Source organism: Mesorhizobium sp. B4-1-3 (assembly GCF_006439355.1).
GTDB lineage: Bacteria > Pseudomonadota > Alphaproteobacteria > Rhizobiales > Rhizobiaceae > Mesorhizobium.
In genome coordinates, this window is record NZ_VFTG01000005.1 from 170,613 (window position 1) to 227,312 (window position 56,700).

A 56,700-nucleotide genomic window follows, 5' to 3' on the forward strand; every position below is an offset into this window, starting at 1 on the left:
CCCAGCGCCTTTGTCGAGACTTTGTTCGATCACTATGCCGACAGTTTCGAGGACTCGCTTGTCAGGAAGCTCGGCTATGGGCTGCCGGATTTTCTCTGGCGCGCCATAAGCAAGGCACGGCCCGGCCGGTTTCGACTGGCCCTTGACCTCGGCTGCGGTACCGGGCTGATGGGCGAAAGGCTGCGCCCTTTCGTCGACCGGCTGGAGGGCTGCGACATCTCGGCTGGCATGCTGGGGAAGGCGAAAGCCAAGGGCATCTACGACCGGCTGACCAAGGCCGACCTTCAGCATTTCTCCTATACCGGCGACAGGGCCGACCTCGTGGTCGCGGCCGACGTGTTCATCTATCTGGGCGCGCTTGACCGAATCGTCGGCGCCGTTGCCGGTATGCTCGCCGAGGACGGCCTGTTTGCCTTTTCGCTCGAGACGCTTGCCGACGACGGCGATTTCGCCCTTTCGCCGTCGCGGCGTTATGGCCACTCCGAGGGCTATGCGCGGCGATTGCTCGCGGCCAACGGCCTTGCGGTCCTGTCGCTGGAGAGCATGATTGTCCGGCACGACCGGCGCGATCCGGTCGAAGGCTTGGCCATCGTGGCTGGCTTCCCCGCTGCATCTGCCGAGGTGGGGAAGCCGGCACCCGTGTGATCGGGACCTTGCTGTGAAAAAGCCTGAATGGCATGGTCCGGGTGGCGCGGGGCAGACATCACTGGGAGAAATCCATGCGCTGGACCATGGTTGTGTTGGCATCTTGCCTGACGGTCACCGGCTGTGTCGGCGGCACGTCGATGGCCGAGCGACAGGACGAGGACGTCCAATCCTCATTGCAATATGACGATGTGCCTTGCGACCAATTGCTGGCGCAGCGCAATCAACTGGCGCGGCAAAACAATCTGCCCGTCACCGCCAAGCCGAGCTTCTCCAATCCGGCGATGGGCTTCGGCCCGTTCATTCCTGACACGCGCTCCAAGGCGCAGCGCGACAGCAACAAGGCAAGCGGCGAGATCGACGCCATGAACCGCTCGATCGAGCGCCGCGACTGTGGCAAGCCGAAGAAGAAGGAGACGTTCGGGCTCCCCGGCTCGAAGCCATCCTGAGCAGGCTTTTTGCCGCGCTTCTCTTGACGCAATTGCGGACGAGATCATTGCGGAGCAGCCAAACGGCAACCTTCAAAATCCCCGTGTCGGGGAACTAATACCCCGCCTCTCGGTCGACCAGGTTCTCGAGCTTCTCGCCGCGCTCGTAAGCTGCCATCTGGCGCAGCATGATGGGCACCAGGTGAGTCGGATCCGACGTCGCCGCCGCATGCGGCGTGACGAACACTTTCGGATGGCTCCACAGCGGGCTGGTCTTCGGCAGCGGCTCGACTTCGAACACGTCGAGGCTCGCTTCCTTCAGCGTGCCGTCGTCCAGCGCGCGCAAAATGTCGGCATCCTTCTGCAGGCGGCCGCGCCCGGCATTGATCAGCACGGCGCCGCCGAGGCCGTTGCGCCGGCGCAGTTCCTTGAGCAGCCCGTAATTGACGATGCCTTGGGTCTGCGGCGTCAGCGGCAAGAGCACGACCAGGATATCGGTGGCGTTAAGGAACGGGATCAGCCCCGCCTCGCCGGCATAGGTCGAAACACCCTTCATCGGCCGCTCGCTGCGCGACCATCCGTTGACGGCGAAGCCGAGCGACAACAACGCCGAAGCCGCGGCGCGGCCGAGACTGCCAAGCCCCATGATGCCGACGGAGACGTCGCCGGCCACCCGTTGTGGCGGCTCGTGCCAAATCTTCTTCTGCTGCTGGGCCCGGTAAAGCGAGGCCTGGCGATGGTGGTCGAGCACGCGCCAGACGACATATTCGACCATGTGCTGGGTAAGATTGTCGGCGACGACCTTGACGATCGGCACGTCGGGCAGGCCGGGATCGGCAAAGACGTGGTCGACGCCGGCGCCGATCGAGAAGATGGCGCGCAGATTGGGCAGCGATTTGAGAAGGTTTGGCTTCTGCTTCCACACCACCGCATAGGTGATCGACGGATCGTCGGCGCCGTTCGGCTCCAGCACGACCTCGCGCTCGGCCGAGAGCAACTCGTGCCAGCGCTGCGGGTGGATGCCCGTGAGGGCAAGGAGGATTTTGCCTTTTTCCATTCTCGGATTTTTTCTTCCCTGTTTCGCCAGTGCGGGCCGGTTACTCGCTGACCACGCCGGTCGGTGCGGTCTCGATCTTGAAGGCCGCCGCCATCAGCGCCCGCGTATAGTCGGTTTGCGGGCTGCTGAAAATCTGCTCGGAAGGTCCCGCCTCGACGATCTGGCCATTGCGCATGACGATGACGTCGTTGGCAAGGGCGCGGACGACCTTGAGGTCGTGGCTGATGAAGAGATAAGCGAGGTTGTGCTTGGCCTGCAGGCTGCGCAAAAGATCGACCACCTGCGCCTGCACGCTCATGTCGAGCGCCGAGGTCGGCTCGTCGAGCATGACGAAGCGCGGGTTGAGCACCATGGCGCGGGCAATGGCGACGCGCTGGCGCTGGCCGCCGGAAAACTCGTGCGGGTAGCGGTGGCGCGTTTCGGGATCGAGGCCGACCTCCTTCAGCACGGCGACCACCTTGTCGTCGCGCTGGTCGGCCGAGAGCTTCGGTTCGTGGATCTTCAGCCCTTCCTCGATGATCTCGGAGACCGAGAGACGCGGGCTGAGCGATCCGAACGGATCCTGGAAGACGATCTGTAATTCGCGTCGCAGCGGCCGCATGGCGCCGAAGGAGAGCTGGTTGATGTCGCGTCCGTTGAAATTGATCGTGCCGGTCGAGGAGATCATCCGCGCGAGCGCCAGGCCCAACGTCGTCTTGCCCGAGCCGGATTCGCCGACCACGCCCAGCGTCTGGCCGGCCCGCACCGTGACGTCGATGCCGTCCACGGCCTTCACATAGTCGACGGTCTTGCGGAAGAAGCCCTTCTTGATGGGGAACCAGACCTTGATGTCCTTGCCCGTCATGACGGATTTGGCGCCCGGGTTGGCTGCGGGCGGCTTGCCCTTCGGCTCGGCGGCCAGCAGATGCTTGGTGTAGTCGTGCTGCGGGTTGGTAAAGATTTCCCTGGTGGGGCCGCTCTCGACGATCTTGCCCTTGGTCATGACACAGACGCGGTCGGCAATCCTGCGCACGATGCCGAGATCATGCGTGATGAACAGGAGCGACATGCCCTTGCGGGCTTTCAACTTGGCCAGCAGCTCCAGGATCTGCGCCTGCACGGTGACGTCGAGCGCCGTCGTCGGCTCGTCGGCGATCAAAAGCTCCGGCTCGTTGGCCAAGGCCATGGCGATCATGACGCGCTGGCGCTGGCCGCCGGAGAGCTGATGCGGATAGGCGTCGAGGCGCTTTTGCGGATCCCGGATGCCGACCTCGGTGAGCAGCTCCAGCGTCCGCGCGCGCGCCGGTGCGTCGCGCAGGCCCTGATGCAGTTGCAGCACCTCGACGATCTGCTGCTCGATCGTGTGCAGCGGGTTGAGCGAGGTCATCGGCTCCTGGAAGATCATGGTGATCTTGTTGCCGCGCACGCCGCGCAACGCCTTCTCGTTCATGGCGAGCAGGTCGGCGCCGCCGAACAGGATCCTGCCCGAGGGGTGGCTGGCGGCGGGATAGGGCAGGAGCTTCAGCACCGACAGCGCCGAGACCGATTTGCCCGAGCCGGATTCGCCCACCAGGGCTAGCGTCTCGCCTTTGGCGATGTCGAATGAGATATGATCGACGGCGATCGATTGCTTGCCGCCTTGCGCGAAGGCGACGCTCAGATCTTCGACTGACAGCAGGGCTTTGCTCATTTGAACGTCTTGCGCGGATCGAAGGCGTCGCGCGTCGCCTCGCCGATGAAGACCAGCAGGGACAGCATCAGCGAAATCACGATGAAGCCGGAAATGCCGAGCCAGGGGGCGTTGAGATTGCGCTGCGCCTGCTTCAGCAGCTCGCCGAGCGAGGCCGAGCCGGGCGGCAGGCCGAAGCCGAGATAGTCGAGCGAGGTCAGCGTCGAGATCGAGCCACTGAGCAGGAAGGGCAGGAAGGTCAGCGTCGCCACCATGGCGTTCGGCAACAGATGCCGGAACATGATGGTGAGGTTTGGCACGCCGAGCGCCCGCGCCGCGTTGACATATTCGAAGTTGCGGGCGCGCAGGAATTCGGCCCGCACCACGCCGACCAGCGCCACCCAGGAGAATAGCAGCATCAGGCCGAGCAGGATGAAGAAGCCGGGCGGCAGGATGGCCGAGATGATGAGCAGCAGATAGAGCACCGGGATCGCCGACCAGATCTCGATGAAGCGCTGGAAGAGAAGGTCGGTCCAGCCGCCGAAATAGCCTTGCACCGCGCCGGCCGCGACGCCGATCAGCGAGGAGCCAAGCGTCAGGATCAGGCCGAACAGAACCGAGATCCGGAAGCCGTAGAGCACGCGCGCCAGCACGTCGCGGGCTTGGTCGTCCGTGCCCAGCCAGTTCCAGTTGCCGACGGTGCAGTTCTCGTCGGCCTCGCCTTTCGGATACTGGCTGCAGCGCTTCGTCTTGTCGTAAAGCCAGGACGGCTTTGCCGGCGCCGGTTCCGGAATGGCGTTGTTGACCGTCTGATAGGAGTAGCGGACCGGCGGCCAGATCATCCAGCCATTGGAGTTGATCTCGTCCTGGATCACCGGATCGCGATAGTCGGTGACGGCATAGAAACCGCCGAACTTCTCTTCCGGATAGGCGACCAGGACCGGAAACAGGATCTCGCCCTTGTAGGAGGCGATGATCGGCTTGTCGTTGGCGATCAGCTCGGAAAACAGCGACAGCACGAACAGGAACAGGAAGATCCAGAGCGACCAGTAGCCCCGCCGGTTGGCTTTGAAATTCTGCAACCGCCTCTGGTTGAGCGGCGACAGAAATGGCCTGCGGGGCCGCACCGGGGCGCTTTCGATCGCGGCCTCGGCCATCAGATGTCTCTCCGCTCGAAGTCGATGCGCGGATCGACCCAGGTGTAGATCAGGTCGGACAGAAGGCCGACGAACAGGCCGAGCAGCGAGAAGATGTAGAGGGTGGCGAACACCACCGGATAGTCGCGGTCGATCACCGACTTAAAGCCGAGCAGGCCGAGGCCGTCGAGCGAGAAGATGTTCTCGATCAGCAGCGAGCCGGTGAAGAAGGCCGAGATGAAGGCGCCTGGAAAACCGGCGATGACGATCAGCATGGCGTTGCGGAAGACGTGGCCGTAGAGCACCTTGCGCTCCGACAGGCCCTTGGCGCGTGCCGTCACGACATATTGCTTGCGGATTTCCTCAAGGAAGGAGTTCTTGGTGAGCAGGGTGGTCGTCGCGAAAGCCGAGAGCACGAGCGCCGTCAGCGGCAATGTCATGTGCCAGACATAGTCGGCGATCTTTGCGGGCCAGGAGAGCTGATCCCAATTGTCCGACACGATGCCGCGCAAGGGGAACCAGTCCCAGAACGAACCGCCCGCGAACAGCACCATGAGCATGATGCCGAACAGGAAGCCGGGAATGGCATAGCCGACGATGACGACGCCGCTTGTCCATACGTCGAAGGTCGAGCCGTCCTTCACCGCCTTGCGGATGCCGAGCGGGATCGAGATCAGGTAGGACAACAGCGTGATCCACAGGCCGATGGAGATGGAGACCGGCATCTTCTCCAGGATCAGGTTCAGCACCGAGATATCGCGGAAATAGCTGTCACCGAAATCGAAGCGGATATAATTCCAAAGCATCATGCCGAAGCGCTCGAGCGGCGGCTTGTCGAAGCCGAACTGCTTCTCCAGCTTCTTGATGAATTCGGGATCGAGCCCCTGAGCCCCGCGATATTTCGAGCTGACATCGCCGGCAACGTCGAAATTGCCGCCGCCGCCGGCGTCGCCGCCACCGCTGCCGAGGCGATCGTTGCCGCCCTGGTTGGTCAGCCGGGCAATCACCTGCTCGACCGGGCCGCCTGGCGCGAACTGGATGACCGCGAAGGAGATCGCCATGATGCCGAACAGCGTCGGGATCATCAGAAGAATGCGGCGCAGGATATAGGCGCCCATCAGGCGGCGGGCCCCGTGCGAACAGTGAAGTCAGGCTTTGCCAATCTTTGCCGCCTTGCCCTTGTCGACCCACCACAGCGCCTCGACCGGAAAGCCGAAATCGGGTTTCTGTTCGGGGAAGCCGAACATGTCCCAATAGGCGCTTCGGTGATTCGCCAGATACCAACTTGGAATCCAATCGCGCCGCGCGCGCAAGGCCCGGTCCAACGCGCGCATGGCGGTGGTCAGCGTTTCACGGTCCTTGGCGGCGCCGACGGCATCGATCAGCGCATCGATCGCCGGGCTTGCGATGCCCGACAGGTTGCGTGAGCCTGACACTGCGGCGCTGCGCGAGTGGAAGAAGATTTCCAGATCGTCGCGGGTCGGCGTGGCGCTGAAATTGAAGGCGGCCGACAGAAGGTCGAAATCGAATGTCGATTGCCTGAGCTGGTACTGCGCTGAGTCCACCAGGCGGATCGAGGCATCGATGCCGATGGCCTTCATGTTGGCGACCCAGGGCGAATAGACTTGCACGAAGGTCTCGTCGTCGACCAGGAACTCGGCGGCCAGCCGCCCGCCCTTGCCGTTGAGCACGAAATCGCCGGAGCGTTTCCAGCCGGCCTCGGCGAGCAGCTTCAGCGCCGCGCTCAGTTGCTTGCGGTCACGCCCGGACCCGTCCGATGGAGGTTGCGTCACCGCCTCGCCAAAGGTCTCCGGCGGCAACTGGTCGCGCAGCGGCTCAAGCAGTGCCAGCTCCTGCGGCGTTGGCATGCCCGAGGCCCGGAAGTCGGATTTCTCGAAGCAGGATTGCGAGCGCTCATAGGAGCCATAGAAGAAATTGCGCCGCGTCCATTCGAAATCGAAGCAGAGCGCGATCGCCTGCCGCACGCGCGGATCCTTGAATTGCTCCCGCCGCTGGTTGACCGCGGTGGCCTGCATGGAAGGCGTGGTTTCGGCGCGGAATTCATGCTTGACCACCTTGCCGGCCGTGAAGGCGGGAAAGTCGTAGGCCGTCGCCCAGACGCGCGAGGTGAACTCCTCGCGGTAAAGGATCTCGCCCTTCTTGAAGGCCTCGAAGCCGGCCGTGCGATCCTGGTAGAATTCGATACGGATACGCCCGAAATTGTTCTGGCCGCGGTTGACCGGCAGGTCATTGCCCCAATAGTCGGGCACGCGCTCATATTCGATCCAGGCGCCCGCCGACCAGCGCCCGACCTTATAGGCGCTTGAGCCGAGCGGCGGATTGAGCTGCGAGGAATCGAACGGGTTGGCCGTAAAGAAGGCCTTCGAAAGGATCGGGAACCCGACCACATTGAGGATGGTGCGGGCCGACTGCTTGCCGGAGAACTTGAGCTCGACAGTGTGGGTGTCCTTCGCCGCCGCGTCATCCAGATGCGTCAGCGACAGCGCGTAGTCCGGATGCCCTTTGTCCTTCAACAGCTTGAAAGTGAAGGCGACATCGTCGGCTGTCAGCGGCGTGCCGTCATGGAAGCGCGCCTGCGGGCGCAGCGAGAAGGTGAAGCTGTTGCGGTTATCCGAGATCGTGACGCTCTCGGCGATCAGCCCATAGACTGCGTCCGGTTCATCGAGCGCCCGCACCATCAGGGAATCGAAGCACATTTCCATGCGCTGCGGGGAATCGCCCTTGGGGACGAACGAATTCAGCGTGTTGAAGGTCTGCGGGCTCTGGTTGGCGCCCCAGTTGGGCGGGGAGAAGTTGAAGGTGCCACCTTGCGGCGCATCGACATCGACATAGTCGAAATGCGTGAAGTCGGGCTTATACTTCAGGTCGCCGAAGGCCGACAGGCCGTGCAGCTTGACGCCGGTCGGGGTCTCGGCAAAGGCCCGGCCAGGCAGCAGCGCCACGGCAGCGGCTGCGGCCCCGAGCGCCAGGAAGTCGCGGCGAGGAAGCAAAGTCCGCCGCCCCATCAATTGACGCCTTTGTACTTGGCGGCCAGCGCCTTTTCCTTCCCGGGATCGATCCACCAGGAATCGATATCGGCGCCCCGGTAGGTGGGCTGCTTCTCAGGCATGTCGAACTTATTCCAATAGGCCAGCCAGATCACCGCGCGATAGTATTGCGGAACGACGTAGTAGTTCCAGAGAAGGACACGGTCGAGCGCATGAGTGGCGGCGACAAGGTCGTCCCGGTCGGTGGCAAAGATGATGCGATCCACGAGGGCATCGACGACTGGATTCTTTATCCCGGAATAATTGCGTGATCCGGGCGAATCGGCAGCCTTCGAACTCCAGAAATCACGTTGCTCGTTGCCGGGAGATTCCGACTGCTGCAACTGGCTGGTGATGACGTCGTAATCGAAATTGTTGACGCGGTTTATGTACTGGGTCTGGTCAATGATCCGCAGCGTTGCATCGACGCCGATCTTGCGCAGATTGGCTATCCAGGGGCTGGCGATGACCTGATCGGTGTCGTTCCAGCCGAGGATCTCGAATTTGAACAGCGCGCCGGTCTTGGCGTTCACCATCTTGCCGCCTTTGATGATCCAGCCCGCCTGGGCGAAGAGATCGACCGCCTGCTTCAGGTATTTCCGTTCCGCCTGCGGCGAGTCGTAGACCGGGAGCTTGAATTCCTGGGTGAACAATTCGGGCGGCAGCTTGTCCCGGTATTTTTCCAGGATTTCGAGCTCCTTGCCCTGCGGCAGCCCGCTCGACGCCAGTTCGGTCCCCTGGAAATAGCTATGGGTTCGCGTGTTCGAATTATAGAACAGCGTGCGGTTCATCGTTTCGAAATCGAACGGAAGCGTCAGAGCCTCGCGCACGAGGCGGTCTTGCAAGAGCGGCCGTCTCTGATTGAGTACGAAGGCCTGCATGGGTTCCGGTGAGGTGGTCTTGAACACCTGCTTGATCACGTCACCGGCGCTCACCGCCGGAAAATTGTACGCCGTATTCCATCGCCTCGAGCTGTTCTCCGGCTTGATGTCGTCCAGCCCGCCTTTGGTGAAGGCCTGCCAGGCGGCATTGTCGTCGAGGATATAGGTGAAGCGCTGGATATCGAAATTCTCGCGGCCGATCTTCACCGGCAGCTTGGCGCCCCAATAGTCGGGCACGCGCTGCCAGACGATTTCCGAGCCCGGCTTGAAGCTGGCGATCTTGTAGGCGGCGGAGCCCAGCGGCGGCTCGAGCGTCGGCCTGGTGATGTCGCGCTTCTTGCCGCTGGCGTCCGTGCCTTCCCACCAGTGCTTCGGCAAGACGACGAGATCGCCGAGGATCTTGGGCAACTCGCGGTTGCCCTTCTGGTTGAAGTGGAATTCGACCTCCCGATCGGAGATTGCCACCGCATTGGTGACGTTCTCGAAATAACGGTTGTATTGTGGGCTGTTGGCCTTGAGCACCTGGAACGACCAGATCACGTCGTCGACGGTGATCGGCTGGCCGTCATGCCATTTCGCCCGCGGATCGAGCCGGTAGGTCGCGGACGAATAGTCGGAAGGATATTTGTAGGCATCGGCGACCAGCGGGTGGCTGACGCTGCCCTCGTCGGTCGCCTGGTCCATCAACGTGTCGTAAAGCAGCCCGCCGCCGAAACCGGCCAGCCCCGCGGCCGGCGATCCCTGCACAATATAGGGGTTGAAGCTGTCGAACGTGCCGGTGACCACGGAGTTGTAGGTGCCGCCCTTCGGCGCATCCGGATTGACGTAGTCGTAATGCTGGAAATTCTCGCCGTATTTTGAAGGTCCGATCAGCGACGATGTCGTGCGCCATTCGTCGGCAAGGCCGGCCTGCAGGCTGGCGGCCAAGGCAAGTGCGAATGCCGATGCGAAAAGCGTGCGGAAACGGCCAACCTTCATGCGTTCTCCTCGTCGCGAGCCCGGAGCGCTCGCCGTTTCACAGAAACGACGGCCGCCCTATCGCCTAGCTTCAATGCAATTCCGGGCGGAAACCCGGTTCCCGCTGACCTGGAACTGCTCTGACCACCCGCAATCTAGATCATTTGACGCCGGTGGAAACCGCAACGGCCGCCTTTGTCGCCTCCCATGCAGCTTTCCTAACAGAAAAGCCGGGACGAACCCGGCTTTTCCAAGGAAGTCTCTGCGACAAATTGTTTATTGGGCGGGCGCAGCCGGCTTGGCCGGAGCGGTTCCCTCGGCCGGCTTGGCCGCACCGTCAGCCGGCTTGGCGGCGCCGTCCGCCGGCTTGGTCGCATCGGTGGGCTTGGAAGCGTCGGCCGCGGCACCCGGCTGCGGCAGCGGCTTCGGATTGTCCGACAGCGTGCGCAGGTAGGCGATCACATTGGCGCGGTCTTCTTCCTTCGGCAGGCCGGCGAAGCCCATCGCGGTGCCCTTCACGAACTTCTTCGGGGAAGTGATGAAGTGGTTGAGGTTCTCGTAGGTCCAATGCTCCTGGCCACCCTTGGAGAAATCCTTCATGCCGGCCGAATAGGCGAAGCCCTCGTGCTCGGCGACGGGGCGGTCGACGACGTCCCACAGATCCGGACCGACCTTGTTCGGGCCGCCCTTTTCGCCGGAATGGCAGGCCTGGCACTTCTTGAAGATGGCGGCGCCCGCATCGGCGCTGGCGCTGGCAAGCAGGTCGGCGATCGGCTTTTCAGCCGCGGCAGGCGCGGCCGGACCGCCTTCGGTCGGCTCCTGCGCCTCGATGGCGAAGCCGGGCTTTTCGGGCGCCGGCGAGGCGAACAGCCCGTCCGAGACGAGGCCTATCGAAAAGACGATGAAGCAGGTTCCCAGAAATCCGCCGAGCAGCTTGTTGACTTCGTTGGAATCCATACGCCCCTTGCTCCCTTTTCCGGCGGACCGTCCCGTCCACTCCGTCCGTCGGTATCGCGAACTGCCCTGAAAGGCCAGTCAAATCGGGCGGAAACTAGGTCTTTTGCTCTGGCGTTGCAACACCTATAAGGGCGCTTCCAGTGAGACCTTTTGCCACTTTTCCATCCTCGTTTTTCGACCGCTCAAAAATCCGATGTCGACCTTGATCCTGATCCCCGCCCGCATGGCCTCGACGCGCCTGCCGGGCAAGCCGCTGGCCGACATTGCCGGCGCGCCGATGATCGTCCATGTCGCCCGCCGCGCCGCCGAGGCCGGGCTTGGCCGTGTTGTGGTGGCGACCGACACCGAAGCCGTCGTGCAAGCCGTGCAAGCGCATGGCTTCGAGGCGGTCATGACCCGCGCGGATCACGAATCGGGCTCCGACCGCATTTTCGAGGCGCTGACGGCGCTCGACCCCGAGAAGCGGGTCGAGACGATCGTCAACGTCCAGGGCGACCTGCCGACCATCGATCCCGAGATCATCGGCGCGTCGCTGCGGCCGTTCGAGGACAAATCGGTCGATATCGCCACGCTCGGCGTTGAGATCGTGCGCGACGAGGAAAAGACCAACCCGAATGTCGTCAAGATCGTCGGCTCGCCGCGATCCGCGACACGGCTGAAGGCGCTCTATTTCACCCGCGCCACCGCGCCCTGGGGCGAGGGGCCGCTCTACCATCACATCGGCCTTTATGCCTATCGCCGTGCGGCGCTGGAGCGTTTCGTGGCGCTCAAGCCGTCGCCGCTCGAGCGGCGCGAGCGGCTGGAGCAGCTACGCGCGCTGGAAGCCGGCATGCGCATCGACGCCGAGATCGTCAAATCGCTGCCGCTCGGCGTCGACACGCCGCACGACCTGGAACGCGCCAGGCAGATCCTTTCAAGCTGAGACCATCCGCATGACTGCAAAGACCAACAGAATCTCCTTCCAGGGCGAGCCCGGCGCCAACTCCGATACCGCCTGCCGCAACATGTTCCCGTCGATGGAGCCCTTGCCGTGCCCGACCTTCGAGGATGCCTTCAACGCGGTCGAGACCGGCAAGGCCGATCTCGCCATGATCCCGATCGAGAACACCATCGCCGGCCGCGTCGCCGACATCCATCACCTCTTGCCGGAATCGAAGCTGCACATCGTCGGCGAATATTTCCTGCCGATCCACTTCCAGCTCATGGTGCTGCCGGGCGTGAAGCGCGAAGAGATCAAGACCGTCCACAGCCACATCCACGCGCTGGGACAGTGCCGCAAATATATCCGCAAGAACGGCTGGAAGCCGGTGATCGCCGGCGACACCGCGGGTTCGGCCAAGATGGTGTCGGAGGTGAAGGACCGCACCATGGCTTCGCTGGCACCGGCTTTGGCCGCGGAGCTCTATGGGCTCGATATCATCGAGAAGAATGTCGAGGACACCGACTCCAACGTCACTCGCTTCGTTGTGCTGACCAGGAACAAGCAATGGGTGGAGCGCCCCGCGCCGGACGCCAAGATGATGACCACCTTCATCTTCCGCGTCCGCAACGTGCCGGCCGCGCTCTACAAGGCGATGGGCGGCTTCGCCACCAACGGCATCAACATGACCAAGCTCGAGAGCTACCAGCTCGGCGCCTTTACCGCGACGCTGTTCTACGCCGATATTGAAGGCCACCCGGACGATCCGCTGGTCAAGCTGGCGCTGGACGAGCTGCGCTTCTTCTCGCGCGAAATGCGCATCCTCGGCGTCTATCCGGCGAGCGCCTCGCGCGAGCAGTGGAAGGTAGCGGATTAAGGCGTGTCCCCCTGTCGGGGCAAAGACATGCACCAAACGATGAGTTGAGGACTATGCTTGGTGGTCCCATGGATTTACCAGCGGTACTCCCATTCCCTCGAAATCGCCAATGTTGCGCGTCACCAGCGTCATCCGCCGGGTGAAGGCCGTGGCCGCGATATAGGCGTCATTGATCGGTTTGGGATTGGGCACATGCCATTGTGCCGCCTGAACGGTGGCTGCCTCGTCCAGCGGCAGGATTCGACCGGAGAATGTTGTGAGAACCGCATTTTCCAACCAATTGCGCAATGCTTTGCCAGCAACGGCATCATGGCGTTCCACCAGTCTTACGCCAATCTCCAGCTCGTGCAGAACCACGGCCGAAATGAAGGTTTCGGCAGGATCGACGGTTTCGTTCCAGAGCACGACATTGGGATGCGCCCCACTGCTCGATACCTTTCGCAATTCGGATACGACATTGGTATCGAGCAACAGCATTAGGAAAGGTCTACCGGCTGGGCGCGTTCCGTGCGAGGCGGCAGCGGCAGGTCAAAGTCACCTGTCCCCGGCTCAGCCAGCATGTCACCGAGCGACCGCGTTTTGCCGGTGAGCCGTTTATATTCATCGAACGACATGAGGACATGCACTGGCCGCCCTCTGTCGGTGATGATCACCGGACCGTTCTTGGCAGCGCGTTTTGCGCGGCCAAGATCCTGATTGAGTTCGCGACCTGAAAGCGTGGTGATCATATCAATTTCACCAAATGTGGTTACGTAACCACACCTAATGCGTTTGAGCAGAAATTGCAAGGTTGGACCAACGGATGGCAAGCCCATAGCAAGTGCGTGATTGGTTGTGCCCCCGTGCTAGGAGTGTGCCGGGCGGCTCACCTTGTTTACCACGGCTGCGCTTAAATTACTGCGCTCAGCGGCACGTAATCTATCTCCAAGAACTTCTCGACCTCCGGTACCCAGCGGTCGCGCACGAAGGCGACGTGGTCGGGGTGCTCGTTGTAGCGCGCGTAGGCCGCCTGGTCGGCGAACTCCATCGAGAAGCCGAACTGATAGTCGTTCTTCGGGCTCACCTGCCGCAACTGCTCGAAATGTCCCACACCCTTGATCCCGGTCAGGATATTCTTCGCGTCATGGAGGAAACGCTTCGTCTCCAGCGAATGCGGCTCGTGCTTCAAGCTGAACACCACGGTATGACGGATCATTCTTGCACTCCTATTCGCCGTCGACCCAGGCGCGGATGAGGTGGTGGGCGATCGCTCCTTTCGGCGGCGTAATCAAGCCGTCGGCGTGCGTCCTGTCCAACATCGTGCGCACCTCGTCGCGGAAGAACCAACGGCAGTCCTCCAACTCGTTGAGGTCGGCCTGGATATCCTCGTTGAGCGGCTCGCCGAAGCAACCGATCATCAGCGAATAGGGGAACGGCCAGGGCTGGCTGGCATGGTAGACGACGCGGCCGAGCCTGATGCCCGCCTCTTCCAGTGTTTCGCGCCGCACCGCCGCCTCGATTGTCTCGCCCGGCTCGATGAAGCCGGCGAGCGCCGAATACATGCCTGGCGCGAAATGCCTGCCGCGCCCCAGCAGGCATTTTTCATGTGTCACCGTCAGCATGATCGCCACCGGGTCGGTGCGCGGAAAGTGGTCGGTGCCGCAAGAAGGGCAATGGCGCCGGTAGCCGCCGGCGCGCATCTCCGAGCGGTTACCGCATTTCGAGCAGAAGGCGTGGCTGGTGTGCCAGGCAAGCAGCGCCGCCCCTTGCGCCAGCGCGCCGGCGGCCGCCTCGTCGATCAGCCCCTGCATATAGACCGAGCGATAATCGATCGGCTTGATCGTCTCGGGCAATTTTTCCGGCTCGACGCCGGCGGGCACCGCCAGCACGGGGCCTTCCTCGGAGAAGCCGAGCAGCACGCCCTGGTCGAGCGAAACCTCGAAGGCCTGGCTTTCATCCGCCTTGAACCACGGATCGAAGGTGCCGTCGTCGAGTTTGAGGTAAAGCCGGCCGGCATGCATCAGCATCAGCCGCGCGGCAGGATCGGCCAGAACCTTCTCGACCGCGTCGTCGGCCCGGTTCTCGGACTGACGGTCGATCCGGTTTCCGGCGAAGCCGACGAATTGGCTCGGCTCGCGCAAGGGCGCGTCAAACAGGCGAAAGCTCATAGGGACTCGGGCGGGCTGGGGGACACAAGGGGTGCTGAATGGACACTGGTCAGCTTATAGCGCCGCCTTGATCGTTTGGGCAAACCGTCTGATGTCGGAGCGTTGGTAGGGCTCGCGCATGCCGTGCCCCCAGACCGGTCCAGGCCAGCCGGGATCGCCCTCGGAGCGGGCGACGACGTGAACATGCAACTGACGCACGATGTTGCCCAGAGCGCCGGTATTAATCTTGGTGCAGCCGGTCACCCGCTTCAGCGCCTGCGCCACCATATTGGTCTCGAAGGTCAGCATCGCCTGGTCGAGCGGCGTCATCTCATGAATTTCCTCGACGCCGGGCCGCTGCGGCACCAGCACCAGCCATGGCCAGCGGCGATCGTTCATCAATCTGAGCTCGCAAAGGCCAAGCCACATAAGCTGCTCGCTGTCCGCCTCCAATCGGGGGTCCAGCGTGAAACCGGCCTCGAGGCCAGGCAGCATGGGCATTTCCTTCACTTTTGTTGTAAGCATTTTCCAAACCCGGAACGCTAGAGCGGCGGCAGGGTGGCTGCAAGCGATTCATTGCCAGCCATCATTGATTTGAAGACTTTCCGCCTTCGATGCGGCTGCGGGTTCCGGCTCGGCCCTTGCATTTCGCTGCCGAATTGCCGATATGGAACTCGGGAGGTTGGTGGTGGACGATCCACTCGCCAACCGGGTCAGGTCCGGAAGGAAGCAGCCCTAACGAGCCCGGAACGGGTCATTGTTCCAGCCTCCCACCTCTTCGCCTTTCTCCCGCGACATTGACGGCGCCAAGCCGTGCGGGCGAGACTATGCGCAGGAATCGGCCGCCTTCCTTCGCGGTACTGGGAGCTTTTGACGGCGAATGAGCGAAGCCGGAAACTTGGGAACGGAAAGCCGGGAGACCGGGAAGGCCGGCGCCTACCGCGTCCTGGCGCGCAAATATCGCCCTTCGAATTTCTCCGAGCTGATCGGCCAGGAGCCGATGGTGCGCACGCTGACCAATGCGTTCGCCACCGGCCGCATCGCCCAGGCCTGGATGCTGACCGGCGTGCGCGGTGTCGGCAAGACGACGACCGCGCGCATCCTCGCGCGGGCGCTGAACTACAAAACGCCGACCGTCGACCGGCCTTCCGTCCACCTTTCGATCCCCGGCGAGCACTGCCAGGCGATCATGGAAGGCCGCCATGTCGACGTCATCGAGATGGACGCCGCCTCCCACACCGGCATCGACGACATCAGGGACATCATCGACCGCGTGCGCTACGCGCCGGTCTCGGCCCGCTATAAAGTCTACATCATCGACGAAGTGCACATGCTCTCCACCCAGGCCTTCAACGGCCTGTTGAAGACGCTGGAAGAGCCGCCGCCGCACGTCAAATTCATCTTCGCCACCACCGAGATCCGCAAGGTGCCGATCACGGTCCTGTCGCGCTGCCAGCGCTTCGACTTGAGGCGCATCGATGCCGGCGCGCTGGTCGGGCATCTGTCCTCGATCGCAGCCAAGGAAGGCATTTCCGTCGACGACGAGGCGCTGGCGATGATTGCGCGGGCCGCCGAAGGCTCGGCGCGCGATTCGCTCTCCATCCTCGACCAGGCGATCGCCCATGGCAGCGGCGCCGTCAGCGCCGACGCGGTGCGCGCCATGCTCGGCCTCGCCGACCGCGCTCGCATCATCGACCTTTTCGAGCATGTCATGAAAGGCGACGTGGCGGCGGCGCTCGCCGAATTCCGCGCGCAATACGACACCGGCGCCGATCCGGCCGCGGTGCTTACCGATCTTGCCGAGTTCAACCACCTCGTCACCCGGCTGCGCTTCGTGCCGGCCGCGGCCGACGATGCCTCGCTCTCCGAGGAGGAGCGCCGGCGCGGCGCCGAATTCGCCGGCAGGCTTTCGGTGCGCGTGCTGTCGCGGACTTGGCAGATGCTGCTCAAGGGCATTCCCGAGGTGCAATCCTCCAATCGCCCGGTCAGCGCCGGCGAAATGGTGCTGATCAGGCTGGCGCATGCCGCCGACCTGCCGACGCTGGACGAGGCGCTGAAATCGCTGGAAGGCGCGGGACCGCTGCCGAATGGCGCGCCGCGCGCCAATGGCGCACCGGCAAATTCGGGCAATGGCGGCGGCGCAAGTGCCGTCGCGCAGGCGCGGATGTCCAGTTCAAATGGCGGCGCCCAGACCATGCGTCTGGTCGAAACGCAGCCCGCGCCCGTCACCTTTTCTCCGGCGCCGGAGCCGGTTGCCGAAACCCCTGTCGTTCCGGTGAAATCGCTAGCCGACATCGTCGCGCTTGCCGACGCCAATCGCGACATGGCCTTCAAGGTGCTGCTCAAACGCTGCGTGCGGCCGGTGCGGATCGAGCCGGGCCGTCTCGATGTCACCTTGACCGACGACGCGCCCAAGATGCTGCTCAACGACCTGACCTCCAAGCTGCGCGCCTGGACCGGCCGTAACTGGCTGGTGTCGCTGTCGAAGGAGGAGGGCGGCCAGACACTGGCCGAGATGGAGACGACGAAGCGCGAGAACGCCTTCTCCGACGCCAAGGCCGATCCGACGGTCGCGGCCATCCTCGCCCGTTTCCCCGGCGCCAAGATCATCGACGTGCGCATTCCGGACGTGCCGGACGTGGAACAGGCCGAGGCGGAAGTGCCTGTCGAGCCCGCGGCCGACGACGACGAAATCTGAAACAACCTTAGAGGACCACCCGATGAAAGATCTTCTCGGCCTGATGGGCAAGGCGAAGGAAATGCAGGCCAAGTTCCAGGCCATGCAGGACGAGATCGCGACGCTCGAAGCCACCGGCCAGGCCGGCGGCGGCCTGGTCAGCATCACGCTGACCGGCAAGTTCGAGATGAAGACGCTGAAGATCGATCCCTCGCTCATCAAGGCGGACGAGGCCGAGATCCTTGAGGACCTGATCCTTGCCGCCCACAATGACGCCAAAAATAAGGTCGAGCAGGTGATGCAGGAGAAGACCAAGGCGTTGACGGCAGGCCTGCCGATCCCGCCCGGAATGAAATTGCCGTTCTGAGACGGTCTCCATCAGTTAATTGATTATGAATGAAAATTGAGCCCGAGCCGCAATATTAACTATTTTGCCGGCAATGCTCACGGGCTCATTTCGAGGCATTCATAAAGTTTTACCCAAGTCCAGACGTTGCTAACCATCTAGCCATCTTTTTGCCTGAAAGAGTCTCATTCTTGCCACATCTCGGGGCGGGCTGGCATCTGGACATGAGGCTTTTTTGGTGATCGCGACGCGATGGAAGACGCCGCTGCTTATCGGCATCGTCATTTCCCCCTTGCTCCTGGCCGGTTGCAGCCAGACCACTTCCTCCCATGGCATGTCGGTGTCGGGTCTGACCGAGGCCCTTACGCCGAGCTTCCTCAGCTCGCGCTCCTACAAATACTCGATGAAGGACAAGGAATGCCTGCAAAGGGCGATGTTCTTCGAGTCCAACCGGTCGAGCCGCGACGGCATGATCGCCGTCGGCACGGTCGTGATGAACCGGCTGCGCTCGGGCCAGCATGGCAACACCATCTGCGAGGTCGTCGGCGAAAGGGGCCAGTTCGCGCCCGGCGTGTTGACGCGGCCGATGAATTCGAGAGCGCTGCCCGACGTCGAGGAGGCCGCGGACGCGGTGCTGAAGGGCGAGCGCAAGGCCAAGCTCAAGAATACGATGTATTTCCACACCGCCGGCCTGCACTTCCCCTACCAGAACATGCATTACACGATGGTCGCCGGCGGCAACGCCTTCTATGAGAAGCGCGGCCGCAACTGGCAGCCGCTGCCGGACGAGCCGATGGTCGCCATGGCCTCCGACAAGCAGCAGAAAATCGACCCAACTGCTCCCGTGCTGGTGGCTTCCGCCGAGCCGGTGGTCAAGACGATTGTTCGGCAGGATCCGGCCAAGCAGGTCGCGATGAACGCGGCCGAACCGACGCTTCCTGCCAAGGCGGCAATCGTTCCGGCCGAGGAGACCTATGTGACGGCCGCTGCTGCCTCGTCGCAGAAATCCGGCCGCCTAGCGCAGAAGCCGATGGTCGTGGCGATGCAGGAGCCGATGGCCGAGCCGGACGCCTCGCGTTTCGGCGGCACGCTCAAGGGCCGCTACATCACTTCGGTGCCCAGCGCACGGCAGGAAGCGGCGATGGGCTTCCAGTCGACGCCTGAGAACACCGACGCCATCGGCGCGATGATCGTCAGCCAGGACCGGCCGCTCGAAACCAACTGAACCCGATTGCATCTGACGCAGGGCCCGCCATGGCAGCATGGCGGGCCCTGTCCTGTCGGGGCTGTTCCAAACCGCGCTGAAAAATCCTAGATCAAGGCGATGTCGAAGAGAATCGCCGGTCCGGAAATCGAACGCCTGATCCAGCTCCTGGCCAAGGTGCCGGGGCTTGGGCCGCGTTCGGCCAGGCGCGCCGCGCTTCATCTGATCAAAAAGAAGGAGCAACTGCTCGAGCCTTTGGCGGCCGCCATGGGCGAGGCGGTCGACAAGGTGCGCATCTGCTCGACCTGCGGCAATGTCGATACCTCCGACCCTTGCATGATTTGCACCGACCCGCGCCGCGACGCCGGCACGCTGATCGTCGTCGAGGATGTCTCCGACCTTTGGGCGCTGGAGCGCGCGGCGGCCATGAACGTGCGCTATCACGTGCTCGGCGGCACGCTGTCACCGCTCGACGGCATTGGTCCCGACCAGCTCAACATCCGCTCGCTGGTCGACCGCGTCGCCGGAGGCGAGGTGAAGGAAGTCATCCTTGCGGTGAACGCCACCGTCGAAGGGCAGACGACGGCGCATTACCTGACCGACCAGCTGTCTGGCTTCGAGGTCAAGGTGACGAGGCTCGCGCATGGCGTTCCGGTCGGCGGCGAGCTCGACTATCTCGACGAGGGCACGCTGGCCGCGGCGCTGCGCTCGAGGACGGCATTTTGAGATCTATGGGGGCGAGCTAGAGATGACGGTATTCCTTCGCGCCCCCCTCTGTCCTGCCGGACATCTCCCCCAGAACAGGGGAGATTGGCAGCTTCGCTCCCGACGCTCTTCCGGCAACGTTGGCGATTGGCGAAAGCCGACGCGACATCTGATCTCCCCCCAAGTGGGGGAGATGTCCGGCAGGACAGAGGGGGGCGCGACAGAACGCGGCTTTCACAAGCTTGCTCTCGCATTTCTGTTGTTCGCACTGATCTGGCTTTTCACCGCACCCTCCCACGCCGCCCCCATTGACGACCAGTTCCAGGCCTGGCTCCAAACCGACCTCTGGCCCGAAGCCAAGTCCAAGGGCATCTCGAAGAAGACCTTCGACGCCGCTTTCCTCGGCGTGAAGCCGAACCTTAAGCTGCCGGATCTTGTCATGCCCGGCGAGAAGCCGACCACGCCGCAAAAGCAGCACCAGGCCGAGTTCGGCCCGCCGGCCGACTATTTCGCCGAGAAGATCATCCGCGCCGTCACCTCGGGCGGCAGGACGCGCGAGGGCGCCAACGCCCGGGTGCTCGGGCTGATTGAGAAGCGCTACGGTGTTCCGGGCGACGTCGTGCTAGCGATCTGGGGTCGCGAGACCGGCTTCGGCGCGGCCAAGATGCCTTACGACGCCTTCGAGGTGCTGGGCACCAAGGCGTTCATGTCGACCAAGAAGGACTTCTTCCGCACCGAGGTGCTGGCCGCGCTCGAAATCGTCGAACGCGGGCTGGCGCCCGTCAATGCGATGAAATCGTCCTGGGCCGGCGCGCTCGGCCAGCCGCAATTCATGCCGACGTCGTTCCTCAAGCACGCCGTCGACTTCGATGGCGACGGCCGGCCCGACATCTGGAATTCGACTCCCGACGTGCTCGCTTCGATCGCCAACTACCTCGTCCACTATGGCTGGGTGCGGGGTCGCGGCTGGGGGACCGAGGTGACGGTACCGGCCAACGTCTCCTGCTCGCTCGAAGGACCCGATCAGGGCAAGAAGATCTCCGATTGGGTGGCGATGGGCATCCGGCGCGTCGACGGCAAGGCGTTTGCGTCGAGCGAATTGAAGGCCGAGGGTTTTCTGCTGATGCCGGCCGGACGCAGCGGCCCGGCCTTCATCGTCACGCCGAATTTCTATGTGATCAAGCAGTACAACAACAGCGATCTCTACGGCCTGTTCATCGGCCATGCCGCCGACCGCATCGCCAAGGGCGACGCCAGGTTTGCCGGCGCCTGGGGCACGGTCGGCGACCTGCATCGCTCCGACATCGCTGCTTTGCAGCGCGCGCTCGAGGCCAAGGGCTACGATGTCGGCAGCGCCGACGGCCTGCCCGGCTTTAAGACCCGCCGCTCGATCGGTGTCTGGCAGGCCAAGAACGGCAAGCCCGCCACCTGCTTTCCCGATGCGGGTTTGGTCGCGCAGCTAAAATAGCGGCTGCCTCTCAAGCCATGGACCTGGCATTTTTTTGCGGATCGGCGGCTCAAGTTAGCCGGCGCATGGGTCGACTCATGGCGGCCTGCCTGGTCCGATATGGCGTCTGGCAAAATGCCCATTGCCGGTTTGAGAGCCGCTGAATAGGGTGTTGACCAACTGGACAAAAAACACGACGGTAAGCGGTCAAAGCCGCAGCCGGCCTTGCTAAGAATAATAGAGCCCTGAGCCGGGAACTCAGGTCAACAAGACAGGGAACGATCACCATGATGCTCGAAAAGTTTGCTCTCCGCTCTCGCGCCTTGCTTGCGGGCGCCGCGCTGTCCGCGCTGCTCGTCGCGCCCGCCTTCGCGGTCACGCCCGCCGATACGCTGGTCGAGGGCTTTGCCATCGACGACATCATCTCGATGGATCCGGGCGAAGCGTTCGAGCTGTCGACGGCCGAAGTCACAGGCAACACCTATGATCTGCTGGTCCGCCTGGACCTCAGCGACACCTCCAAGGTGAAGGGTGACCTTGCCGAGAGCTGGACCGTTTCCGACGACGGCCTGACCTATACTTTCAAGCTCAAGCCGGGGATGAAATTCGCGTCCGGCAACCCGATCACCGCGGCCGATGTAGCCTATTCCTTCGAACGCGCCGTCAAGCTCGACAAGAGCCCCGCCTTCATCATCAACCAGTTCGGCATCACCGGCGACAACGTCACCGAAAAGGCCAAGGCGGTCGACGACACCACCTTCCAGTTCGTGGTCGACAAGGCCTACGCGCCGAGCTTCGTGCTGAACTGCCTGTCGGCCACCGTCGCCTCTGTCGTCGACTCGAAGCTGGTCAAGGAGCATGTCGCCGCCGTCACGCCGAGCGCCGACTACAAATGGGACAACGACTTCGGCAATGCCTGGCTGAAGACCGGCTATGCCGGGTCGGGGCCATACAAGCTGCGCGAATGGCGTGCCAACGAGGCCGTCGTGCTGGAGCGCAACGACAATTATAATGGCGAGAAGGCCAAACTCGCCCGCGTCATCTATCGCAACATGAAGGAAAGCTCGGCGCAGCGACTGGCGCTGGAAGCGGGCGACATCGACGTTGCCCGCAACCTCGAGCCGAACGACCTCGATGCTATCGCCAAGAACGCCGATCTCACCACCACCAGCGCTCCGAAGGGCACGGTCTACTACATCAGCCTCAACCAGAAGAACCCGACGCTCGCCAAGCCCGAAGTGCGCCAGGCCTTCAAATATCTGGTCGACTACGACGCGTTGAGCACCACCATCCTCAAGGGCATCGGCGAAATCCATCAATCCTTCCTGCCCAAGGGCGACCTCGGCGCCATCGACGACAATCCCTTCAAGCTCGACGTCGCCAAGGCCAAGGAGCTTCTGGCAAAGGCCGGGGTGCCTGATGGCTTCAAGGTGACGATGGATGTGCGCACCGGCCAGCCGACCACCGGCATGGCGGAGTCGATCCAGCAGACGCTCGGCCAAGCCGGCATCAAGCTGGAGATCATTCCGGGCGATGGTAAGCAGACGCTGACCAAATACCGTGCACGCAACCACGACATCTATATCGGCAACTGGGGGCAGGACTATTTCGATCCCAACTCTAACGCCCAGACTTTTGCCTCCAACCCGGACAATTCCGACAACGCCAAGATCAAAACGCTCGCCTGGCGCAATGCCTGGGACATCCCGGACCTGACCAAGGAAACCGATGCGGCATTGCTGGAAAAGGATTCAGCCAAGCGAGCCGACATGTACAAGGACCTGCAGCACAAGATCCTGGACACCAGCCCCTTCGTCATCATCCACCAGCAGTTGGAAGTGGCCGGGCTGCGCAAGAACCTCCAGGACTTCAAGCTCGGCCCGAGCTTCGACACCAACTTCGTCTGGGCGGTCTCGAAGCAATAACCCCGGGCGCGACGCGTGAGCGTAGCTGACAATCAGGCGGCGGCGGGGAGCGGCAGCGCCCGCGCCGTCGCTATTCTATCTTCGCTCGGCCGCTTTCTGGTCGTCGCGGTGACGACCTATCTCGGCCTTCTCGCGGTGACCTTCTTCATCGGCCGCGTCATCCCGATCGATCCGGTGCTGGCCGTTCTCGGCGATCGCGCGCCGACCGCCGTCGTCGAGCGCACGCGCCGCGAAATGGGCCTCGATCTGCCCTGGATCGAGCAGTTCTACATCTACGTCAAAAGCGCGCTGAGGGGCGATTTCGGCACCTCGGTGCTGACCACCAATCCGGTCATGTCCGATATCCGCCGTGTCTTTCCGGCGACCATCGAGCTCGCGACGCTGGGCACGATCATCGGCGCCGTCATCGGCGTGCCGCTCGGGGTGCTTGCCGCCGTAAAGCGCGGCAGCCTGATCGACCAGGTCGCCCGCATCGTCGGCCTTATCGGCTATTCGGTGCCGATCTTCTGGCTGGGGCTGCTCGGGCTGGTGCTGTTCTACGCCAAGCTGCAGTGGATCGCCTTTCCGGCGCGCCTCGACGTCGTCTACGAATACACCTTCACGCCGATCACCGGCTTCTATCTGCTGGATGCCGCGATCCAGGGGCAGTGGGACGTCTTCTACGACGCCTGGCGCCATATCGTCCTGCCCGCGGCGCTGCTCGGCTATCTGTCGCTCGCCTATATCAGCCGCATGACCCGCTCCTTCATGCTGAACGAGCTGGCGCAGGAATACATCGTCGCGGCGCGCGCCAAGGGACTGTCGGAACGGCACATCATCTGGGGCCACGCGCTGCGCAACGCCGCCGTGCCGATGGTGACGGTGATCGCGCTTTCCTACGCCAACCTGCTCGAAGGCTCGGTGCTGACCGAGACCGTCTTCTCTTGGCCGGGCATCGGCCTCTACATCACCAACTCGCTGCAGAACGCCGACATGAACGCCGTGCTCGGCGGCACCATCGCCATCGGCTCTGTCTTCATCGCCATCAATCTTTTCTCCGATCTGCTCTACCGGCTGCTCGATCCAAGGACCAAGACCGGATGAGCGCTGAAACGATCCAGTCTAGGCGCGCGTGGCTGCTCAGCGACCGGCCTGCCTCGCGCCTGCAGGCAAGGCTCGGCCGCGCCTATGTCGCCTGGCGGCGCTTCTCCGCCAATCGCTTGGCGCTGGTCGGCATGCTGATCATCATCGCGCTGCTGGTGGTCGCGGCCTTTGCCGATGTTCTGGCCCCCTATTCGCCGACCGTCGGCGATCTCAAGAACGCCCGCCTGCTGCCGCCTGGCGCCGCGCACTGGTTCGGCACCGACGACCTCGGCCGCGACATCTATTCGCGCATCGTCTATGGCGCGCGCTGGACGCTTTACGTGGTGATCCTCGTCGCCATCATCGCCGCGCCCATCGGCCTGCTGGTCGGCACAATTGCCGGTTATGCCGGCGGCTGGACCGACACGATCCTGATGCGCATCACCGACATCTTCCTTGCCTTCCCGAAGCTGGTGCTGGCGTTGGCTTTCGTGGCGGCGCTCGGGCCTGGCATCGAGAACGCCGTGCTGGCGATCGCCATCACCTCCTGGCCGCCTTACGCGCGCATTGCCCGCGCCGAGACGCTGACGGTGCGCAATTCCGACTACATCAAGGCGGTGCAACTGATGGGCGCCTCGCCCTTCCGCATCGTGCTGCGCCACATCATGCCGCTCTGCATCTCCTCGCTGATCATCCGCGTGACGCTGGACATGGCCGGCATCATCCTCACCGCGGCCGGCCTCGGCTTCCTCGGCCTCGGCGCGCAGCCGCCGCTACCCGAATGGGGCGCGATGATCGCCTCCGGTCGCCGCTTCATCCTCGACCAATGGTGGGTGGCGGCGGCCCCCGGTGCCGCCATCCTCATCGTCAGTCTCGGCTTCAACCTGCTCGGCGACGGCCTGCGCGACGCGCTCGACCCCCGGAGTGGCGATCAATGAGTGGCGACACGCTCCTCGAAGTCGACGACCTGCGCGTCACATTCCCGACCCGCACCGGCCTCGTGCAGGCCGTGCGCGGCGTTTCCTTCTCGCTCGGCCGCGAGCGGTTGGGCATCGTCGGCGAGAGCGGCTCCGGCAAATCGCAGACCGGCCGCGCCATCATGGGGCTGACCCCGCCGCAGGCCGAGGTGTCGGCGAAGAAGCTCGCCTTCGACGGCATCGATCTTTTGTCCATATCGCCGCGCGAGCGCCGGGCGCTGCGGGGAAACCGCATCGCCATGATTCTGCAGGACCCGAAATATTCGCTCGACCCGGTGATGACCATCGGCCGCCAGATCGTCGAAACGCTGCGCACGCACGAGAAGGTCTCCAAGGCCGAGGCGCGCGAGCGCGCTCTCGCCATGCTGCAGGCCGTGCAGATCCGCGACCCGGCGCGCGTCTTCGACCTTTACCCGCACGAGGTCTCGGGTGGCATGGGCCAGCGCGCCATGATCGCCATGATGCTGGTCACCGGACCCGAGCTGATGATCGCCGACGAGCCGACCTCGGCGCTCGACGTCACCGTGCAGCTCGACGTGCTCAAGATCCTCGACAAGCTCGTGGCCGAGCGCGGCATGGGGCTGATCTTCATCTCGCACGATCTGCGCCTGGTCTCCTCCTTCTGCGATCGCGTCGTCGTCATGTATGCCGGCAAGGTGGTCGAGCAGATCAAGGCTTCCGAATTGCGCGATGCGCAACACCCCTACACGCGCGGCCTGCTGAACTGCATGCCGAGGATCGGCTTCGAGCGCCATCCGCTGCCGGTCCTCGACCGCAAGCCGGAGTGGGCGGCATGACGGCTTTCATCACTGTCGAAGGGCTGGAAGTGGTCTTCGACCGTTTTCGCGCGCTGAAGGGCGTCAGCCTCGAGGTGAGGGAAGGAGAATCCTACGGCCTCGTCGGCGAAAGCGGTTCCGGCAAGTCGACGCTGCTCAGGGCCATCACCGGCCTTGCGCCCGTTTCCGCAGGCACCATTACCGTCAATGGCAAGACGCTCGGCAAAACCCGCGACAAGGCGTTCTATCGCGAGGTGCAGATGGTCTTTCAGGATCCTTACGGCTCGCTGCATCCGCGCCAGACGGTCGACCGCCTGCTGCAGGAGCCCCTCGCGATCCATGGCATTGCCGATGGCGAGAAGCGCATCGAGCGCGCGCTGGACGAGGTTGGGCTCGGCAAGGGCTTCCGCTTTCGTTACGCGCACCAGCTCTCCGGCGGCCAGCGCCAGCGCGTGGCGATCGCCCGTGCGCTGATCCTGGAACCTTCGATCCTCTTGCTCGACGAGCCGACCTCGGCGCTCGACGCCTCGGTGCAAGCGGAGGTGCTGAACCTGCTCGAGGAGGTTCGGCGGCGACGCAAGCTCACCTTCCTGATGGTCAGCCACGACCTCGCCATCATCACCCATATGTGCGAGCGGCTGATGGTGATGCAGAACGGCGAGGCGGTGGAAACGCTGACCGCGAGCCAATTGATCGGCCAACGCGTCAGCGAGGACTATACGCGCAACCTGCTGAGGGCGAGCGAGGGGTTTGTGAGAGCGTAGCTTCCGCGCCTCAGCTTTCCGCGACGGCGGTGACGTCTGCCTCACTGCGTTGCGTGTCTTCCGGCTCCTTGATCCGGAACCACGTCACATAGAGCGCCGGCAGGAAGAGCAGCGTGATCGCCGTGCCAGCGATGATGCCGCCCATCATCGCGTAGGCCATCGGTCCCCAGAACACCTCGCGCGCGATCGGGATCAGCGCCAGGCTGGCGGCGGCGGCAGTCAGCGCGATCGGCCGCATGCGGTGCTCGGTCGCTTCGATCACGGCCGCCCAACGGTCCTTGCCTTCGGCGACGAGGTCCTCGATCTGCACGATCAGGATGACCGAGTTGCGGATCAGGATGCCGATCAGCGCCAGCACGCCGAGGATGGCGACAAAGCCGAGCGGCGCGCCGCTGGGCACCAGCGCCGCCACCACGCCGATCAGGCCGAGCGGCGCCACCGCCACCACCAGGAAAAGGCGCTGGAAGCTCTGCAGCTGCACCATCAGGATGGTCGCCATGATGAACAGCATTAGCGGCACCACGGCCGCGATCGGGCCCTGGCTCTTGGCGCTTTCCTCGACGGAGCCCGCCGTCTCGATCGAATAGCCGGGCGGCAGCTTGGCGATGAAGGCATCGACCGAAGGCTTCAGCTCGTTGACGACGGTCGCCGGCAGCACGTCGCCGACAAGGCCGGCGCGCACGGTGATGGTTGGGATGCGGTCGCGCCGCCAGACCGTCGGCTGTTCGAGGTCGTAGCGGAAGTTGGCGACCGCCGCGAGCGGGATCGACTCGCCGTTTCCGGTCGGCAGCTGCATGTTCTGCAGCGTCTCGATCGAGCCGCGCTCGGCCTCGCGCGACCGCGCCACGACATTGATGAGATAGGTCGCGTCGCGCACCTGCGTGATCGTCGAGCCGCCCACCGTGCTGTTCAGCGCGCTGGCGATGTCGGAAGAGGTGATGCCGAGCTGGCGCGCCTTGTCCTGCAGTACGTCGACCCTCAGCACGCGCTGCGGCTCGTTCCAGTCGAAGGTCGGCGCGGCAAGCTTCGGATTGGCCGAGATCACGCCGGCAAATTGCTGCGCAAGCTCGCGCACCGTCTGGATGTCTGGACCGCCGACGCGGTACTGCACCGGCCTGCCGACCGGCGGACCGAGCTCCAGCAATTTGACGAAGGCGTCGGTGCCGACGAACTCCTCGCGCAGCAGCTTCTCCAGCGCCGGCTTCACGCGGTTGCGCGCTTCGATGCTTTTGGTGACGATGACCGTCTGGCCGAAATAGGGATTGGCCGGCTGCACGTCATAGGCGAGCACGAAGCGCACGGCGCCCTGGCCGATATAGGAGGAGAAATGGTCGATGTCGGGATTGCCGACCAGTGCCCGTTCTTCGAAGCGCTGCATCTGGTCGCGCGTCTCCGTGATCGAGGAGTTCTGCGGCAGGTTCCAGTCGACGATCAGCTCCGGCCGGTCGGACGGCGGGAAGAACTGCTGCTGGACGAGGCCGAAGCCGGCGACCGAGCCGGCGAACAGAAGCACCGTGACGATGATCGTCAGCCAATGGCGGCGCACGGAGAAGACAAGCACGCGCCGGAACAGCGCGGTGAAGCGTCCGGGCTGGTCGTGGTGCTTTTCCTTCATCGTCGCCGGCAGGATGGTGACCCCGAGCAGCGGCGCGAACAGCACCGCCACGATCCATGACACCAGCAGCGACACCGCGATGACGACGAACAGCGTGAAGGTGTATTCGCCGGCCGCGCTCGAGTTGAGGCCGATCGGGATGAAGCCGGCCACCGTCACCAGCGTTCCGGTCAGCATCGGGAAGGCGGTCGAGGTGTAGACATAGGTCGCCGCCTTTCGCAGATTGTCGCCGACCTCCAGCCGCGCCACCATCATCTCGACCGCGATCATCGCGTCGTCGACCAACAGCCCGAGCGCGATGATCAGCGCGCCGAGCGAGATGCGCTGCAGCGATATGCCGAGATATTCCATGACGGTGAAGGTGATGGCCAAAACCAGCGGGATCGACAGCGCGACGACGAAGCCGGCGCGCAATCCCAGGCTGATGAAGGAGACGGCGAGCACGATCGCGACCGCCTCGAACAGCGCCCGCGTGAAGCCCGAGACCGCTTCCTCGACGATCACCGGCTGGTCGGCGACCAGATGGACGCCGACGCCGACCGGCAGGTCGGCCAGCACCTTCTGCAACTCCTCGTGCAAGGCCTCGCCGAATTTCAGCAGATTGGCGTTGGGCTTCATGCCGATGGCAAGACCGATCGCGTCCTGGCCATTGAAGCGGAACAGTGCCGTCGGCGGGTCGACATAGCCGCGCCGGATCGTCGCCACGTCGCTCAGCCGGAAGAAGCGGTTGTTGACGCGCAGGTTGATGGCGCGCAGGCTTTCCTCTGAGGTGAACTGGCCGCCGACGCGCACGCTGATGCGCTCCGGACCGGACTGGATGACGCCGGACGGCGTGATGGCGTTCTGCGCCTGCAGGCTGGCAACGATCGCCTGCTGGTTGAGGCCGAGCGCCGCGATCTGGCGCGTCGAGAATTCGAGATAGATGGCCTCGTCCTGCGCGCCGACCAGATCGACCTTGCCGGCATTCGGCACGGTCAGGATCTTGGTGCGGACGTCCTCGACATAGTCGCGCAATTGGCGCGGCGTCAGCCCGTCGGCGGTGAAGGCGTAGATGTTGCCGTAGACGTCGCCGAACCGGTCGTTGAAGAACGGCCCCTGCACGCCTTGCGGAAACTGCGCCTTGATGTCGTTGACCATATTGCGCACCTGAAGCCAGTTCGGCACGACATCGCGCGCCTTGGTGGTGTCCTTCAGGTTGACGAAGATGACGGTCTGGCCGGCGGTAGTGACGGACCGGGTGAAGTCGAGGCTGTCCAACTCCTCGAGCTTCTTCTCGATGCGGTCGGTGACCTGCTGCACCGTCTCCTTGACCGAGGCGCCCGGCCAGTTGGCCTGGATGATCATGGTCTTGATGGTGAAAGCGGGGTCTTCCTCGCGGCCGAGATTGAGATAAGAGAAGATGCCGGCCACCACGAATACCAGCATGAAATACCAAACCAGTGAACGGTGACCGAGCGCCCAGTCGGAGAGATTGAAGCCCTTCATCAGACCCCGCCCTCCGGCACTTTGACCTTCTGGCCTTCGCTCAGACTGTGGACGCCCGCGGTGACGACGCGCATGCCAGCATCGAGCCCTCCGGCCACCGTGAAGCTGGCGCCGTTCTTCGAGGCGACCTTGATATCTCGCGTGCTCACGCTGGAGGATTGCGGATCAACGATCCAGACTTTCTCCGAGCCGTCCTTTTCGAGCAGCGCCGACATCGGCAGCTCGATCATCGGCGCGACTTTGGTCATGCGCGTCGCCGTGATCGTCGACCCCAGCCGGAATGCCGACGGCGGATTGACCAGTGTCAACCGCACGCGGCGGGTGCGCGTGGCGCCTTCCGATTGGGGCGCGACCTCGCGCAGCTTGGCGTCGGTTTTGATGGTCGGCAGCGATTGCAGGATGATTTCGAACGGCGTGCCGACGGTGAGGTCGCCGGTCAACTGGTCGGGAATGTCGACAACGGCCTCGCGCGGGTCGGTGCGCGCCACGGTGACGATCGTCTGTCCCGGCGAAACGGTCTGGCCGACTTCGGCGCCGACGGCGGTGACGACGCCGTCGAAATCTGAGAACAGGCGGGTATAGCCGAGCTGCTCCTGCGACTTGGCTAAAGCGGCATTCGCTCGCTCGACGGCGGCTTCCGCCGCCTGCCGCGCCTGTTTCGCGGCGTCGAATGTGGCTTGTGACGTATTGGCCGAGGCAAGCAACTGGCGCTGGCGATCCTCACTGGCGGCGGCGTTGATGAACTGCGCCTGCGCGTTCGACAGATCCGCTTTCGAAGCCTGGACGGCAAGCTCCAGCGCCGTCGGATCGAGGGCGGCGATTGTCGTGTCCTTGGTGACGAGGTCGCCGACCTTTACGTCGCGCGAGACGACGCGGCCGAGCAGACGGAAGGCAAGGTCGGCGCTGTATTGCGGTTCGACCGAACCGGCAAAGCCGAAGGTCTCGACGGTTTTCGGCTCGATCACCACTGACAAAACTGGCCGGATCACCTCCGGCGGCTTCTCTTCCGAGCGCGAGCAGGCGGCGAGCGCCACGAGGATCAGCAGGGGGGCGATACGCGGGACCCGCTTCATTGCTTCGTCCCCGCCACTTCGATCGTCTGTCCAGGGCTCAGCAACTGTCCGCCGGCAGTGACGACGCTCTGGCCTTCCTGCAAGCCCTTGTCGACTACGACGACGCCCGAATCGAAGGCGAGCACCTCAACCGGCATCGACGTCACGGCCTTGCTTGACGGGTCGACGATCCAGACGGCGGGCTTGCCGCCGGTCGAGGTCAGCGCCTGCCAGGGCAGCAATATGGCTTTGACCGACTTGGCGCTGACCGTGCCGATCACAGCCGCGCCCAGCGGCATGCCGGTCGGCGTGTCCGGGATGCCGACCTTGACCCGGATCGAACCCGACCGGGTATCGACCGCCGGCGAGATCTCGCGCACCTTGCCGACCGCGCGCACCTGCGGGTCCGACAGCAGCGTGATCATCACCGCGGGCGACGGCGGCGTCTGGGCAACCAGGGTCTCGTGCACGTTGAACACCGCATCGCGGTCGCCGTCCTCGGCGATGGTGAACACGGTCTGCGCCGCCTGCACCACCTGCCCGGCCTCGACTTGGCGCGCCGTGATGACGCCGGCGGCGCCTGCCTTGAGCTCGGTGTAGGACAGGTTTTCCTTGGCGTTGGCCAGTGCGCTTTGCGCTGCGTCGACGCTGCCTTGCGACACCTTCAGCGTCTGGTTGGCGGTATCGAACTCCCGCCTTGTGGTGAAGCCCCGGGCCAGCAGCGTCTTCTGCCGCTCATAGGTGACCGCGGCCTGGGTGAGCTGTGCTTGCGCGGCGTCGAGATCGGCCTGGGCCGAGCGCAGATCCGATTCCTGTTCCTGAGGATCGATGCGGGCGAGCACCGCGCCCTGGTCGACATGCTGGCCGACATCGACCAGACGCTCGGCGACGCGACCGCCGACGCGGAACGACAGATTGTTGAGCGTGCGGGCAGCGATGACGCCGGTCAGCGAGGTCCGTGGCGCGTAGTCGGCAAGGGCGACCGTTTGCGTCGTCACCACCACCGGAAGCTTCTTTTCGGCCGCCCGCTGCTTCTGGCAGCCGGCGGCCGCAGCGCCGGCGAAGGCCAGCAGCAGCAAGGTTTTTGGACGAAAAAGAAGGCGGAGCGGCGAAGACGGCAAGGCGGACGGTGTCGCGTTCCTGCTCATGGTTCCCCTTCGACCCGTGGGAGCCGCTCCTGACGGCGGCACGTCGCGGATGAAATGAGATTAATCGATCGGCTGGAAAAGGAAACCATCTCCGAGGCGCGTATCGCCGGGCTGGTTAAGAACCGTCTGCTCTCTAGGCAGGCCCAATCGACTGGGCCAATGTGCCAACTTGAGGAAAACATGAAATAAGGTCAGAAGGATTTCGATCAACGGAACGGGTGCGATCCCGAAGAGGGGTGCCCGATGAGGGACGATATGAAGAATTCAGCCATTTCCGAACGCAAGAACCAGTCGATCTCGCGGGGCGTCGGCATGACGACGCAGATCTACGCCGATCGTGCCGAGAATTCGGAAATCTGGGACGTCGAGGGCCGCCGCTACATCGACTTCTCTTCCGGCATCGCCGTGGTGAACACCGGCCACCGACATCCGAAGGTGATCGAGGCGGTCAAGGCGCAGCTCGACCGCTTCACCCACACCTGCCATCAGGTCGTGCCTTATGAGAGCTATGTTAACCTCGCCGAGCGCCTGAACGGCATGCTTCCCGGCAAGTTCGACAAGAAGACGATCTTCGTCACCACCGGCGCCGAGGCGGTGGAGAACGCCATCAAGGTCGCCCGCAACGCCACCGGCCGCCAGGCGGTCATCGCCTTTGCCGGCGGCTTCCACGGCCGCACCTTCATGGGCATGGCGCTGACCGGCAAGGTCGTGCCCTACAAGGTCGGCTTCGGCGCGATGCCGGGGGATGTCTTCCATGCGCCGTTTCCGGTCGCGCTGCATGGCGTGTCGGTCGCGGATTCGCTTGCCGCGCTCGACAAGCTGTTCAAGGCCGACGTCGATCCGAATCGAGTGGCCGCCATCATCGTCGAGCCGGTGCAGGGCGAGGGCGGTTTCTATGAAGCGCCGCGCGATTTCATGGCAGCGCTTCGCAAGATCTGCGACCAGCACGGCATCCTGCTGGTCGCCGACGAGGTGCAGACCGGCTTTGCCCGCACTGGCAAGATGTTCGCCATGGATCATCATGACGTGGCGCCCGATATCACCACGATGGCCAAGAGCCTTGCCGGCGGCTTCCCGCTGTCGGCCGTCACCGGCCGCGCCGAGATCATGGACGCGCCAGGTCCCGGCGGGCTCGGCGGCACCTATGGCGGCAGCCCGATCGGCGTGGCGGCGGCGCACGCCGTGCTCGATGTCATCGAGGAGGAAAAGCTCTGCGACCGCGCCAATGCGCTGGGCGCAAGGCTGAAGCAGCGGCTGGTGTCGATCCGCGAAGACGTGCCGGAGATCGTCGACATCCGCGGTCCGGGCTTCATGAACGCCGTCGAGTTCAACGACGTGAAGAAGGGCCAGCCCTCGGCCGAGTTCGCCAATGCGGTGCGGCTGAAAGCGCTGGACAAGGGCCTGATTCTCCTCACCTGCGGCGTCTACGGCAACGTCATCCGCTTCCTCTCGCCGATCACCATCCAGGACGGCGTCATGACCGAGGCGCTGGATATACTGGAGACCTCGATCCGCGAGGCGCGGGCGGCCTAACCAGCGGCTCTTACCGGCTCGCTTTCGCTGAAGGCCGCAAGCGCCGCCTTCAGCGCATCCGGCCCGCCTGCCACCGTCTGCGGCGTCGGCGAGAAGCCGGCGCCGAGCATCTTGCGGCCAAGCATATGGTCGGCCGGGCGGTTGACGGATTCGATGCCGAGCAGCCGGTCGCCGGCGTAGTGGTAGATCGAGAACTTGTTGTCGGCGAGATCGCCCAGCACCACGTGGCTGTCCCCGCCTTGCGTCAGCCCGACCATCTGCAGCTTCATGTCGCCGATGTCCGACCAGAACCACGGTACCGCCGAGAAAGGCTCGGCATGGCCAAGGATGGTGCGCGCGGCGAGCCTTGCCTGGTCGGTGGCGTTCTGCACCGATTCCAGGCGCACGTCGCCGCCGGTGAACCAGTGCCGGTAGGAGGCCGCGTCGCCGATGGCGAGGATTTCCGGGATCGAGCTCCGCATATGCTGGTCGACGCGGATGCCGTTCCCGATGGCCAGGCCGGCCGCTTCCGCCAGTTCGACATTGGGCACCACTCCGATGCCGATGATCGCCATTTGCGCCGGCAGGCGCTCGCCGCCTGATGTGATCGCGGCCGAGACGCGTCCGTTGTCGCCTTCCAGACGGGCAACGGTTGTGCCGGTCAGGATGCGCACGCCGATCGCCTCCAGGCGCTGGCGCACATGCGCCGCGATGACCGGCGCCACGGCGCGGCCGAGCAATCGGTCGACGGCCTCGACGACGGTGACGTTGCGGCCGGCCGCCCTTAGCGTCGCCGCGATCTCCAGCCCGATGAAGCCGCCGCCGAGAATGACCACATCCTCGCTTTGCGCGCTGAACTCGCGGATCAGGCGCGCATCGGCCAGCGAGCGCAGCGAGACCACGCCGGCAAGGCCGGCGCCGTCGAGCTTGAGCAGACGCGGCCGCGAGCCCGTCGCGACGATCAGCCGGTCGAAGCCGAGCGTTCCTCCGCCTGCGATAGTCAACTGGCCCGCGCCGGCATCGATGCTGTCGATGCGCACGCCCGGCCGGTAGTCGATTGCGTTGCCCGAATAGAACGCCTCGCCGCGCAAAGGCTGCGGCTTGGCCTCGGCGTCCTTGATGAAGGTCTTGGACAGCGGCGGCTTGTGATAGGGCAGTTCCTGCTCGTCGCCGATCAGGACGACAGGCCCTTCATAGCCTTCTTCGCGCAGGCTGGCGGCGGCCTGCACGCCGGCATGGCCAGCACCGACAATCACAACTCCGTTCGTCATCGCAATCCTTTTTTGTCTGCAAATCTAGGCTCTTGCGCCAGGTGGCGATTGTCTGCCGCCGCCGCAAGAGCCGGGGATCGGGTCGCACCCAGAATGGCTTTCTGTCAATCGGGCTACCGAGACCGAGCCGGGTTTAAAGTTGACATTTGTAGTTTAGAATAATTCTAAACTGTTGTTTCAATTGATTTTTTTTTCTGTCGCGCCAGTTGACTCCCGGCCTCTCCATCGCTTTATGGAGAGCCGCGCGCCAAGCGCATTCCTTTGATGTCTGGGCCTTGAACCCTTTCGATTGGAGGCAAGTGGGTGTCTTTTTATCGCGAACCGCGCATCGGCGCGGCCACCATTTTCCCGGCATGCTCATGGCTCGGCGCGGGTGGGCGCATTTTATTGAATTTCCAAGGAACTGGAGAAGGATGATGACGGCACGTAATGGCGGCAGGCTGGCTGCGATCTGCGCCACGGCTGCACTGACGGCGGCGGTGTTCGTGTTGCCGGCGAAAGCCGAAACCGACGCCAAGGCGGTGATCAAGACCTATGCCGACATCGCTTTGGCCAAATACGAGGATTCGCTCACCACCGCGCAGGCGCTGGACAACGCGGTCGACGCGCTCGTCGCCAATCCCTCGGCCGACACGTTGAACGCCGCGCGCGAAGCCTGGAAGACAGCGCGCGTTCCTTACCAGCAGACCGAAGTCTACCGCTTCGGCAACAAGATTGTCGACGACTGGGAAGGCAAGGTGAATTCCTGGCCGCTGGATGAAGGCCTGATCGACTATGTCGCCAAGAGCTACGGCACCGAGTCGGACGAGAACGCGCTCTACACGGCCAACGTCATCGCCAACAAGGAAATCGAGATCAACGGCAAGAAGGTCGACGCCTCGAAGCTGACGCCCGAGTTCCTTTCGGGCACGCTACAGGAGGCCGGCGGCGTCGAAGCCAATGTCGCGACCGGCTATCACGCCATCGAATTCCTGCTCTGGGGCCAGGACCTGCACGGCACCGGTCCAGGCGCCGGCGAGCGGCCCTACACGGACTACGACCTCAAGAACTGCACGGGCGGCAATTGCGACCGCCGTGCCGAATATCTGAAGTCGGCGAGCGACCTTCTGGTGTCCGACCTGCAGGAAATGCTCGACAACTGGAAGGAAGACGGCGCCGCGCGCAAGAACCTGACCGACGGCGATGCCAATGCCGGCATCTCCACCATCTTCACCGGCATGGGCTCGCTCTCCTATGGCGAACTGGCGGGCGAGCGCATGAAGCTCGGCCTGTTGCTGCACGATCCGGAAGAGGAGCAAGACTGCTTTTCGGACAACACCTACAACTCGCATCTCTATGACGCCGTCGGCATCCGAGACGCCTACCATGCCACCTACAAGCGGCTCGACGGCTCGGTAGTTTCGGGTCCGTCCGTGGCCGACATGGTGAAGGTCGCAGACCCGGCGATCGACAAGGAGCTGTCGGGCAAACTCGATATCACGGTCGCCAAGATGGAGGCCATCAAGGCGCGCGCTTTGGCCGGTGAGGCCTATGACCAGCAGATCGCCGAGGGCAACGCGCAAGGCAACGCCACCGTGCAGGCGGCGATCGACGCCCTGATCGACCAGACCAAGTCGATCGAGCGCGCCGTCGGCTCGCTCAAGCTGAATCAGATCGCCTTCGAGGGTTCCGACAGCCTCGACGCGCCCGACAAGGTGTTCAAGTAACCTCCATACCAGCCAAGCGGCGCCGGACCGGCGCCGTCAGCCAGAGCAAACAGATGCTGATCTGCCATTGCAACATCATCACCGAAAAGGAGATCGAGCAGACGATCGTCGGCCTGCTGGATGAGGATCCCTGGCAGCTGATCGTGCCCGCGAAGGTCTACCACGCGATGCGCAAGCGCGGTCGCTGTTGCGGCTGTTTCCCGAATGTGGTGGAAACGATCATTCGGGTCACCGAGAACTATCACACCCGCTCAGAAGTGGGCGGCGCGGACATCGTTTCACACCTGGATCGCGTGCGAGGCTTGCGCGGCCAATACGGGAGCAGAACCCATGAAAGGCGAACCGCAGGTCATCGAGCGGCTTAATGAAGCTCTGTTTCTGGAGCTTGGAGCCGTCAACCAGTACTGGGTGCATTATCGTCTGCTCGAGGATTGGGGCTACACCAAGTTGGCAAAGAAGGAGCGGGCGGAATCGATCGAGGAAATGCATCACGCCGACCGGCTGATCGCGCGCATCATCTTCCTCGAAGGCCATCCAAACCTGCAGTCCGTCGCGCCGTTGCGCATCGGCCAGAACGTCAAGGAAGTGCTCGAATCCGATCTCGCCGGCGAGTATGACGCGCGCACCGCCTACAAGCGCTCGCGCGAGATCTGCCACGACGCCGGCGACTTCGTCTCGATGAAGCTGTTCGAGGATCTTCTGACCGACGAGGAAGGACATATCGACTTCCTGGAAACGCAGCTCGACCTGCTTGCCTCGATCGGCGAGGAAAAATACGGCCAGCTCAACGCCGACCCGGCCAACGAGGCGGAGTAAGGACATGCGGGAATGCGGCGCCCCGTAGATTTTTCGCGCCGCGCGCGGCCGGCCGGGACACACGGTTTGCCGCCCCAGAATACCCCGCAACACCGGATTGGTCGCGGGGCTTTGCTTTTGCTGGTGATCGTGCTTTCCGCAACCGCCTTGGCCGGTGAGCCGGCGGCCCTGCCGACAAGCCGCACCGACCTGACGCCGAAGGATCAGGCGCGCGTCCTGGCGGTCACCAGCCCGACGACCGACTTTACCAAACCCGAGCGGTTCGAGCTGATGCAGGGCGGCGCCGGCACCTCGCGCAAGGACGTCAACCGCGACGCCTTCTCGCAATCCTCCGCCAACATAACCTTCGAGGAAGAAGGGATATTTAAGCTCGGCAACGCGCTGTTCCGCAAGAACTGGGTGTCGTCGCCGTCTTCGACCCAGGCTTCGGATGGGCTCGGTCCGCTGTTCAATGAACGAGCCTGCCAGAACTGCCATCTGAACGATGGCCGCGGGCATCCTCCGGAAGGCGATGCCGGATCGACATCGATGTTCCTGCGGCTTGCGCGCGACGCGAGCAATGCCGAGGAGAAGGCCGCGCTTGCCGACCATAAGCTGCTGAATTTTCCGGACCCGGTCTATGGCGCGCAATTGCAGGGCCTGGCGGTTCCCGGGCTCAAGGGCGAAGGCCGGATGCGCGTCGATTACCAGGAGCAAAAGGTGACGCTCGGCGACGGCGCCGTCGTTTCGCTGCGCAAGCCGAGCTATACGATCGAAAATCTCGGCTACGGTCCGCTCGATCCGTGCACCACGCTGTCGCCGCGCTTGACGCCGCCGATGATCGGGCTCGGCCTAATCGAGCAGATTGCGCCTGCCGATATCCTTGCCCATGCCGATCCGGACGACCGTAACAGTGACGGCATTTCGGGCCGGCCGAACATCGTGCGCGACGAACTGAGCGGTCAGGTGACCTTGGGCCGCTTCGGCTGGAAGGCGCAGACCGCCTCGATCCGCCAGCAGGCGGCTGACGCCTTTGCCGGCGATATCGGCATCTCGACGCCGGAAATGCCGAGGCCTTGGGGCGACTGCACGGACGCCGAGAAGGAATGCCGCGCCACGCCGAACGGCGTGCAGCAGCGGCTGGGCACGGCCGAAGCCCCGCCGCCGGTGATGGATCTCGTCACCTTCTATTCGCAGAACCTGGCTGTGCCGGCACGCCGCGATCTCGACAAGCCGGACGTGCTTGCCGGCAAGAGACAATTTTACGAGATGGGCTGCATTTCCTGCCACACGCCTAAATTCGTCACCATGCGCGGCACGCCCAACAAGGCGCAGGCCTTCCAGTTGATCTGGCCTTATTCGGACTTCCTCCTGCACGACATGGGCGAGGGCCTCGCCGATGGGCAGCGGGTCGGCGAGGCGACGGGGGCCGAATGGCGCACTCCGCCGCTCTGGGGTATCGGGCTGACCGCGACGGTCAACGGCAACACTTTCTATCTGCATGACGGGCGCGCCCGCACGCTTGCCGAGGCGATCCTGTGGCATGGCGGCGAGGGCCAGAAAGCCCGCGACCGCTTTGCCAGCGCCGACGCTGCCGATCGCGAAGCGCTGATCAAATTCCTGGAGTCCTTATGATGTCGAAACGCGTCGCTCTGACGTCGAAACGTCTGGTCCTTGCTCTTCCTTTCCTTTTGGCCGCCGCGCTGCCGGCATCGGCCGCGGTCAAGGCTTCCGATGTCATCGGCCGCGCGATCGACGGTTTCGTCCGCCCCGCCTATGCCGGCCTCGACGAGCATGCAGAGGGCTTGACCAAGGCGATGCACCAGCTTTGCGAAGCGCCGACCCGCCAAAATCTCGAAGCGGCGCGCGCGGCGTTTTCCGCAACGGTGGAGGCCTGGTCGGTGGCCGAGATCATCGCCTTCGGGCCGATCAAGCAAAACAACCGGCTGGAACGCATGCTCTATTGGCCGGACCGCAAGAGCATCGGCCTGCGGCAAGTGCAGGCCACGATCGCATCGAAAGACCCGTCGGCCACCGATCCGGCGCAACTGGCGCAAAAGAGTGTCGCCATGCAGGGCCTCGGCGCGCTCGAATATGTGCTCTATGGCGACGGCGCCGAAACGCTTGCAGGGAAGGACGAGCCCTATCGCTGCGCTTATGGTGCTGCTGTCGCCGGCAACGTCGAAACCATGGCCGGCGAGGTGCGCGACGCCTGGCAAAAGCCCGACGGCTTCGCGTCGCTCTGGGCCAATCCGGGGCCGAAAAACCCGCTCTACCGCGACGGCAACGAAGCGGTGACGGAACTGGTCGGCGTCTTCATCAACGAGCTGGACATGATCCGCGACGTGCGGCTCAAGGGCTTTCTTGGCGCCGAGCCGGATGCCGACAAGCCGAAGCAGGCGATCTACTGGCGCTCGCAGAACACAGCGACGTCGCTGGCCGGAAATCTCTCCGGCATCGACCAGCTGTTCCAGGCCTCGAAGCTCGGCGACGCGCTGCCTGCCGATGCGCGATGGATGGCCGAATCCATCCACATCCAGCTCACCAACGGCGTGACAACAGCGAAATCGATCGCCGGACCTGTCGACAAGGCCCTCGCCGATCCCACGCTGCGTGACAAGCTCGAGCATTTCGCGCTGATCACCTCCAGCCTGTCGACCTTGATCGGCACCAGGATGACCGCCGAGTTCGGCCTGACCGCGGGCTTTTCGTCGCTGGATGGGGATTGATGCCGTGAGAACCGCCCTCATCGACCGCCGCGATTTCTTGCGCGCCGCAGGCGCGGGCTTCGCCGCCGCGATGGCGCCGCGCGCCTGGGCCGAAACGCTTGCCGCGGATGCGGTGTTTGCCACGGCTTTCGTCAAGCGCGACGGCAGCTTCGGCGCCGCCGTGCTCTCCGAGGCAGGCAAAATCCTGCACAAGGTCGATCTGCCGGATCGCGGCCATGACGTCACTTTCGATCCGGTGTCGAAGCGCTCGGCGGTGTTTGCCCGCCAGCCTGGCACGTTCGCCGTCGTCTTCGACCATGCAGGCCGCGACAAGCCATTGACCATTGCCAGCATCACCGGCCGGCATTTCTTCGGTCATGGCGTGTTCTCGCCCGACGGCGCCTTGCTCTATGCGACCGAGAACGATTTTGACAACGCGGCCGGTGTCGTCGGCGTCTATGACGCGAAGGCAAAGTTCAACCGCATCGGCGAGTTCCCGACCTATGGCATGGGCCCCCACGAGCTGCTCCTGCTCGGCGATGGCCGGACGCTGGCTATCGCCAATGGCGGCATCGAGACCCATCCCGACTATGGCCGCGCCGAGCTCAACATCGCTACGATGAAGCCGTCCTATACGCTCGTAGACCGCGTCACCGGCGACCTGATCGAAAAGCACGAATTGCCGCCGGCGCTGCATCAGCTTTCGATCCGTCACATGGATCGCGACCAGGCGGGCACGGTCTGGTTCGGCTGCCAATATCGCGGGCCGGCGACCGACCGCCCGGCGCTGGTCGGCCGCGCCGTGCGCGGCAAGGAGCTCGACCTGCTGGAGATGCCGCGGGATGTGCTCTCCGGCTTCCGCAACTATATCGGCTCGGTCGCCGCCAATGCCGCGACAGGGACTGTCGCCGTGACCTCGCCGGAGGGCAATTCGCTGGCCGTCCTCAATGCCGCCAGCGGTCGCGTGGTCGCGACCCGGTCGCTGGTCGAGGTCTGCGGCCTCGCGCCCGACGGCGCCGGCTTCATGGCGACCACCGGTGCCGGCGAGATCGTCGGCGGCGCCGGCGCTACCCGTTCCGAGCCGGATTATGTCTGGGACAACCATATGCTGCGCATCGCGGCGGCGTGATCGCCGCGCCTGGAAGCAAAGCCGCTTAACATTTCTCCACCCTGGCCCTTGCGGCGGCGGTCTATGCCGGGCACAGGGAATTGTGTTTCGATCCAGTTCTTTAACCGGCCTATGAAGCTGCTTGAATGAAATTGCTCGCCATCGATTGCGCTGCCAATCTCTGCGCCGCCTGCGTCTATGACGCGGGCGCGGCGAAGGAGCTCGGCCGCGAGGTGCGCGATCTCGGCAAGGGCCATGCCGAGCATCTGATGGCCGTCATCGAGACGGCCATGCAGATCGGCGGCATCGGCTATCTCGACCTCGGCGCCGTTGCTGTCTCGATCGGGCCGGGCTCCTTTACCGGCTTGCGCGTCGGCGTCTCGACCGCACGCGGCCTGGCGCTCGCGCTGAGAATCCCGGCAATCGGCGTGACGACGCTGGAAGCTCTGGCGGCGGAGGGGGCGAGCGCCTTTCCCGGGCGCAAGGTGCTGGCCGCGCTCGACGCCGGCCGCGAGGAAATCCATGCCGCGCTCTATGATGAAGCGTTAGCTGAAACTTACGGACCCTCTGCGGTCACGCTTTCCGAGGCGACGAGCATGGCCATGGACGCCGAGGCGGTCCTGGTCGGCACCGCCGCCCCGCGGATCGCCCAGGCGGCGGGTCGTGTCTCCGATACCGGTCCGGTCGCCGCCACCGCCGACATTGCGACCTATGCCAAGCTGGCCGCCGCCAAGGGACCCGGCGAGAAGCCGAAGCCGCTCTATCTCCGTGGCGCTGACGCCAAGCCGCAGGCGGGTTTCATTCTGCCAAGGCAGGACAAGGGAAAAGGCCGCTGATGCGCATACCGTTCTTTCAGCCGCGCCGCAGGGACTATGCCTTGGAACCGCTGACCGTTGCCGACAGCGCCGCCGTCTCGGTGCTGCATCGCGAGGATTTCGTGCGGCCCTGGACCGATGGCGAATTCGCTGCACTGCTCGAGCAGGACACCGTGTTCGGCTATGCGGCGCGCGAAACCGGGCAGGGCGCCAAGCCACCGGTCGGCTTCGTGCTGGCGCGGCTCGCGGCCGGCGAGGGCGAAATCCTGACGTTCGCCGTCGCCCGTAGCCATCGCCGCCAGGGCCTTGGCTGGCAATTGATGGACGCCGTGCTGCGCGAGCTTCATACACAGCGCGCCGAAGCGCTCTTCCTCGAGGTCGACGAGACCAACGCGCCGGCGATCGGGCTTTACCGCAGGCTCGGCTTCATCCAAGTCGGCCATCGCCCGAACTATTACCGTTCGACCGAGCACGGCCCGACCGGCGCGCTTGTCATGCGCCGCGATCTTCGCTAGCCACAGCCGCGCATGGGGCCGGAGCGAATGATCAAGAAATCACGGATTTTCCTGGCGCTCTTCTATGTCGTCATCTGTTCACTGGTGCTGGTGCCGCTGCAGATCCTGTCGATGAAGACCGGGCTCTGGCCCGAAACGGTCATCCTGAAGATCTGGCACAGCATGATTCTGAGGGCGCTTGGCATGCGGGTGCATGTGAAAGGCGCCTTGGCCAAGGACCGCCCTCTGCTGGTGGCGGCCAACCACATCTCCTGGACCGACATCATGGTGCTCGGCTCCTTCGTCGACGTGAAGTTCATCGCCAGGGCCGACATGGAGGGCTGGCCGCTGATCGGCATGCTGTCCAAGCTGCAGCGCACTGTCTTCATCGAACGCGAGCGCAAGCGCACCTCGAGCGACCAGGCAAGCGAGATCGCCAAAAGGATGGCAAAAGGCGACGCCATGGTGCTGTTCGCCGAAGGCTCGACGGGCGACGGCAATCTCGTTCTGCCGTTCAAGAGCACGCTCTTCGGCGCGGCCACGATGGCGATCTCGGAAGGCGCGGCGGAGCAGGTCTTCATCCAGCCGGTGGCAATCGCCTATACGCGCCTGCACGGCATGCCGATGGGGCGCCGCCATCGGCCGATGACTGCCTGGATCGGCGACCAGGATCTGATGCCGCATCTCAAAACCCTGCTTGCTGAAGGCGCGATCGACGCCGAGGTACATTTCGGCGCGCCGGTGCCGTTCTCGAAGGGCTCGAACCGCAAGGAAACGGCAAGGCTGATGGAGGCCAAGGTGCGCGAGATGATGCAGGCCGTCCTCGCGGACCCGGCTAAGAGTCGGTGAGTCCAGGGTGCGCGGCGCGCTTCAGGCAGAATCGTCTGTTTTTTGTCACGGAAAGGCGGTAGAAGCCGCCCGATGGAATTGAACACTATTGAAAGCCACGACATCGGCGCTGGGTCCGAGCACTCGGCCGGCACGGGCCGGACGGCGAAAAAGGTCTTCGTCAAGACCTATGGCTGCCAGATGAACGTCTACGATTCCCAGCGCATGACCGATGCGCTGGCGGCCGACGGCTATGTCGCCGCCGACGCCGTCGAAGACGCCGACCTGGTGCTGCTCAACACCTGCCATATCCGCGAAAAGGCGGCGGAAAAGGTCTATTCCGAGCTTGGCCGCATCCGCGACATGAAGGCCGAGCGCGCCGAGGCCGGCCGCGAACTCCTGATCGGCGTCGCCGGCTGCGTGGCGCAGGCCGAAGGCGCCGAGATCATCCGCCGCGCCCCCGCGGTCGATCTGGTCATCGGCCCGCAGACCTATCACCGGCTGCCCGACGTGCTGGCAAGGGTCCGTGGCGGCGAGAAGATCGTCGAGACCGAATACGCCATCGAGGACAAGTTCGAGCATCTGCCGCAGCCGAAGCGCGCCGAGCTCGCCAGGCGCGGCGTCACCGCTTTCCTCACGGTGCAGGAAGGCTGCGACAAGTTCTGCACCTTCTGCGTGGTGCCCTACACGCGCGGCTCTGAGGTCTCGCGCCCGGTGGCGCAGATCGTCGCCGAGGCCGAGCGCCTGGCCGAGGCCGGCGTGCGCGAGGTGACCTTGCTCGGCCAGAACGTCAACGCCTGGCACGGCGTCGGCGAAAACGGCGAGGAATGGGGCCTCGGCCGTCTCCTGTTCCGGCTTGCGGAAATCCCCGGCCTTGCGCGGCTGCGCTACACCACCAGCCATCCGCGCGACATGGACGACGAATTGATCGCCGCGCATCGTGACCTGTCCGCCCTCATGCCCTATCTGCATTTGCCGGTGCAGTCGGGATCCGATCGGATTTTGAAGGCAATGAACCGCAGGCACACGGCACGTGACTACCTGGCGCTGATCGAGCGCATCCGTGCCGCCCGCCCCGACATCGCCATGTCCGGCGACTTCATCGTCGGCTTCCCCGGCGAGACGGAGGAGGATTTCGAGGCGACGCTGAAGCTTGTGCGCGAGGTGAACTACGCCGCCTGTTTCTCGTTCAAATATTCGCCGCGGCCCGGCACGCCGGGCGCCGAGATGGACGGGCACCTCGCCGAAGCGGTGAAGGACGAGCGGCTGCAGCGCCTGCAGGCGCTGATCAACGAGCAGCAGCGGAATTTCATCGCCGGCCTGGTCGGCCGCACCGTCAGCACGCTGATCGAGAAGCCCGGCCGCCATGCCGGCCAGATCGTCGGCCGCTCGCCATGGCTGAATCCGGTTATTGTTGACGACAAGGCCGGTGGAATCGGTGACATTATTGACGTACGAATCACGAAGACAGGCTCCAACAGCCTGTTCGCCGAGTTGGTCTGATGCATGTCGCCCAAAAGTGCCCGCGGTTTAGGGACAACGACATGCATAGCCAAAAGCCTCGGCAGATGAGGAGAGACGGTTGAGCGCTGCCGAACTGAAGAATTCGCCCCAGAACCAGGCGTCCGGGGCTTCCGACATGGCGCACATCGTACTGACCTTCGACAACAACAAGCTTGCCAGCGCCCTTTATGGTCAGTTCGACGAGAATCTGGCCCGGCTCGAGCAGAAGCTCGGCGTCGATATCCGCTCGCGCGGCAACCAGCTTGCGATCAAGGGCTCGGCTTCGGCCGCCGAACAGGCGCGCCGCGCGCTGGACACGCTCTACGGCATTCTCCAGAAAGGCGTCGACATCGGCCAGTCGGACGTCGACGGCGCCGTGCGCATGGCGATTGCCGCCGACGACCAGCTGACGCTGCCCACCATGGAGCGCAAGGGCAAGGTTTCCGCCGCTCAGATATCGACGCGCAAGAAGACGATCTATGCCCGCTCGCTGACGCAGGACGCCTATATGCGAGCGCTGGAGCGTTCCGAAATGGTCTTCGGCATCGGCCCCGCCGGCACCGGCAAGACCTATCTGGCGGTGGCGCATGCCGCCATGCTGCTCGAACGCGGCATGGTCGAGCGCATCGTGCTGTCGCGCCCCGCCGTCGAGGCTGGCGAGCGGCTTGGCTTCCTGCCCGGCGACATGAAGGAGAAGGTCGACCCCTATCTCAGGCCCCTCTACGACGCGCTCTACGACATGATGCCGGCCGACAAGGTCGAGCGGGCGATCGCGGCCGAGGTCATCGAGATCGCGCCGCTCGCCTTCATGCGTGGCCGCACGTTGGCGCATGCGGCGGTGATCCTCGACGAGGCGCAGAACACCACGCCGATGCAGATGAAGATGTTCCTGACCCGCCTCGGCGAGAATTCGCGCATGATCGTCACAGGCGATCCGACCCAGATCGACCTGCCGCCCAACACCAAGTCGGGACTGGTCGAGGCGCTGCGCATCCTCGACGGCGTGCCCGGCATCGTCACCGTCCGCTTCAACGAGGGCGACGTGGTGCGCCATCCGCTGGTCGCCGAGATCGTCAAGGCCTATGACCGCGACGGCAAGCTGGCGCGAGGCTTGGGCGCCGAAAGCTGATTAAAAGCAATGGCTCCAAACCCGGAACTTGGCGGCGAGACGCCGGTCGGTATTGATATTTTCGTCGAGGCGGGCGATTGGCCGGCGGAAGCCGAGTTGACGCGGCTCGTCGATCGCGCCGTTGCAGCCGCCTTTGCCGAGACCGGCGCCGGCGGAGCTTCCGAGCTCAGCATCGTTTTTTCCGACGACGGCCATATCCGGACGCTCAATGCCGAATGGCGCGGCCAGGACAAGCCCACCAACGTGTTGTCCTTCCCGGCTTTTTCCTTCCCGAAAGGCGGCCGGCTGCCGCCGATGCTGGGCGACATCGTGCTCGCCTCCGAGACGGTGGCGCGCGAAGCCGCCCTGGAAGCCAAGCCGATTGAGAACCATATCACCCATCTCGTCATCCATGGCCTGTTGCATCTTCTGGGCCATGATCACGAGACCGACGCCGAGGCGGAGGAGATGGAAGCGATAGAGCGCGCCGCGCTTGCGAGGCTTGCCATTCCCGATCCCTACGCGTAACAAAAAAGCTCAATTGACCTGATGGCGATGAACGACACACCAGAAACTGCCGCCCGCCCGGACGCCGGCAGTGCTGCCAAGCCTTCCGAAAAGACGGAAGAGGGCTCAAGTCCGAGTATTCCCACCGGCAGCGCGGCCGCCGAGCCGACGCATGCCGGTCCTTCCCTCTTCGACCGCGTGCTTGGCCTGTTCCGGCACCGCAACGGCACCAGCCTGCGCGAGGAGATCGCCGGCGCGCTTGCCGAAACGGCGACCGACGCCGAATCCTTCTCGCCGGGCGAACGCGCCATGCTCAACAACATCCTGCGCCTGCGCGAGGTGCGGGTCGAGGACGTCATGGTGCCGCGCGCCGATATCGAGGCGGTCGAGATCAACACCACCCTTGGCGACCTGCTCGGTCTTTTCGAGCAGTCCGGCCATTCGCGTATGCCGGTCTATTCCGAGACGCTCGACGATCCGCGCGGCATGGTCCACATTCGCGACGTGCTCGCCCACATCACCAAGGTCGCCCGCGTCAAGAAGGGCCGCACCAGGGCGAAGGCGCCGGCGATGACGGCGCTCGACCTCGCGCAGGTCGATCTCTCGCGCACCATCGGCGATCTCAATCTGATCCGCCAGGTGCTGTTCGTGCCGCCCTCGATGCTCGCCTCCGACCTGATGGGCCGCATGCAGACGACGCGCACGCAGATGGCGCTGGTCATCGACGAATATGGCGGCACCGACGGCCTCGCCTCGCTGGAAGACATCGTCGAGATGGTGGTCGGCGACATCGAGGACGAGCATGACGACGACGAGCCGATGATCACGCAGACCGGCGACGGCGTCTTCGTCGTCGACGGCAAGGCCGAGATCGACGAGGTCGCCAAGATGATCGGCGGGGATTTCGCCGCCGGCGAACATGGCGAATATGTCGACACCATCGGCGGCATGATCTTCAACACACTGGGCCGCGTCCCGGCCCGCGGCGAAGTCGTGCAGGCCATCCCGGGCTTCGAGTTCCATGTGCTCGACGCCGACCCGCGCCGCGTCAAGCGCGTGCGCATCGTGCAGAGTCAAAAGGGCGAGCGTCAGCGCCGCCGCGCGGCCCGCACCGAACAGGCCTGATATTCGGAGCAATTCCAGGAAGAGTGCGTAGCGTTTTTTCGTCCGGAATTGCGTAGAAGGACTTGGAGCGGCATGCCGATCGACGATCCGTTCAAGCACGCGGTCCTGGGCTCAGGCGTCTTCTATCGCGATCCGCGCGCGGCATTGGCCTTTCTGCAGGCGGCCTTCGGCTTCGAGCCGAGCGTGCTGGTGAGCGACGCCGACGACCGGCTCGTGCATGCTGAAATGCGTTTCGGCGACGGCTACATCATTGTCGATTCCGAATGGGATGAGCGTATCGCCAGTCCCGCCTCCGTCGGCGGCAGGAACACGCAAGCCGTCTATGTCCGTTTGCAGCAAGATATTGATGCTCATTGCGAGCAAGCGCGCGCGGCGGGCGCGGAAATCGTCGAGGAGCCCGCCGATCATTTCTACGGCGAGCGCCAATATCGTGCCCGTGATCCCGAAGGCCATGTCTGGACATTCACGCGCACCGTGCGTGTTGTGCCCAAGGACGAAGCTGAGCGGCTGAGCGGCCTGCGCATCGAGGGCTGGCATAAATAGAAAGACCGTGTATCAGGCCGCGCTTATCCGGGTTTGGATCGGGCGGCACAGCCTGTTAAATCTCTAGCTCCTGATTCGCGCGACTTGGGAAGCTTGATGCAGCGCTTTGCCGGCCGGATAATTCTGCTGTGGGGGTGGCGGCGGTCGCTGGTGGCCTTTGCCGCAGGGGCGCTGGCGGTGCTTGCCCAGGCGCCCTACGATTTCTTCGCCGTTTGCTTCGTCTCGTTTCCGGTGCTCGTCTGGCTGCTCGACGGCGCCACCGGCGAGGCTTCCGATGGCTGGTTCCGGCGTCTGAGGCCGGCTTTCGCCACCGGCTGGTGGTTCGGCTTCGGCTACTTCCTCGCCGGTCTCTGGTGGATCGGCCAGGCATTGCTGGTCGAGGCCGACAGCTTCGCCTGGGCCTTGCCCTTCGCCGTTGTTGGCATCCCTTTCGCGCTGGCCATCTTCTATGGCTTTGCCACCGTGGTGGCACGGCTGTTCTGGAGCAGCGATATCGGCCGCATCGCCGCGCTCGCCTTCGGCTTCGGCCTTGCCGAATGGCTGCGCGACTTCCTCTTCACCGGCTTTCCCTGGAACGCCGTCGGCTATGCTGCCATGCCGGTGCCGCTCCTGATGCAGAGCGTGTCGGTGACCGGCATGATCGGCATGAACGCGCTCGCCGTCTTCCTGTTTTCCCTTCCCGCGCTCGTCGCGGCGCGCCGGCATCTGAGGCTGGGTATCGCCCTGTTCATCATCCTCGTCGTCGCCCATGTCGGCTTCGGCTATTTCAGGCTCGCCACCCCGGTGAAACCGACACGCTCGATCGATGTCCGCATCGTCCAGCCCGCGGTCGATCTCAGTGAAAAATGGGACGCCTCGGTGCGCGACCGCATCTTCGCAACTTTGCTGGGGATATCGGGGAAAGCGCCGGAAGAGGGGCATGCCAAGCCGCAGCTCATCCTGTGGCCGGAGACGTCGGTGCCGTTCCTGTTCACCGAGCGTCCGGACGCGCTGACGGCGCTAGGCGATATGCTGGCCGACGGCCAGATGCTGATTGCCGGTGTCGTGCGCGAGGAGGGCGGATCGGCGAGCGCCGGCAGCCGCTATTACAATTCCGTCGTGGCGATCAACGACAAGGGCGAGATCGTCGATGCGGTAGACAAGGTGCATCTGGTGCCCTTCGGCGAGTATCTGCCCTTCGCCGACCTGTTCGAACGCTTCGGCATCGGCCAGCTCGTTGCCGGACCGATGAATTTTGCAGCCGGAAACGAGCGGCATCCGATCGGCGTGCCGGGCGGCCTGCGCGCTGCTCCGTTCATCTGCTACGAGGTGATCTTTCCCGATCTCGTCGCCGCCGACGCTGCGTCATCTGACGTAATTGTGAACGTCACCAATGACGCCTGGTTCGGCGATACGCCAGGCCCCTATCAACACTTCAGGCAGGCCCAGATTCGTGCCGTGGAGAATGGATTGCCGCTGTTGCGCGCGGCCAACAACGGCATCTCCGCCGTTGTCGATTCGCGCGGACGCATTGTCGATGCGCTTGCCGTCGACGCACGCGGCGCCATCGACGCGCATGTGCCGGTCTCTGGGCGCGCGCTCCTGTCTCCCGACCAGCGGCGCATTAACGGATTGCTGATCATGTTGCTGTTTGCGCTCGCCGCCTTCACATTGAATGTAAGGCAGCGGCTACGGGTGAATTGACAGTCGGCACATTAGAAACTCATACTGTAATGCCTAAAATTTTCTCGAAGTCGGTTGGAGGGTTCTGTTGGGGCAGGTGGCTCCGGCTTCATATGGGCGGAACAAAATAGAAAAAGCCGGAAAAATTCGGCGAGGAAAAAATGATAGAAGAGAACAAGAAGAAGCCGAATCCGATCGACATCCATGTCGGGAGCCGCATCCGGCTGCGTCGCAATATGCTTGGAATGAGCCAGGAAAAGCTGGGTGAAAATCTCGGCATCACCTTTCAGCAGATACAGAAGTACGAGAAGGGCACGAACAGGGTGGGCGCCAGCCGTCTGCAGGCAATCGCCTCCATCCTGAGCGTTCCCGTCGCCTTCTTCTTCGAGGATGCCCCGGGCGAGGAGACCGGCGGCGGCAATCGGGGATTTGCCGAAGACTCCTCGATGGCCTTCGCCATCGAATTCTGCGGCAGTCCCGAGGGGCTTCAGCTCAACCGGGCTTTTGTCAAAATCGGCGACGTCAAGGTGCGCCGCCGGATCATCGATCTGGTCAAGGCGCTCTCCGCCGACGACGCCGACTGACTTTTACCTATGCCGCCGGCGGGGTCCTGCCGCCGGTGGCATAGCCGACTTTGCCTTCCATTCATGCCAGATCCGTCGCGCCGCTTGACGAGCGGCGCCCGGCACCGCTAACACGTGGCGCGCCAAAATCGGCAGGCCTGCCGATCTTTTTTCAAGAGGGGACACCCGTGACGCGGCAGAATTATCTCTTCACCTCGGAATCCGTCTCCGAGGGCCATCCCGACAAAGTCTGTGACCGTATCTCCGACGAGATCGTCGATCTGGTCTATCGCGAAGCCAAGAAGACGGGCATGGATCCGTGGAAGGTGCGCGTCGCCTGCGAGACGCTGGCCACCACCAACCGTGTCGTCATTGCCGGCGAGGTCCGCGTTCCGGACACGCTTTTGAAGAAGGACAAGACGGGCAACGTCCTCAAGGATGCGTCCGGCCATCCGGTGGTCAACCCGGCCAAGTTCAAGTCCGTTGCCCGCAAGGCGATCCGCGAGATCGGATACGAGCAGTCCGGCTTCCACTGGAAGACCGCCAAGATCGACGTGCTGCTGCACGGCCAGTCGCCCGACATCGGCCAGGGCGTCGACAACGCCGCCGACCGCCAGGGTGAGGAAGGCGCGGGCGACCAGGGCATCATGTTCGGCTACGCCTGCCGTGAGACGCCCGACCTGATGCCGGCGCCGATCTACTACAGCCACAAGATTCTCGAATTGCTGGCCGCGGCGCGCCATGAAGGCAATGGCGAGGCCGGTAAGCTCGGCCCGGACGCCAAGAGCCAGGTCACCGTGCGCTATGCCGACGGCAAGGCCGCCGAGGTCACGCAGATCGTGCTCTCCACCCAGCATCTCGATGCGAGCTGGGACTCCAAGAAGGTCCGCAAGGTGGTCGAGCCCTATATCCGCGAGGCGCTCGGCGACCTGAAGATCGCCGAGGACTGCAACTGGTACATCAACCCGACCGGCAAGTTCGTCATCGGCGGGCCTGACGGCGATGCCGGCCTCACTGGCCGCAAGATCATCGTCGACACCTATGGCGGCGCGGCACCGCATGGCGGCGGCGCCTTCTCGGGCAAGGACACGACCAAGGTCGACCGTTCGGCCGCCTATGCGGCCCGCTACCTGGCCAAGAACGTGGTGGCGGCCAAGCTTGCCGACCGCTGCACCATCCAGCTCTCCTACGCCATTGGCGTCGCCCAGCCGTTGTCGGTCTATGTCGACCTGCACGGCACCGGCAAGGTCGAGGAAGCGAAGCTCGAAGAGGCGCTGCGCAAGGTGATGGACCTGTCGCCGTCGGGCATCCGCCGTCATCTCGATTTGAACAAGCCGATCTATGCAAAAACCTCGTCCTACGGCCATTTCGGCCGCAAGGCCGGTCGCGACGGCTCCTTCTCCTGGGAGAAGACCGATCTCGCCAAGGCGCTCAAGGACGCCGTAGCCGCCTGACGCCAGCGGACGCAAAGGACAGGCCGAGCCGGGCGACCGAAGGATTCTTCGGCCGCCGGCACGGCAAGACCATACGCCCGCAGCAGGCGCTCGCGCTCGAAAGCGGGCTGCGCGAGTATCGGATCGACCTGACGGCGCACGCGCCGGCTGACCTCAGCACCTTGTTCAAGACGCAGGTTTCGGCGCTGCAGCTGGAAATCGGCTTCGGCGGCGGCGAACATCTCCTGCATCGCGCCACGGTAGCCCCGCAGATCGGCTTCATCGGCGTTGAGCCCTTCGTCAACGGCATGGCCAAGATGATGACGGCGCTGGGCAAGACGCCGCTTGCCAATCTCAAGGTCTATGACGACGACGCCACGCGACTGCTCGACTGGCTGCCGTCAGCCTCGCTCGACGGCATCGACCTGCTCTATCCCGATCCGTGGCCGAAGAAGAAGCACTGGAAACGGCGCTTCGTCGGTCCGGCCAATCTCGCCCGCTTTGCCCGGGTGCTGAAAGCCGGAGGCAGGTTCCGCTTCGCCTCCGATATCGACAGCTACGTGAACTGGACGCTGCTTGCCTGCCGGCATCGCGGCGACTTTGAGTGGCAAGCGCGAGACGCTGCCGATTGGCACCGGCCCTATGCGGGCTGGCCCGGCACCCGTTACGAGGCCAAGGCGATACGCGAGGGACGCCGGCCTGCCTATCTGACCTTCATTCGGCAATAGGTAGCCGAGTCTCTGTATCGCATTTATCGCTACAGATCGCTACGTTGCCGGCAAGAAGACAGCCATGGTCGCCACGGTCGGACGCAAGGAATATCCGATCTCGATGCGCCTGCCGGAAGCGGACGTGGCGATCATCGATCGCGCCGCCAGCCTGGTCCCGCACGGATTTCGTGCTCGATGCCGCCGTGCGCGCGGCCGAGGATGAAGCGGCGCAATTCTGGCAACGGCAGGGATTTCTCCCGACGAAGGACAATCCGCTTGTCCTGTTTCGTTCGATCGCTGCAATCGCCGCTCGCTCGTGGAGGCTCAAAGGTAAGGTGAGGCGCCGCCTGTGCCGGCAGGCTTGAAACACCGGCGGCAATCGTCTATATCAGCGTCAAATTCTTGGTCGGTTATGACGAAGAGTGGGTCCACCCGGTCCCGCTCTTTTTTATTACCCGCCGGCCGGAAGCCAAAAGCGACAGGGATCCGATGACTGCAGCGGCAAGCGAGGCCGACGACCGTATCATCCGCGAAAGCGGCATCGATGCGCGCATTGCGCTGATCGTGCAGCCGGTGCTCAAGGCGATCGGCTTCCGTCTCGTGCGGGTGCAGTTGACCGGCCAGAACGGGCTCACGCTGCAGATCATGGCCGAGCGCGAAGACGGCACCATGACCGTCGAGGACTGCGAAGAAGTCAGTCGTGCGGTGTCGCCGGCGCTCGATGTCGATGATCCGATCGAAAAGGCATATCATCTCGAAGTGTCCTCGCCCGGCATCGACCGGCCGCTGGTGCGCAAATCGGATTTCACCGCCTGGACCGGCCATCTGGTCAAGCTGGAGACGTCGGTCCTCATTGGCGACCGCAAGCGCTTCAAGGGCAAGATCGCCGATGCCGATGCCGACGGCATCCTGGTCGAGCGCGACAAGGCGGCCTATGGCGAGGAGCCGACGGTGCGCGTGCCTTATGACGCGATCGCCGAGGCCCGGCTGGTGCTGACCGACGATCTCATCCGCGATGCCCTGTCGAAGGACAACCGGGCGCGCAAGGAAGCCAGGAAACGCCGCGGCGAGGCGCAAGACGCCGGCGCGGACGAAGAAAACGAAACCGAACAGGAAAGTTGATTGAGTAGCCGGGCCATCTGCCCGGCGCGAAATCGGGAGAAAGACAATGGTTGTAAGCGCCAACAGGCTTGAACTGCTGCAGATCGCCGACGCGGTCGCGCGTGAAAAGTCGATCGACAAGCAGATCGTCATCGCGGCCATGGCCGACGCGATCCAGAAGGCGGCGCGCTCCCGCTATGGCCAGGAAACCAACATCCGCGCCGACATCAACCCGAACACCGGCGAGATGAAGCTGCAGCGGCTGATGGAAGTGGTCGAGAAGGTCGAGGACTACGCGACGCAGATCGCGCTTTCCACGGCCCGCGAGCGCAACCCCGACGCCCAGATCGGCGACTTCATCGCCGAGCAGTTGCCGCCGATGGATTTCGGCCGCATCGCCGCCCAGTCGGCCAAGCAGGTCATCGTGCAGAAGGTGCGCGAGGCCGAGCGCGACCGTCAGTATGACGAATACAAGGACCGCATCGGCGAGATCGTCAACGGCACCGTCAAGCGCGTCGAATACGGCAATGTCATCGTCGATCTCGGCCGTGGCGAGGCGATCATCCGTCGCGACGAGCTGATCCCGCGCGAGAACTACAAATATGGCGACCGCGTGCGGGCCTATGTCTATGATGTGCGCCGCGAGCAGCGCGGGCCGCAGATCTTCCTGTCGCGCACGCATCCGCAGTTCATGGCCAAGCTCTTCACCATGGAAGTGCCGGAAATCTACGACGGCATCATCGAGATCAAGTCGGTTGCCCGCGATCCGGGTTCGCGCGCCAAGATCGCCGTCATCTCGCGCGATTCTTCGATCGATCCGGTCGGCGCCTGCGTCGGCATGCGCGGCAGCCGCGTCCAGGCGGTGGTCGGCGAGTTGCAGGGCGAAAAGATCGACATCATTCCGTGGTCGCCGTCGGCCGCTTCCTTCATCGTCAACGCGTTGCAGCCGGCCGAGGTCGCCAAGGTGGTGCTGGACGAGGATGCCGAGCGCATCGAGGTGGTGGTGCCGGACGACCAGCTGTCGCTGGCCATCGGTCGCCGCGGCCAGAACGTGCGGCTCGCCTCGCAGCTCACCGGCTGGGATATCGACATCCTGACCGAGCAGGAAGAGAGCGAGCGTCGCCAGAAGGAATTCGTCGAGCGATCGGCGCTGTTCATGGAAGCTCTCGACGTCGACGAGATGGTCGGCCAGGTGCTCGCCTCCGAAGGCTTCACCAGCGTCGAGGAAGTCGCCTATGTCGACTCCGGCGAAATCTCGTCGATCGACGGCTTCGATGAGGACACCGCTTCGGAAATCCAGACCCGCGCCCGCGAATATCTGGAAAAGATCGAGGCCGAGCACGACGAAAAGCGCAAGGCGCTGGGCGTCAAGGACGAGCTGCGCGAGATCCCCGGCATCACCACCGCCATGATGGTGACGCTCGGCGAGGACGGCGTGAAAACCATCGAGGACTTCGCCGGTTATGCCGCCGACGACCTGATCGGCTGGAAAGAGCGCAAGGACGGCGAGACCAAGGTCTATCCGGGCGTGCTCGCCAGCCACGGCGTCTCGCGCGCCGAGGCCGAGCAGATGGTGCTTGCCGCCCGCAAGAAGGCCGGCTGGATCACCGAGCAAGAGCTCGCCGCCGAAGAGACAGCGGCCGACGAAACCGTCGGTGCGTGAGGTGACCACCAATCGCAAAGCCCGTGGACGAGATGAACGATCGCACTTGCATCGTTACGCGCAGGCAGGCCGAAGCGGATGAACTGATCCGCTTCGTCGTCGGCCCCGATTCGACTGTCGTTCCGGACATCAAGAGAAATCTGCCCGGCCGCGGTTGCTGGGTCACCGCCGATCGCCTACATATCGACAAGGCAGCGGCGAAGAACCTGTTTGCCCGTGCATTCAAGGCACAGGTGACCGTTCCTGCCGATATCGGCGGCATGGTCGACGGGCTGCTCTCCAGATCCGCTCTGGGCATGCTCGGCCTTGCCCGCAAGGCCGGTGCCGTCGTTCTTGGCGCCGCCAAGGTCGAGGGCGCGGTGCGCGACGGGCAGGCGCTGCTGGTGCTGCATGCGACCGAAGCCTCGGACGATGGCGTCCGCAAGATCAGTCAGGCGCGGCGGGCAACCGTCCATCTTGGCGGCCCCGCCATCCTTGCCTACAAACTTTTCTCCGAGGCCGAGTTGAGCTTGGCATTGGGGGGTACAAATGTGATACATGCTGCCGTCCTCGCGCAGGACGCGGGACTGGCGGTTGAGAAGCGCGTAGTTGCGCTCGACCGATATCGGGGCGGTACCCCGAACGATCTGGCAATGCTTGCGGCCGTTGCTGACGAAGATGATGCCGCAGAGGATATGGAATGAACGATACGAAATCGGGCGACGACAAGACGTTGAGCGTTACGCCGAAGAAGACCTTGACGCTGAAGCGCCCCGGCCTCGAGCAGGGCACCGTGCGTCAGAATTTCTCGCATGGCCGCACCAAGTCGGTCGTGGTCGAGACCAAGAAGCGCAAGTTCTCCCTGCCTGGCGACAAGCCGGAGCCGGTGGCGCCGTCCGTGTTCACGCCCAAGCCCGTCGCTGCTCCTGTCGCCGCCGCGCCTGCCGTGCAGGAAGCGCCCAAGGCGCCGCCTCCGCCGGCGGAGCGTTCCGGTATGGTTCTGAACGAACTCTCGCGCGGCGAGATGGAAGCGCGCCGCAGGGCGCTGGAAGGGTCCAAGGCCCGCGAGGCCGAGGATCGCCAGCGCGCTCTGGAAGATGCCAAGCGTCGCGCGGAGGAAGAGGAACGCCGCAAGCGTGAACGCGAGGAATCCGCGCGCCGTCAGGCAGAGGAGGAAGCGCGCCTGCAGGCCGAGGCCGAATCCCGTCGCCGTGCCGAGGAGGAGGCTCGCCGTCGCGCGCCGCAGGCCGCCGACATCGCCACGGCCGATGAGGAGGAAGAGGCTAAGCCCAGACGCACAGGCACCGGCGGCGCAGCCAGCGCACCGCCGCGCCGTCTTGCGACGCCGGAAGTGGCTCGCCCGGCCAAGCCGACCAAGGGCGAGGAAGATCGCCGCCGCGGCAAGCTGACGCTGAACTCGGCGCTGTCGGATGACGACGCGCGCGCCCGCTCGCTATCGTCGATGCGTCGCCGCCAGGAAAAATTCAAACGCGCGCTTCATAATGAGCCGCGCGAGAAAGTCATGCGCGAAGTGATCCTGCCCGAAACCATCACCATCCAGGAACTGGCGCAGCGCATGTCCGAGCGCGCCGTGGACGTGGTCAAGTACTTCATGAAGCAGGGTCAGATCCTGAAGCCGGGCGATGTCATCGACGCCGATACGGCCGAGCTGGTGGCTTCCGAATTCGGCCACACTGTCCGCCGC

At 64.1% G+C, this 56,700-nt stretch carries 53 protein-coding genes, 1 other RNA gene and 1 pseudogene (2 of these 55 running past the window's edge); 39 read left to right on the top strand and 16 right to left on the bottom strand.

The features are described from left to right. Both FJW06_RS09640 and FJW06_RS09645 read left to right on the top strand, forming a co-directional pair. Positions 1–645: the 3' portion of a methyltransferase domain-containing protein gene (locus FJW06_RS09640; protein WP_140750951.1), read on the top strand. 300 nt of this gene lie to the left of the window's left edge; 645 of the gene's 945 nt are visible here — the last part of the coding sequence; the start codon falls outside the window, past its left edge; the stop codon is at positions 643–645. 74 nt (positions 646–719) lie between these two features. Beyond that, positions 720–1,094, top strand: coding sequence for a hypothetical protein (locus FJW06_RS09645; RefSeq protein ID WP_140750953.1), 375 nt, complete (start codon positions 720–722; stop codon positions 1,092–1,094). Between the two features lie 94 nt (positions 1,095–1,188). Here FJW06_RS09645 and FJW06_RS09650 read toward each other — a convergent pair whose 3' ends face one another. The 7 genes from FJW06_RS09650 to FJW06_RS09680 form a co-directional block, all read right to left on the bottom strand. Continuing rightward, the gene (locus tag FJW06_RS09650) at positions 1,189–2,130 is read right to left on the bottom strand and encodes a glyoxylate/hydroxypyruvate reductase A (protein ID WP_140750955.1); all 942 of its coding nucleotides are present in this window, start codon (positions 2,128–2,130) and stop codon (positions 1,189–1,191) included. 40 nt (positions 2,131–2,170) lie between these two features. Beyond that, on the bottom strand, positions 2,171–3,799 hold the full coding sequence (locus FJW06_RS09655; protein ID WP_140750957.1) for an ABC transporter ATP-binding protein: 1,629 nt from the start codon (positions 3,797–3,799) through the stop codon (positions 2,171–2,173). Then, entirely contained in the window at positions 3,796–4,935 is a 1,140-nt protein-coding gene (locus tag FJW06_RS09660) for an ABC transporter permease (RefSeq protein WP_140750959.1), read from the bottom strand. Before FJW06_RS09660 ends, FJW06_RS09655 begins: the two co-directional genes overlap by 4 nt. Further along, positions 4,935–6,032 (bottom strand): microcin C ABC transporter permease YejB, encoded by a 1,098-nt coding sequence (locus FJW06_RS09665; protein ID WP_140750961.1) that lies wholly within the window; start codon positions 6,030–6,032, stop codon positions 4,935–4,937. The genes FJW06_RS09660 and FJW06_RS09665 overlap by 1 nt, the downstream gene beginning before the upstream one ends. Positions 6,033–6,062: 30 nt before the next feature. Continuing rightward, on the bottom strand, positions 6,063–7,940 hold the full coding sequence (locus FJW06_RS09670; RefSeq protein ID WP_140750963.1) for an extracellular solute-binding protein: 1,878 nt from the start codon (positions 7,938–7,940) through the stop codon (positions 6,063–6,065). After that, positions 7,940–9,820 (bottom strand): extracellular solute-binding protein, encoded by a 1,881-nt coding sequence (locus FJW06_RS09675; protein ID WP_140750965.1) that lies wholly within the window; start codon positions 9,818–9,820, stop codon positions 7,940–7,942. The genes FJW06_RS09670 and FJW06_RS09675 overlap by 1 nt, the downstream gene beginning before the upstream one ends. A 255-nt stretch (positions 9,821–10,075) precedes the next feature. Next, positions 10,076–10,756: a cytochrome c family protein gene (locus FJW06_RS09680; protein WP_140750967.1), complete on the bottom strand. Its 681-nt coding sequence runs from the start codon at positions 10,754–10,756 to the stop codon at positions 10,076–10,078. A gap of 193 nt (positions 10,757–10,949) precedes the next feature. On the opposite strand from FJW06_RS09680, the gene FJW06_RS09685 reads away from it, so the two are divergent. Both FJW06_RS09685 and FJW06_RS09690 read left to right on the top strand, forming a co-directional pair. Continuing rightward, positions 10,950–11,678, top strand: coding sequence for a 3-deoxy-manno-octulosonate cytidylyltransferase (locus FJW06_RS09685; RefSeq protein WP_140750969.1), 729 nt, complete (start codon positions 10,950–10,952; stop codon positions 11,676–11,678). Positions 11,679–11,688: 10 nt separating this feature from the next. Continuing rightward, positions 11,689–12,552 (top strand): prephenate dehydratase, encoded by an 864-nt coding sequence (locus tag FJW06_RS09690; RefSeq protein ID WP_140750971.1) that lies wholly within the window; start codon positions 11,689–11,691, stop codon positions 12,550–12,552. A gap of 51 nt (positions 12,553–12,603) precedes the next feature. Here FJW06_RS09690 and FJW06_RS09695 read toward each other — a convergent pair whose 3' ends face one another. The 5 genes from FJW06_RS09695 to FJW06_RS09715 all read right to left on the bottom strand — a co-directional run bounded on the left by FJW06_RS09695 (position 12,604) and on the right by FJW06_RS09715 (position 15,173). Continuing rightward, positions 12,604–13,029, bottom strand: coding sequence for a type II toxin-antitoxin system VapC family toxin (locus FJW06_RS09695; protein WP_140750972.1), 426 nt, complete (start codon positions 13,027–13,029; stop codon positions 12,604–12,606). Beyond that, positions 13,029–13,280 carry a type II toxin-antitoxin system Phd/YefM family antitoxin gene (locus tag FJW06_RS09700; RefSeq protein ID WP_140750974.1) on the bottom strand — a complete coding sequence of 84 codons (252 nt, stop codon included), beginning with the start codon at positions 13,278–13,280 and terminating at the stop codon, positions 13,029–13,031. The genes FJW06_RS09695 and FJW06_RS09700 overlap by 1 nt, the downstream gene beginning before the upstream one ends. A gap of 161 nt (positions 13,281–13,441) precedes the next feature. Next, complete coding sequence (locus FJW06_RS09705) at positions 13,442–13,747, bottom strand: Dabb family protein (RefSeq protein WP_140750976.1); 306 nt, start codon at positions 13,745–13,747, stop codon at positions 13,442–13,444. Between the two features lie 10 nt (positions 13,748–13,757). Beyond that, entirely contained in the window at positions 13,758–14,699 is a 942-nt protein-coding gene (gene nudC / locus FJW06_RS09710) for an NAD(+) diphosphatase (RefSeq protein ID WP_140750978.1), read from the bottom strand. A 54-nt stretch (positions 14,700–14,753) separates the two neighbouring features. Continuing rightward, the gene (locus FJW06_RS09715) at positions 14,754–15,173 is read right to left on the bottom strand and encodes an HIT family protein (RefSeq protein ID WP_140750980.1); all 420 of its coding nucleotides are present in this window, start codon (positions 15,171–15,173) and stop codon (positions 14,754–14,756) included. A 182-nt stretch (positions 15,174–15,355) separates the two neighbouring features. Here FJW06_RS09715 and ffs point away from each other — a divergent pair. The 11 genes from ffs to FJW06_RS09770 all read left to right on the top strand — a co-directional run bounded on the left by ffs (position 15,356) and on the right by FJW06_RS09770 (position 26,561). Further along, positions 15,356–15,452: signal recognition particle sRNA small type (ffs, locus tag FJW06_RS09720), an RNA gene on the top strand. 106 nt (positions 15,453–15,558) lie between these two features. Then, positions 15,559–17,376: a DNA polymerase III subunit gamma/tau gene (locus tag FJW06_RS09725; RefSeq protein ID WP_140750982.1), complete on the top strand. Its 1,818-nt coding sequence runs from the start codon at positions 15,559–15,561 to the stop codon at positions 17,374–17,376. Positions 17,377–17,398: 22 nt separating this feature from the next. Beyond that, on the top strand, positions 17,399–17,722 hold the full coding sequence (locus tag FJW06_RS09730) for a YbaB/EbfC family nucleoid-associated protein (RefSeq protein WP_140687599.1): 324 nt from the start codon (positions 17,399–17,401) through the stop codon (positions 17,720–17,722). A gap of 217 nt (positions 17,723–17,939) precedes the next feature. After that, a complete protein-coding gene (locus FJW06_RS09735; protein ID WP_140750984.1) occupies positions 17,940–18,926 on the top strand; it encodes a cell wall hydrolase in 987 nt (328 codons plus the stop codon). Between the two features lie 99 nt (positions 18,927–19,025). Continuing rightward, positions 19,026–19,631, top strand: coding sequence for a recombination mediator RecR (recR, locus tag FJW06_RS09740; RefSeq protein WP_040985994.1), 606 nt, complete (start codon positions 19,026–19,028; stop codon positions 19,629–19,631). 172 nt (positions 19,632–19,803) lie between these two features. Next, complete coding sequence (locus FJW06_RS09745; RefSeq protein ID WP_140751152.1) at positions 19,804–21,078, top strand: lytic murein transglycosylase; 1,275 nt, start codon at positions 19,804–19,806, stop codon at positions 21,076–21,078. Between the two features lie 266 nt (positions 21,079–21,344). Further along, positions 21,345–22,982 carry an ABC transporter substrate-binding protein gene (locus FJW06_RS09750; RefSeq protein WP_140750986.1) on the top strand — a complete coding sequence of 546 codons (1,638 nt, stop codon included), beginning with the start codon at positions 21,345–21,347 and terminating at the stop codon, positions 22,980–22,982. A gap of 15 nt (positions 22,983–22,997) precedes the next feature. Next, complete coding sequence (locus tag FJW06_RS09755) at positions 22,998–24,065, top strand: ABC transporter permease (RefSeq protein WP_140750988.1); 1,068 nt, start codon at positions 22,998–23,000, stop codon at positions 24,063–24,065. Then, positions 24,062–24,982: a nickel transporter permease gene (gene nikC, locus FJW06_RS09760; RefSeq protein WP_140750990.1), complete on the top strand. Its 921-nt coding sequence runs from the start codon at positions 24,062–24,064 to the stop codon at positions 24,980–24,982. The genes FJW06_RS09755 and nikC overlap by 4 nt, the downstream gene beginning before the upstream one ends. After that, a complete protein-coding gene (locus tag FJW06_RS09765; RefSeq protein ID WP_140750992.1) occupies positions 24,979–25,818 on the top strand; it encodes an ABC transporter ATP-binding protein in 840 nt (279 codons plus the stop codon). Before nikC ends, FJW06_RS09765 begins: the two co-directional genes overlap by 4 nt. Beyond that, the gene (locus tag FJW06_RS09770) at positions 25,815–26,561 is read left to right on the top strand and encodes an ABC transporter ATP-binding protein (protein ID WP_140750994.1); all 747 of its coding nucleotides are present in this window, start codon (positions 25,815–25,817) and stop codon (positions 26,559–26,561) included. Before FJW06_RS09765 ends, FJW06_RS09770 begins: the two co-directional genes overlap by 4 nt. Positions 26,562–26,571: 10 nt before the next feature. On the opposite strand, the gene FJW06_RS09775 is transcribed toward FJW06_RS09770, so the two are convergent. Genes FJW06_RS09775 through FJW06_RS09785 form a run of 3 tightly spaced genes read right to left on the bottom strand, consistent with a single transcriptional unit; the run spans position 26,572 to position 31,792 of the window. Continuing rightward, the gene (locus tag FJW06_RS09775; RefSeq protein ID WP_140750996.1) at positions 26,572–29,661 is read right to left on the bottom strand and encodes an efflux RND transporter permease subunit; all 3,090 of its coding nucleotides are present in this window, start codon (positions 29,659–29,661) and stop codon (positions 26,572–26,574) included. Further along, a complete protein-coding gene (locus FJW06_RS09780; RefSeq protein ID WP_140750998.1) occupies positions 29,661–30,734 on the bottom strand; it encodes an efflux RND transporter periplasmic adaptor subunit in 1,074 nt (357 codons plus the stop codon). Before FJW06_RS09780 ends, FJW06_RS09775 begins: the two co-directional genes overlap by 1 nt. Next, complete coding sequence (locus FJW06_RS09785) at positions 30,731–31,792, bottom strand: efflux RND transporter periplasmic adaptor subunit (protein ID WP_246674569.1); 1,062 nt, start codon at positions 31,790–31,792, stop codon at positions 30,731–30,733. The genes FJW06_RS09780 and FJW06_RS09785 overlap by 4 nt, the downstream gene beginning before the upstream one ends. 324 nt (positions 31,793–32,116) lie before the next feature. On the opposite strand from FJW06_RS09785, the gene FJW06_RS09790 reads away from it, so the two are divergent. Continuing rightward, positions 32,117–33,394 (top strand): 4-aminobutyrate--2-oxoglutarate transaminase, encoded by a 1,278-nt coding sequence (locus FJW06_RS09790; RefSeq protein ID WP_140751002.1) that lies wholly within the window; start codon positions 32,117–32,119, stop codon positions 33,392–33,394. Here the strand turns inward: FJW06_RS09790 and FJW06_RS09795 are convergent. Continuing rightward, positions 33,391–34,644, bottom strand: a complete 1,254-nt coding sequence (locus FJW06_RS09795; RefSeq protein WP_140751005.1) for an FAD-dependent oxidoreductase — start codon at positions 34,642–34,644, stop codon at positions 33,391–33,393. The two genes, FJW06_RS09790 and FJW06_RS09795, sit on opposite strands and share 4 nt — an antisense overlap. Before the next feature lie 416 nt (positions 34,645–35,060). Between FJW06_RS09795 and FJW06_RS09800 the strand changes: the two genes are divergently transcribed. The 23 genes and pseudogenes from FJW06_RS09800 to infB all read left to right on the top strand — a co-directional run. After that, the gene (locus FJW06_RS09800) at positions 35,061–36,350 is read left to right on the top strand and encodes an imelysin family protein (RefSeq protein WP_140751154.1); all 1,290 of its coding nucleotides are present in this window, start codon (positions 35,061–35,063) and stop codon (positions 36,348–36,350) included. A gap of 53 nt (positions 36,351–36,403) precedes the next feature. After that, positions 36,404–36,715, top strand: a complete 312-nt coding sequence (locus FJW06_RS09805; protein WP_140751007.1) for a (2Fe-2S)-binding protein — start codon at positions 36,404–36,406, stop codon at positions 36,713–36,715. Continuing rightward, complete coding sequence (bfr, locus tag FJW06_RS09810) at positions 36,681–37,166, top strand: bacterioferritin (protein WP_140751009.1); 486 nt, start codon at positions 36,681–36,683, stop codon at positions 37,164–37,166. The genes FJW06_RS09805 and bfr overlap by 35 nt, the downstream gene beginning before the upstream one ends. Positions 37,167–37,178: 12 nt before the next feature. Then, positions 37,179–38,780, top strand: coding sequence for a di-heme oxidoredictase family protein (locus FJW06_RS09815; RefSeq protein WP_140751011.1), 1,602 nt, complete (start codon positions 37,179–37,181; stop codon positions 38,778–38,780). Next, positions 38,780–39,874, top strand: a complete 1,095-nt coding sequence (locus FJW06_RS09820; protein ID WP_140751156.1) for an imelysin family protein — start codon at positions 38,780–38,782, stop codon at positions 39,872–39,874. The genes FJW06_RS09815 and FJW06_RS09820 overlap by 1 nt, the downstream gene beginning before the upstream one ends. Before the next feature lie 4 nt (positions 39,875–39,878). After that, on the top strand, positions 39,879–40,982 hold the full coding sequence (locus FJW06_RS09825) for a DUF1513 domain-containing protein (protein ID WP_140751013.1): 1,104 nt from the start codon (positions 39,879–39,881) through the stop codon (positions 40,980–40,982). Positions 40,983–41,107: 125 nt separating this feature from the next. Further along, the gene (gene tsaB, locus FJW06_RS09830) at positions 41,108–41,797 is read left to right on the top strand and encodes a tRNA (adenosine(37)-N6)-threonylcarbamoyltransferase complex dimerization subunit type 1 TsaB (RefSeq protein ID WP_140751015.1); all 690 of its coding nucleotides are present in this window, start codon (positions 41,108–41,110) and stop codon (positions 41,795–41,797) included. Further along, a complete protein-coding gene (locus FJW06_RS09835) occupies positions 41,797–42,291 on the top strand; it encodes an N-acetyltransferase (RefSeq protein WP_140751017.1) in 495 nt (164 codons plus the stop codon). Before tsaB ends, FJW06_RS09835 begins: the two co-directional genes overlap by 1 nt. Before the next feature lie 27 nt (positions 42,292–42,318). Continuing rightward, positions 42,319–43,119: a lysophospholipid acyltransferase family protein gene (locus tag FJW06_RS09840; protein ID WP_140751019.1), complete on the top strand. Its 801-nt coding sequence runs from the start codon at positions 42,319–42,321 to the stop codon at positions 43,117–43,119. A gap of 72 nt (positions 43,120–43,191) precedes the next feature. After that, on the top strand, positions 43,192–44,601 hold the full coding sequence (gene miaB / locus FJW06_RS09845) for a tRNA (N6-isopentenyl adenosine(37)-C2)-methylthiotransferase MiaB (protein WP_140751021.1): 1,410 nt from the start codon (positions 43,192–43,194) through the stop codon (positions 44,599–44,601). Between the two features lie 136 nt (positions 44,602–44,737). Continuing rightward, positions 44,738–45,730, top strand: a complete 993-nt coding sequence (locus FJW06_RS09850; RefSeq protein WP_245467349.1) for a PhoH family protein — start codon at positions 44,738–44,740, stop codon at positions 45,728–45,730. Between the two features lie 9 nt (positions 45,731–45,739). After that, positions 45,740–46,237 (top strand): rRNA maturation RNase YbeY, encoded by a 498-nt coding sequence (gene ybeY, locus FJW06_RS09855; RefSeq protein WP_140751025.1) that lies wholly within the window; start codon positions 45,740–45,742, stop codon positions 46,235–46,237. A gap of 27 nt (positions 46,238–46,264) precedes the next feature. Further along, positions 46,265–47,341 carry a hemolysin family protein gene (locus FJW06_RS09860; protein ID WP_140751027.1) on the top strand — a complete coding sequence of 359 codons (1,077 nt, stop codon included), beginning with the start codon at positions 46,265–46,267 and terminating at the stop codon, positions 47,339–47,341. Between the two features lie 72 nt (positions 47,342–47,413). Next, the gene (locus FJW06_RS09865) at positions 47,414–47,884 is read left to right on the top strand and encodes a VOC family protein (protein WP_140751029.1); all 471 of its coding nucleotides are present in this window, start codon (positions 47,414–47,416) and stop codon (positions 47,882–47,884) included. Between the two features lie 96 nt (positions 47,885–47,980). After that, complete coding sequence (gene lnt / locus FJW06_RS09870; RefSeq protein WP_140751031.1) at positions 47,981–49,567, top strand: apolipoprotein N-acyltransferase; 1,587 nt, start codon at positions 47,981–47,983, stop codon at positions 49,565–49,567. Positions 49,568–49,710: 143 nt separating this feature from the next. Further along, positions 49,711–50,130 (top strand): helix-turn-helix transcriptional regulator, encoded by a 420-nt coding sequence (locus FJW06_RS09875; RefSeq protein ID WP_181178207.1) that lies wholly within the window; start codon positions 49,711–49,713, stop codon positions 50,128–50,130. A gap of 167 nt (positions 50,131–50,297) precedes the next feature. Beyond that, positions 50,298–51,563 (top strand): methionine adenosyltransferase, encoded by a 1,266-nt coding sequence (metK, locus tag FJW06_RS09880; protein ID WP_140751035.1) that lies wholly within the window; start codon positions 50,298–50,300, stop codon positions 51,561–51,563. Further along, positions 51,560–52,270: a tRNA (guanosine(46)-N(7))-methyltransferase TrmB gene (locus tag FJW06_RS09885; RefSeq protein ID WP_140751037.1), complete on the top strand. Its 711-nt coding sequence runs from the start codon at positions 51,560–51,562 to the stop codon at positions 52,268–52,270. Before metK ends, FJW06_RS09885 begins: the two co-directional genes overlap by 4 nt. A gap of 64 nt (positions 52,271–52,334) precedes the next feature. Continuing rightward, positions 52,335–52,473 (top strand): annotated as a pseudogene (locus FJW06_RS09890) (DUF1778 domain-containing protein); the annotation flags it as partial. 268 nt (positions 52,474–52,741) lie between these two features. Further along, entirely contained in the window at positions 52,742–53,374 is a 633-nt protein-coding gene (rimP, locus tag FJW06_RS09895; protein WP_140751039.1) for a ribosome maturation factor RimP, read from the top strand. A 46-nt stretch (positions 53,375–53,420) separates the two neighbouring features. Beyond that, positions 53,421–55,016: a transcription termination factor NusA gene (nusA, locus tag FJW06_RS09900; protein WP_140751041.1), complete on the top strand. Its 1,596-nt coding sequence runs from the start codon at positions 53,421–53,423 to the stop codon at positions 55,014–55,016. A gap of 32 nt (positions 55,017–55,048) precedes the next feature. Further along, entirely contained in the window at positions 55,049–55,699 is a 651-nt protein-coding gene (locus FJW06_RS09905) for an RNA-binding protein (RefSeq protein ID WP_140751158.1), read from the top strand. After that, on the top strand, positions 55,696–56,700 hold the start of the coding sequence (gene infB / locus FJW06_RS09910; protein ID WP_140751043.1) for a translation initiation factor IF-2. 1,575 nt of this gene lie beyond the right edge of the window; the window shows 1,005 of its 2,580 coding nt (coding positions 1–1,005); its start codon is at positions 55,696–55,698; the stop codon falls past the right edge of the window. Before FJW06_RS09905 ends, infB begins: the two co-directional genes overlap by 4 nt.

What these genes read in the sequence shown, in the direction of transcription:
- FJW06_RS09685 (WP_140750969.1), top strand. Translation starts at nt 10,950, where the DNA reads ATGTCGACCTTGATCCTGATCCCCGCCCGCATGGCCTCGACGCGCCTG.
- FJW06_RS09725 (WP_140750982.1), top strand. Translation starts at nt 15,559, where the DNA reads ATGAGCGAAGCCGGAAACTTGGGAACGGAAAGCCGGGAGACCGGGAAG.
- FJW06_RS09805 (WP_140751007.1), top strand. Translation starts at nt 36,404, where the DNA reads ATGCTGATCTGCCATTGCAACATCATCACCGAAAAGGAGATCGAGCAG.
- FJW06_RS09840 (WP_140751019.1), top strand. Translation starts at nt 42,319, where the DNA reads ATGATCAAGAAATCACGGATTTTCCTGGCGCTCTTCTATGTCGTCATC.
- FJW06_RS09715 (WP_140750980.1), bottom strand. Translation starts at nt 15,173, where the DNA reads ATGCTGCCTGGCCTCGAGGCCGGTTTCACGCTGGACCCCCGATTGGAG.
- FJW06_RS09665 (WP_140750961.1), bottom strand. Translation starts at nt 6,032, where the DNA reads ATGGGCGCCTATATCCTGCGCCGCATTCTTCTGATGATCCCGACGCTG.
- FJW06_RS09800 (WP_140751154.1), top strand. Translation starts at nt 35,061, where the DNA reads ATGACGGCACGTAATGGCGGCAGGCTGGCTGCGATCTGCGCCACGGCT.
- FJW06_RS09650 (WP_140750955.1), bottom strand. Translation starts at nt 2,130, where the DNA reads ATGGAAAAAGGCAAAATCCTCCTTGCCCTCACGGGCATCCACCCGCAG.
- FJW06_RS09860 (WP_140751027.1), top strand. Translation starts at nt 46,265, where the DNA reads ATGAACGACACACCAGAAACTGCCGCCCGCCCGGACGCCGGCAGTGCT.
- FJW06_RS09655 (WP_140750957.1), bottom strand. Translation starts at nt 3,799, where the DNA reads ATGAGCAAAGCCCTGCTGTCAGTCGAAGATCTGAGCGTCGCCTTCGCG.
- FJW06_RS09850 (WP_245467349.1), top strand. Translation starts at nt 44,738, where the DNA reads ATGGCGCACATCGTACTGACCTTCGACAACAACAAGCTTGCCAGCGCC.
- FJW06_RS09660 (WP_140750959.1), bottom strand. Translation starts at nt 4,935, where the DNA reads ATGGCCGAGGCCGCGATCGAAAGCGCCCCGGTGCGGCCCCGCAGGCCA.
- FJW06_RS09835 (WP_140751017.1), top strand. Translation starts at nt 41,797, where the DNA reads ATGCGCATACCGTTCTTTCAGCCGCGCCGCAGGGACTATGCCTTGGAA.
- ybeY (WP_140751025.1), top strand. Translation starts at nt 45,740, where the DNA reads ATGGCTCCAAACCCGGAACTTGGCGGCGAGACGCCGGTCGGTATTGAT.
- FJW06_RS09675 (WP_140750965.1), bottom strand. Translation starts at nt 9,820, where the DNA reads ATGAAGGTTGGCCGTTTCCGCACGCTTTTCGCATCGGCATTCGCACTT.
- tsaB (WP_140751015.1), top strand. Translation starts at nt 41,108, where the DNA reads ATGAAATTGCTCGCCATCGATTGCGCTGCCAATCTCTGCGCCGCCTGC.
- FJW06_RS09790 (WP_140751002.1), top strand. Translation starts at nt 32,117, where the DNA reads ATGAAGAATTCAGCCATTTCCGAACGCAAGAACCAGTCGATCTCGCGG.
- rimP (WP_140751039.1), top strand. Translation starts at nt 52,742, where the DNA reads ATGACTGCAGCGGCAAGCGAGGCCGACGACCGTATCATCCGCGAAAGC.
- FJW06_RS09700 (WP_140750974.1), bottom strand. Translation starts at nt 13,280, where the DNA reads ATGATCACCACGCTTTCAGGTCGCGAACTCAATCAGGATCTTGGCCGC.
- FJW06_RS09795 (WP_140751005.1), bottom strand. Translation starts at nt 34,644, where the DNA reads ATGACGAACGGAGTTGTGATTGTCGGTGCTGGCCATGCCGGCGTGCAG.
- recR (WP_040985994.1), top strand. Translation starts at nt 19,026, where the DNA reads ATGTCGAAGAGAATCGCCGGTCCGGAAATCGAACGCCTGATCCAGCTC.
- FJW06_RS09815 (WP_140751011.1), top strand. Translation starts at nt 37,179, where the DNA reads ATGCGGCGCCCCGTAGATTTTTCGCGCCGCGCGCGGCCGGCCGGGACA.
- FJW06_RS09780 (WP_140750998.1), bottom strand. Translation starts at nt 30,734, where the DNA reads ATGAAGCGGGTCCCGCGTATCGCCCCCCTGCTGATCCTCGTGGCGCTC.
- nikC (WP_140750990.1), top strand. Translation starts at nt 24,062, where the DNA reads ATGAGCGCTGAAACGATCCAGTCTAGGCGCGCGTGGCTGCTCAGCGAC.
- FJW06_RS09770 (WP_140750994.1), top strand. Translation starts at nt 25,815, where the DNA reads ATGACGGCTTTCATCACTGTCGAAGGGCTGGAAGTGGTCTTCGACCGT.
- FJW06_RS09670 (WP_140750963.1), bottom strand. Translation starts at nt 7,940, where the DNA reads ATGGGGCGGCGGACTTTGCTTCCTCGCCGCGACTTCCTGGCGCTCGGG.
- FJW06_RS09730 (WP_140687599.1), top strand. Translation starts at nt 17,399, where the DNA reads ATGAAAGATCTTCTCGGCCTGATGGGCAAGGCGAAGGAAATGCAGGCC.
- FJW06_RS09705 (WP_140750976.1), bottom strand. Translation starts at nt 13,747, where the DNA reads ATGATCCGTCATACCGTGGTGTTCAGCTTGAAGCACGAGCCGCATTCG.
- FJW06_RS09775 (WP_140750996.1), bottom strand. Translation starts at nt 29,661, where the DNA reads ATGAAGGGCTTCAATCTCTCCGACTGGGCGCTCGGTCACCGTTCACTG.
- FJW06_RS09680 (WP_140750967.1), bottom strand. Translation starts at nt 10,756, where the DNA reads ATGGATTCCAACGAAGTCAACAAGCTGCTCGGCGGATTTCTGGGAACC.
- nudC (WP_140750978.1), bottom strand. Translation starts at nt 14,699, where the DNA reads ATGAGCTTTCGCCTGTTTGACGCGCCCTTGCGCGAGCCGAGCCAATTC.
- FJW06_RS09750 (WP_140750986.1), top strand. Translation starts at nt 21,345, where the DNA reads ATGATGCTCGAAAAGTTTGCTCTCCGCTCTCGCGCCTTGCTTGCGGGC.
- FJW06_RS09695 (WP_140750972.1), bottom strand. Translation starts at nt 13,029, where the DNA reads ATGCTGTTGCTCGATACCAATGTCGTATCCGAATTGCGAAAGGTATCG.
- FJW06_RS09820 (WP_140751156.1), top strand. Translation starts at nt 38,780, where the DNA reads ATGTCGAAACGCGTCGCTCTGACGTCGAAACGTCTGGTCCTTGCTCTT.
- miaB (WP_140751021.1), top strand. Translation starts at nt 43,192, where the DNA reads ATGGAATTGAACACTATTGAAAGCCACGACATCGGCGCTGGGTCCGAG.
- FJW06_RS09645 (WP_140750953.1), top strand. Translation starts at nt 720, where the DNA reads ATGCGCTGGACCATGGTTGTGTTGGCATCTTGCCTGACGGTCACCGGC.
- bfr (WP_140751009.1), top strand. Translation starts at nt 36,681, where the DNA reads ATGAAAGGCGAACCGCAGGTCATCGAGCGGCTTAATGAAGCTCTGTTT.
- lnt (WP_140751031.1), top strand. Translation starts at nt 47,981, where the DNA reads ATGCAGCGCTTTGCCGGCCGGATAATTCTGCTGTGGGGGTGGCGGCGG.
- FJW06_RS09690 (WP_140750971.1), top strand. Translation starts at nt 11,689, where the DNA reads ATGACTGCAAAGACCAACAGAATCTCCTTCCAGGGCGAGCCCGGCGCC.
- FJW06_RS09905 (WP_140751158.1), top strand. Translation starts at nt 55,049, where the DNA reads ATGAACGATCGCACTTGCATCGTTACGCGCAGGCAGGCCGAAGCGGAT.
- FJW06_RS09865 (WP_140751029.1), top strand. Translation starts at nt 47,414, where the DNA reads ATGCCGATCGACGATCCGTTCAAGCACGCGGTCCTGGGCTCAGGCGTC.
- nusA (WP_140751041.1), top strand. Translation starts at nt 53,421, where the DNA reads ATGGTTGTAAGCGCCAACAGGCTTGAACTGCTGCAGATCGCCGACGCG.
- FJW06_RS09765 (WP_140750992.1), top strand. Translation starts at nt 24,979, where the DNA reads ATGAGTGGCGACACGCTCCTCGAAGTCGACGACCTGCGCGTCACATTC.
- FJW06_RS09745 (WP_140751152.1), top strand. Translation starts at nt 19,804, where the DNA reads ATGTCCGGCAGGACAGAGGGGGGCGCGACAGAACGCGGCTTTCACAAG.